The 57,671-nt window shown below is 45.9% G+C and carries 57 protein-coding genes (2 of these 57 running past the window's edge); 22 read left to right on the top strand and 35 right to left on the bottom strand.

Going from position 1 to position 57,671, the window contains the following annotated elements; translation table 11 throughout:
* From HBAL_RS16235 to HBAL_RS02685, 4 genes are all read left to right on the top strand, one after another.
* On the top strand, positions 1 to 1,403 hold the 3' portion of the coding sequence (locus HBAL_RS16235; RefSeq protein ID WP_015826393.1) for a DCC1-like thiol-disulfide oxidoreductase family protein. The gene continues 337 nt to the left of window position 1, outside the view; the window shows 1,403 of its 1,740 coding nt (coding positions 338-1,740); the start codon falls outside the window, past its left edge; it ends in the stop codon at positions 1,401 to 1,403.
* 564 nt (positions 1,404 to 1,967) lie between these two features.
* Positions 1,968 to 3,683, top strand: a complete 1,716-nt coding sequence (locus HBAL_RS02700; RefSeq protein WP_015826392.1) for a methyl-accepting chemotaxis protein — start codon at positions 1,968 to 1,970, stop codon at positions 3,681 to 3,683.
* A 429-nt stretch (positions 3,684 to 4,112) separates the two neighbouring features.
* Entirely contained in the window at positions 4,113 to 4,664 is a 552-nt protein-coding gene (locus HBAL_RS02690; RefSeq protein WP_015826391.1) for a hypothetical protein, read from the top strand.
* A gap of 175 nt (positions 4,665 to 4,839) precedes the next feature.
* The gene (locus HBAL_RS02685; RefSeq protein WP_015826390.1) at positions 4,840 to 5,310 is read left to right on the top strand and encodes a hypothetical protein; all 471 of its coding nucleotides are present in this window, start codon (positions 4,840 to 4,842) and stop codon (positions 5,308 to 5,310) included.
* A 66-nt stretch (positions 5,311 to 5,376) separates the two neighbouring features.
* Here the strand turns inward: HBAL_RS02685 and HBAL_RS02680 are convergent, their stop codons facing one another.
* Positions 5,377 to 6,828, bottom strand: coding sequence for a catalase (locus HBAL_RS02680; protein WP_015826389.1), 1,452 nt, complete (start codon positions 6,826 to 6,828; stop codon positions 5,377 to 5,379).
* Positions 6,829 to 6,979: 151 nt separating this feature from the next.
* Here HBAL_RS02680 and HBAL_RS02675 point away from each other — a divergent pair, with 151 nt between their 5' ends.
* Positions 6,980 to 7,276, top strand: coding sequence for a hypothetical protein (locus HBAL_RS02675; RefSeq protein ID WP_015826388.1), 297 nt, complete (start codon positions 6,980 to 6,982; stop codon positions 7,274 to 7,276).
* A gap of 52 nt (positions 7,277 to 7,328) precedes the next feature.
* On the opposite strand, the gene HBAL_RS02670 is transcribed toward HBAL_RS02675, so the two are convergent.
* Genes HBAL_RS02670 through HBAL_RS02650 form a run of 5 tightly spaced genes read right to left on the bottom strand, consistent with a single transcriptional unit; the run spans position 7,329 to position 13,754 of the window.
* Positions 7,329 to 10,874, bottom strand: a complete 3,546-nt coding sequence (locus HBAL_RS02670) for a tetratricopeptide repeat protein (RefSeq protein WP_049763118.1) — start codon at positions 10,872 to 10,874, stop codon at positions 7,329 to 7,331.
* 7 nt (positions 10,875 to 10,881) lie between these two features.
* On the bottom strand, positions 10,882 to 11,610 hold the full coding sequence (locus tag HBAL_RS02665) for a MotE family protein (RefSeq protein WP_015826386.1): 729 nt from the start codon (positions 11,608 to 11,610) through the stop codon (positions 10,882 to 10,884).
* Between the two features lie 12 nt (positions 11,611 to 11,622).
* Entirely contained in the window at positions 11,623 to 11,940 is a 318-nt protein-coding gene (locus HBAL_RS02660) for a DUF6468 domain-containing protein (RefSeq protein WP_015826385.1), read from the bottom strand.
* Positions 11,937 to 13,067, bottom strand: a complete 1,131-nt coding sequence (gene fliM, locus HBAL_RS02655) for a flagellar motor switch protein FliM (RefSeq protein ID WP_015826384.1) — start codon at positions 13,065 to 13,067, stop codon at positions 11,937 to 11,939. Before fliM ends, HBAL_RS02660 begins: the two co-directional genes overlap by 4 nt.
* Positions 13,068 to 13,079: 12 nt before the next feature.
* The gene (locus HBAL_RS02650) at positions 13,080 to 13,754 is read right to left on the bottom strand and encodes a flagellar basal body-associated FliL family protein (RefSeq protein ID WP_015826383.1); all 675 of its coding nucleotides are present in this window, start codon (positions 13,752 to 13,754) and stop codon (positions 13,080 to 13,082) included.
* A gap of 300 nt (positions 13,755 to 14,054) precedes the next feature.
* Here HBAL_RS02650 and flgF point away from each other — a divergent pair, with 300 nt between their 5' ends.
* The 4 genes from flgF to flgH all read left to right on the top strand — a co-directional run bounded on the left by flgF (position 14,055) and on the right by flgH (position 17,219).
* Positions 14,055 to 14,822, top strand: coding sequence for a flagellar basal-body rod protein FlgF (gene flgF, locus HBAL_RS02645; protein ID WP_015826382.1), 768 nt, complete (start codon positions 14,055 to 14,057; stop codon positions 14,820 to 14,822).
* Positions 14,823 to 14,884: 62 nt separating this feature from the next.
* Positions 14,885 to 15,670, top strand: coding sequence for a flagellar basal-body rod protein FlgG (gene flgG / locus HBAL_RS02640; protein ID WP_015826381.1), 786 nt, complete (start codon positions 14,885 to 14,887; stop codon positions 15,668 to 15,670).
* A 23-nt stretch (positions 15,671 to 15,693) separates the two neighbouring features.
* Complete coding sequence (gene flgA / locus HBAL_RS02635; RefSeq protein ID WP_015826380.1) at positions 15,694 to 16,443, top strand: flagellar basal body P-ring formation chaperone FlgA; 750 nt, start codon at positions 15,694 to 15,696, stop codon at positions 16,441 to 16,443.
* 26 nt (positions 16,444 to 16,469) lie between these two features.
* Positions 16,470 to 17,219 carry a flagellar basal body L-ring protein FlgH gene (gene flgH, locus HBAL_RS02630; protein ID WP_015826379.1) on the top strand — a complete coding sequence of 250 codons (750 nt, stop codon included), beginning with the start codon at positions 16,470 to 16,472 and terminating at the stop codon, positions 17,217 to 17,219.
* A gap of 92 nt (positions 17,220 to 17,311) precedes the next feature.
* Here the strand turns inward: flgH and dksA are convergent, their stop codons facing one another.
* A complete protein-coding gene (gene dksA, locus HBAL_RS02625) occupies positions 17,312 to 17,725 on the bottom strand; it encodes an RNA polymerase-binding protein DksA (protein WP_015826378.1) in 414 nt (137 codons plus the stop codon).
* 137 nt (positions 17,726 to 17,862) lie between these two features.
* Entirely contained in the window at positions 17,863 to 18,312 is a 450-nt protein-coding gene (locus HBAL_RS02620; RefSeq protein ID WP_015826377.1) for a flagellar assembly protein FliX, read from the bottom strand.
* 208 nt (positions 18,313 to 18,520) lie between these two features.
* Between HBAL_RS02620 and HBAL_RS02615 the strand changes: the two genes are divergently transcribed.
* The 3 genes from HBAL_RS02615 to HBAL_RS02605 are packed head-to-tail and all read left to right on the top strand — an operon-like array spanning position 18,521 to position 20,412.
* Positions 18,521 to 19,630 carry a flagellar basal body P-ring protein FlgI gene (locus HBAL_RS02615; RefSeq protein ID WP_015826376.1) on the top strand — a complete coding sequence of 370 codons (1,110 nt, stop codon included), beginning with the start codon at positions 18,521 to 18,523 and terminating at the stop codon, positions 19,628 to 19,630.
* Positions 19,630 to 19,956, top strand: coding sequence for a rod-binding protein (locus HBAL_RS02610; RefSeq protein ID WP_015826375.1), 327 nt, complete (start codon positions 19,630 to 19,632; stop codon positions 19,954 to 19,956). The genes HBAL_RS02615 and HBAL_RS02610 overlap by 1 nt, the downstream gene beginning before the upstream one ends.
* A gap of 3 nt (positions 19,957 to 19,959) precedes the next feature.
* The gene (locus HBAL_RS02605; protein ID WP_015826374.1) at positions 19,960 to 20,412 is read left to right on the top strand and encodes a hypothetical protein; all 453 of its coding nucleotides are present in this window, start codon (positions 19,960 to 19,962) and stop codon (positions 20,410 to 20,412) included.
* A gap of 67 nt (positions 20,413 to 20,479) precedes the next feature.
* Here the strand turns inward: HBAL_RS02605 and HBAL_RS02600 are convergent, their stop codons facing one another.
* The 3 genes from HBAL_RS02600 to trmD form a co-directional block, all read right to left on the bottom strand.
* The gene (locus HBAL_RS02600; protein ID WP_015826373.1) at positions 20,480 to 22,093 is read right to left on the bottom strand and encodes an AbgT family transporter; all 1,614 of its coding nucleotides are present in this window, start codon (positions 22,091 to 22,093) and stop codon (positions 20,480 to 20,482) included.
* A gap of 159 nt (positions 22,094 to 22,252) precedes the next feature.
* Positions 22,253 to 22,654 carry a 50S ribosomal protein L19 gene (rplS, locus tag HBAL_RS02595; RefSeq protein WP_015826372.1) on the bottom strand — a complete coding sequence of 134 codons (402 nt, stop codon included), beginning with the start codon at positions 22,652 to 22,654 and terminating at the stop codon, positions 22,253 to 22,255.
* Positions 22,655 to 22,659: 5 nt separating this feature from the next.
* A complete protein-coding gene (gene trmD / locus HBAL_RS02590) occupies positions 22,660 to 23,382 on the bottom strand; it encodes a tRNA (guanosine(37)-N1)-methyltransferase TrmD (protein ID WP_041301340.1) in 723 nt (240 codons plus the stop codon).
* 314 nt (positions 23,383 to 23,696) lie between these two features.
* Here trmD and HBAL_RS02585 point away from each other — a divergent pair, with 314 nt between their 5' ends.
* From HBAL_RS02585 to HBAL_RS02575, 3 genes are all read left to right on the top strand, one after another.
* Positions 23,697 to 25,442, top strand: coding sequence for a toll/interleukin-1 receptor domain-containing protein (locus tag HBAL_RS02585; RefSeq protein ID WP_015826370.1), 1,746 nt, complete (start codon positions 23,697 to 23,699; stop codon positions 25,440 to 25,442).
* Positions 25,443 to 25,627: 185 nt separating this feature from the next.
* Complete coding sequence (locus HBAL_RS02580) at positions 25,628 to 26,383, top strand: glycosyltransferase family 2 protein (protein ID WP_041301338.1); 756 nt, start codon at positions 25,628 to 25,630, stop codon at positions 26,381 to 26,383.
* A gap of 12 nt (positions 26,384 to 26,395) precedes the next feature.
* Complete coding sequence (locus HBAL_RS02575; RefSeq protein WP_015826368.1) at positions 26,396 to 28,096, top strand: APC family permease; 1,701 nt, start codon at positions 26,396 to 26,398, stop codon at positions 28,094 to 28,096.
* A gap of 1 nt (position 28,097) precedes the next feature.
* Here HBAL_RS02575 and rimM read toward each other — a convergent pair whose 3' ends face one another.
* The 7 genes from rimM to HBAL_RS02540 all read right to left on the bottom strand — a co-directional run bounded on the left by rimM (position 28,098) and on the right by HBAL_RS02540 (position 33,200).
* On the bottom strand, positions 28,098 to 28,679 hold the full coding sequence (gene rimM / locus HBAL_RS02570) for a ribosome maturation factor RimM (protein ID WP_015826367.1): 582 nt from the start codon (positions 28,677 to 28,679) through the stop codon (positions 28,098 to 28,100).
* A 5-nt stretch (positions 28,680 to 28,684) separates the two neighbouring features.
* Complete coding sequence (locus tag HBAL_RS02565; protein ID WP_015826366.1) at positions 28,685 to 29,194, bottom strand: GNAT family N-acetyltransferase; 510 nt, start codon at positions 29,192 to 29,194, stop codon at positions 28,685 to 28,687.
* A gap of 121 nt (positions 29,195 to 29,315) precedes the next feature.
* Positions 29,316 to 29,783, bottom strand: a complete 468-nt coding sequence (rpsP, locus tag HBAL_RS17010) for a 30S ribosomal protein S16 (RefSeq protein ID WP_015826365.1) — start codon at positions 29,781 to 29,783, stop codon at positions 29,316 to 29,318.
* 56 nt (positions 29,784 to 29,839) lie between these two features.
* On the bottom strand, positions 29,840 to 30,139 hold the full coding sequence (locus tag HBAL_RS02555) for a chorismate mutase (protein WP_015826364.1): 300 nt from the start codon (positions 30,137 to 30,139) through the stop codon (positions 29,840 to 29,842).
* A complete protein-coding gene (locus HBAL_RS02550; RefSeq protein WP_015826363.1) occupies positions 30,132 to 30,440 on the bottom strand; it encodes a hypothetical protein in 309 nt (102 codons plus the stop codon). The genes HBAL_RS02555 and HBAL_RS02550 overlap by 8 nt, the downstream gene beginning before the upstream one ends.
* The gene (gene ffh, locus HBAL_RS02545; RefSeq protein ID WP_015826362.1) at positions 30,440 to 31,945 is read right to left on the bottom strand and encodes a signal recognition particle protein; all 1,506 of its coding nucleotides are present in this window, start codon (positions 31,943 to 31,945) and stop codon (positions 30,440 to 30,442) included. The genes HBAL_RS02550 and ffh overlap by 1 nt, the downstream gene beginning before the upstream one ends.
* Before the next feature lie 505 nt (positions 31,946 to 32,450).
* Positions 32,451 to 33,200: a helix-turn-helix transcriptional regulator gene (locus HBAL_RS02540; RefSeq protein WP_015826361.1), complete on the bottom strand. Its 750-nt coding sequence runs from the start codon at positions 33,198 to 33,200 to the stop codon at positions 32,451 to 32,453.
* Positions 33,201 to 33,435: 235 nt separating this feature from the next.
* Here HBAL_RS02540 and HBAL_RS02535 point away from each other — a divergent pair, with 235 nt between their 5' ends.
* Positions 33,436 to 33,852 (top strand): TerB family tellurite resistance protein, encoded by a 417-nt coding sequence (locus HBAL_RS02535; protein WP_015826360.1) that lies wholly within the window; start codon positions 33,436 to 33,438, stop codon positions 33,850 to 33,852.
* Positions 33,853 to 33,918: 66 nt separating this feature from the next.
* Here the strand turns inward: HBAL_RS02535 and HBAL_RS02530 are convergent, their stop codons facing one another.
* From HBAL_RS02530 to cobA, 7 genes are all read right to left on the bottom strand, one after another.
* Positions 33,919 to 34,656 carry a hypothetical protein gene (locus tag HBAL_RS02530; RefSeq protein ID WP_015826359.1) on the bottom strand — a complete coding sequence of 246 codons (738 nt, stop codon included), beginning with the start codon at positions 34,654 to 34,656 and terminating at the stop codon, positions 33,919 to 33,921.
* 335 nt (positions 34,657 to 34,991) lie between these two features.
* Positions 34,992 to 35,735 carry a phosphoadenylyl-sulfate reductase gene (locus tag HBAL_RS02525; RefSeq protein WP_015826358.1) on the bottom strand — a complete coding sequence of 248 codons (744 nt, stop codon included), beginning with the start codon at positions 35,733 to 35,735 and terminating at the stop codon, positions 34,992 to 34,994.
* Positions 35,736 to 35,749: 14 nt separating this feature from the next.
* Positions 35,750 to 36,277, bottom strand: coding sequence for a DUF934 domain-containing protein (locus tag HBAL_RS02520; RefSeq protein ID WP_015826357.1), 528 nt, complete (start codon positions 36,275 to 36,277; stop codon positions 35,750 to 35,752).
* On the bottom strand, positions 36,264 to 37,919 hold the full coding sequence (locus tag HBAL_RS02515; protein ID WP_015826356.1) for a nitrite/sulfite reductase: 1,656 nt from the start codon (positions 37,917 to 37,919) through the stop codon (positions 36,264 to 36,266). Before HBAL_RS02515 ends, HBAL_RS02520 begins: the two co-directional genes overlap by 14 nt.
* Before the next feature lie 2 nt (positions 37,920 to 37,921).
* Complete coding sequence (locus HBAL_RS02510; RefSeq protein WP_015826355.1) at positions 37,922 to 38,566, bottom strand: glutathione S-transferase family protein; 645 nt, start codon at positions 38,564 to 38,566, stop codon at positions 37,922 to 37,924.
* On the bottom strand, positions 38,566 to 38,886 hold the full coding sequence (locus HBAL_RS02505) for a DUF2849 domain-containing protein (protein ID WP_015826354.1): 321 nt from the start codon (positions 38,884 to 38,886) through the stop codon (positions 38,566 to 38,568). Before HBAL_RS02505 ends, HBAL_RS02510 begins: the two co-directional genes overlap by 1 nt.
* Positions 38,883 to 39,701 carry a uroporphyrinogen-III C-methyltransferase gene (gene cobA, locus HBAL_RS02500; protein WP_015826353.1) on the bottom strand — a complete coding sequence of 273 codons (819 nt, stop codon included), beginning with the start codon at positions 39,699 to 39,701 and terminating at the stop codon, positions 38,883 to 38,885. The genes HBAL_RS02505 and cobA overlap by 4 nt, the downstream gene beginning before the upstream one ends.
* Before the next feature lie 171 nt (positions 39,702 to 39,872).
* Here cobA and gcvA point away from each other — a divergent pair, with 171 nt between their 5' ends.
* The 3 genes from gcvA to HBAL_RS02485 all read left to right on the top strand — a co-directional run bounded on the left by gcvA (position 39,873) and on the right by HBAL_RS02485 (position 44,891).
* The gene (gene gcvA, locus HBAL_RS02495) at positions 39,873 to 40,814 is read left to right on the top strand and encodes a transcriptional regulator GcvA (RefSeq protein ID WP_015826352.1); all 942 of its coding nucleotides are present in this window, start codon (positions 39,873 to 39,875) and stop codon (positions 40,812 to 40,814) included.
* 151 nt (positions 40,815 to 40,965) lie between these two features.
* A complete protein-coding gene (locus HBAL_RS02490; protein ID WP_015826351.1) occupies positions 40,966 to 44,352 on the top strand; it encodes a midas domain-containing protein in 3,387 nt (1,128 codons plus the stop codon).
* A gap of 140 nt (positions 44,353 to 44,492) precedes the next feature.
* Positions 44,493 to 44,891: a chorismate mutase gene (locus HBAL_RS02485; protein WP_015826350.1), complete on the top strand. Its 399-nt coding sequence runs from the start codon at positions 44,493 to 44,495 to the stop codon at positions 44,889 to 44,891.
* Here the strand turns inward: HBAL_RS02485 and HBAL_RS02480 are convergent.
* Entirely contained in the window at positions 44,855 to 45,223 is a 369-nt protein-coding gene (locus HBAL_RS02480) for an Hpt domain-containing protein (RefSeq protein ID WP_233356727.1), read from the bottom strand. The two genes, HBAL_RS02485 and HBAL_RS02480, sit on opposite strands and share 37 nt — an antisense overlap.
* Before the next feature lie 372 nt (positions 45,224 to 45,595).
* Between HBAL_RS02480 and HBAL_RS16745 the strand changes: the two genes are divergently transcribed.
* Positions 45,596 to 45,733, top strand: a complete 138-nt coding sequence (locus tag HBAL_RS16745; RefSeq protein WP_015826348.1) for a hypothetical protein — start codon at positions 45,596 to 45,598, stop codon at positions 45,731 to 45,733.
* Positions 45,734 to 45,906: 173 nt separating this feature from the next.
* Entirely contained in the window at positions 45,907 to 47,847 is a 1,941-nt protein-coding gene (locus HBAL_RS02475; RefSeq protein ID WP_015826347.1) for a coiled-coil domain-containing protein, read from the top strand.
* A gap of 65 nt (positions 47,848 to 47,912) precedes the next feature.
* On the opposite strand, the gene HBAL_RS02470 is transcribed toward HBAL_RS02475, so the two are convergent.
* From HBAL_RS02470 to HBAL_RS02440, 7 genes are all read right to left on the bottom strand, one after another.
* Positions 47,913 to 48,287 (bottom strand): VOC family protein, encoded by a 375-nt coding sequence (locus HBAL_RS02470; RefSeq protein ID WP_015826346.1) that lies wholly within the window; start codon positions 48,285 to 48,287, stop codon positions 47,913 to 47,915.
* Positions 48,288 to 48,491: 204 nt separating this feature from the next.
* On the bottom strand, positions 48,492 to 49,259 hold the full coding sequence (locus HBAL_RS02465) for an ABC-type transport auxiliary lipoprotein family protein (RefSeq protein WP_015826345.1): 768 nt from the start codon (positions 49,257 to 49,259) through the stop codon (positions 48,492 to 48,494).
* Between the two features lie 17 nt (positions 49,260 to 49,276).
* The gene (locus HBAL_RS02460) at positions 49,277 to 50,221 is read right to left on the bottom strand and encodes an MlaD family protein (protein WP_015826344.1); all 945 of its coding nucleotides are present in this window, start codon (positions 50,219 to 50,221) and stop codon (positions 49,277 to 49,279) included.
* 14 nt (positions 50,222 to 50,235) lie between these two features.
* Entirely contained in the window at positions 50,236 to 51,012 is a 777-nt protein-coding gene (locus HBAL_RS02455; RefSeq protein ID WP_015826343.1) for an ABC transporter ATP-binding protein, read from the bottom strand.
* Positions 51,012 to 52,154 carry an MlaE family ABC transporter permease gene (locus HBAL_RS02450; RefSeq protein ID WP_015826342.1) on the bottom strand — a complete coding sequence of 381 codons (1,143 nt, stop codon included), beginning with the start codon at positions 52,152 to 52,154 and terminating at the stop codon, positions 51,012 to 51,014. The genes HBAL_RS02455 and HBAL_RS02450 overlap by 1 nt, the downstream gene beginning before the upstream one ends.
* A 65-nt stretch (positions 52,155 to 52,219) precedes the next feature.
* Positions 52,220 to 53,380, bottom strand: a complete 1,161-nt coding sequence (locus tag HBAL_RS02445; protein WP_015826341.1) for an MFS transporter — start codon at positions 53,378 to 53,380, stop codon at positions 52,220 to 52,222.
* Positions 53,381 to 53,493: 113 nt separating this feature from the next.
* Positions 53,494 to 54,132, bottom strand: a complete 639-nt coding sequence (locus tag HBAL_RS02440) for a hypothetical protein (protein ID WP_233356726.1) — start codon at positions 54,130 to 54,132, stop codon at positions 53,494 to 53,496.
* 125 nt (positions 54,133 to 54,257) lie between these two features.
* On the opposite strand from HBAL_RS02440, the gene pip reads away from it, so the two are divergent.
* Positions 54,258 to 55,229 carry a prolyl aminopeptidase gene (gene pip, locus HBAL_RS02435; protein ID WP_015826339.1) on the top strand — a complete coding sequence of 324 codons (972 nt, stop codon included), beginning with the start codon at positions 54,258 to 54,260 and terminating at the stop codon, positions 55,227 to 55,229.
* 78 nt (positions 55,230 to 55,307) lie between these two features.
* Here pip and HBAL_RS02430 read toward each other — a convergent pair whose 3' ends face one another.
* Together HBAL_RS02430 and rodA are read right to left on the bottom strand one after the other, a co-directional pair.
* A complete protein-coding gene (locus HBAL_RS02430; protein ID WP_015826338.1) occupies positions 55,308 to 56,711 on the bottom strand; it encodes a sodium-dependent transporter in 1,404 nt (467 codons plus the stop codon).
* Between the two features lie 92 nt (positions 56,712 to 56,803).
* Positions 56,804 to 57,671, bottom strand: the 3' portion of a protein-coding gene (rodA, locus tag HBAL_RS02425) for a rod shape-determining protein RodA (RefSeq protein WP_015826337.1). Its footprint extends 272 nt past the window's final position; 868 of the gene's 1,140 nt are visible here — the last part of the coding sequence; its start codon lies off the right edge, out of view; it ends in the stop codon at positions 56,804 to 56,806.

Raw genomic sequence — 57,671 nt, 5'->3', positions numbered from 1 at the left:
TGTTTATCTTGGGCCTTGGTCAGATTATGCCAGATGATGATGGCGCACGCGCCCGCGCCACAATATTTGGAACGCTATTCTCGCTTTTCTCATTCTATCACTTCTTCAATTACGCATTAGAATATATGCGTTTTCCGCCGCAAATTGATATGATTGCCATAGCAATTTGTGCAGTGGCTTTGTTTTTCAGGCCCGCCTCATCTCGGCTATTATTCCTGCTCATGCTGGTCAGTAGTGTGAGCGCCATAGTGCAGGCTCCAATTACATCCAATCACACCATGGTGCGAAACATGGTTCTACTTGGATACTGGGTCTCGTTTTTCTATACGATGATAAGAGGCCTGAAATGGTCTGATATTTTCACCAATTTCGCGCCCGCCGGTCAGGGTGCGCTTTTGGTCATGTATGTCTTTGGGATCTTCCATAAAATCAATACAGGCTTTTTAAATCCTGAAACCAGTTGCGCCGTCGCGCTATGGCGACAAATGCCCATGCCGCTGAATGCCATTGATATTCCTGCCATGCATTATCTGGCTATATACGGGACTTTCATTGTCGAGGGCGGGATTATCCTGATGCTATTCTCAAGGAAATTGCGCCATATCGGTATCGTATGCGGCATCCTGTTTCACACTCTTTTGGCGTTTAGCAATTACGCTATGTATATCTCGTTCACGACGCTTTCCATCGCTTTGCACTGCCTTTTCCTGAATGAAGAAAGCGCCCGTAATATTCGTGATTCAAAAATGATGACAGCCTTCACGCGGCGCATGCGAGATCCCGTCTATATTCTCGCGGCGGCCATCTTAGTCGCGTTGCTATTTTATGTCGGCATGTCGCGAAATTATACGCTCGTCACTCTTATGGCTTTGCCGCTTATTATTCCATTTTGCGTCAATATCATCCGGCATGGCAGTTCAACCAAGCCGCTTCTTGCAAAAGGTCACCGCGTCACACCTCTCATAATTGGAACCATTGTAACCACGCTTTTCTTTCTCAATTGTACAATGCCCTATTGGGGATTAAAAAGCGCACAGACAATCAACATGTTCTCAAACCTTCGCGTGGAAGGCGGCGTCAATAATCATTTAATTATGAAACACATATCCGCGCCCTTTGGGTATCTGGACGATGTCGTCACGATTGAAAAAGCCCAAGGCCCACAGGCAAACATAACAACAGAGTTAGATCAGCACGGCATGGTCTATTATGATCTACTTGCACATTTAAGCGACAATCCAAACCTTGTTGTGACATATACGCGAGACGGAAAAATCTACGAAAATATGAGTGCGGCAATGCTCGCAGATGATATTCAACACACGCTCCATCCCGCATGGTTTCGAAAGTGGTTTCATTTTCAACGCGTCAACTTAAAAGAGCCAATTACCTGCGCCTACTAAAGCGGATGTCTCAAAACTTATCCCCGCCCCTCAAATAACACCCCATACTTTTCTCATCTTCTCACAGGTGGACGGAACGCGGCCGTGGTGTTTTGTGGGAAGGCTGATGGCTTGGAGAATGGGCCAGCGAACAGTGCAGGATCATGGTTGAGTGATTTGTGAGACTCAAACATAAGATTGCGCCAAAAACTGGTCAGATCGGGTCAGCACGCGGCGTGCAGACCCGCCAAGCGCAGGATCGCCAATAGATTACCCACAACGCGAGGCGTGGGCATAGGTTTATGGTCCCTTGTTTAGAAGTAGTCTAACCTGCGATAAATCATCAGACGGAGTGCACTCTTTAGAGGCACATTTACCGCTAGCTTTTGCTAGCTATTACGCCAACGAAGTGTGCACTCTGTTGTCCACTCATTTATAACTTCGCATGGAAACATGACGAAGATAATTGCGCATCTTGCATCCGTTCATGTCGTCAACGTCTGGTAAACACACTACTTCGTTTATTCATTAATTATTTAATGTCTCCAATTAATATCGTCTGAATAGATATTGACGGAGATCATCTTGAAAAACCTTTTTTCTCGCCTTAGTGCCACATCAGCACTCGTAACTTTATCGGCGGGTGTGTTAGCCGTTTCAATGTTTGTTGTTGGTGTAATTTTGTACCAAGTCGCCTTAGGGCAAGCACAAATATCAGCTCAGGAAAAACAAGAAATCAATTTGCGCGTTGCCGCAACCCTCATGCAAGAGCGCGTTGAAGGCACGAAAGTCTCCTGGAATCCTTCAGGAAACGTCACGAAAATTCAACTCGATGTCATCCCTGAATTCACACAGCATAGCCTGATTGACTCAATTGGTAGAATGACTGGCGAAACAGCAACAGTTTTTGCTTGGGACCAAAAAACACAAGATTTCTGGCGGAAAACAACCAACATTATCAAAGACGATGGTAACCGCGCCGTTGGCACACCACTTGGCAAAAAAGGCGCTGTTTATTCGGTTGTCACCAAAGGCGAAACCTTTTTTGGCGAAGCAACCATTCTCGGCAAAGACTATTTCACAGTCTACAAACCCATTTTTAACAACAAAAGCAACATCATCGGCATACTTTATGCCGGTGTTGAAAAACAAGCCGTCCATGCCAATGTTTGGGAATTGATGAACCGCTATACAATGCTGGCTCTTCCCGTTGTTGGATTGTCGGTTTTGTTGCTAATTTTTGCGATCAAACATCAATTTCGTCCTGTCACGCGACTAGCGGAAATCACAAATCAGATCGCTCAAGACAACATTGTGGACGACATCCCATACACAGACCGTACCGATCAAATTGGTCTCCTTGCTCAATCTGTCAGCAGTTTGAAAGCAAGATCTATTGAGCGTTTGGCAATGGAAGAAAACCAACGTCAATCGGAAAACAATGCCAGCCAACGCCAACAAATGGTTCAAGATCTTATTACAAGCTTCCGCAGCAATATCTCAACTTTCCTTACCTCAGTTGACGAAACAGCAGGTGGTCTAAAAACAACTGCTGGACGCCTATCCGACCTGACTGGTTTGAGTGCAACAAGTGCTCAAGAAACTTTAAACTCTGCCGATGATGCCACTTCAAGTGTGCAAAATGTTGCCAGCTCAGCAGAAGAACTCTCTGCCTCTATCGGTGAAATATCGCGCCAAGTTGCTCAAACCACTGACGTGGTGAACCGCGCAACTGAAGGCACAAGAAACACAAACACCAAAGTTGCTGGCCTTGCTAATTCGGCATCTAAAATTGGTGAAGTCATTGTCCTAATTCAGGCAATTGCTGAACAAACAAACCTACTTGCACTGAACGCAACCATTGAGGCAGCCCGTGCAGGAGAAGCCGGTAAAGGCTTTGCTGTCGTTGCGACGGAAGTTAAAGAACTTGCAACTCAAACATCTAAAGCGACTGAGGAAATCAGCTCTCAAATTTCGGAAATTCAGTCGGCTTCCAAAGAGTCTGCAGACTCCATTGCGCAAATCATGACGATTATGGAAGAAGTGAACACTTACACCTCAAACATGGCAAACGCAGTGAATGAACAAGGGTTTGCAACAAATGAAATTTCGGAAAATGCTCAAAAGGCAGCGCAAGGAACAACATTTGCGTCCTCTCGCATGTCCGATCTTTCAAATTCTGTGAAAGAGACATCAGAATCTTCACACGAAGTGCTGAATGCCTCCAGTCTTTTGTCCACACGTACAGAAGAACTAAAACGCGAAATTGAAAACTTCTTAGACAAAGTCGCCGCAGCGTAATCTCGAATAAGAATATTTTATCCTCAGCCCATAATTTAGCTGTAAAAAGCTTTCCATATTATGGGCTGAGAACATCTGTAATATATGTCTAACATTGCGAAAACACTGCCGACACCGCTCAATTGCTCAAAAGGGCGAAGCCGAAACTATATGTATCAACAGCGTTTTCTATAGATTTAACGCACAGCATTCAAAAATCCGTCGCGGAAAAAATAAATCCCCATTTTTTTGAGATTAAATTTCCATCAACCTTATTAGAGTAGAAAAAACATGCTCAAAAGGTCGTGCCTCTCCAATGTAGGCCCGCAAAAAAATATAAAGTGATGGTGCTCAAATTGAGCTGCTTTTAGCAAATCAATTAAAAATATTGCGCCGAGAATACACATAAAATAACGCGTGCTCGCATCACAATTTAATAGGATAAAACTTGTGATCGACAGTTTAAATTCATCTATATCCATGATGAGCATGTCTGGAATGTCTTCCGTTTCTGGAAACAGACCTCCCCCACCTCCACCGCCAGCAGAAGCTGTTGAAGAAAGCGTAAGCCTCCTTCAAGACAGCATTGAAAGCGGAGAGATAGACACTGAAGAACTTTCTGCTCAGCTTACCAGCCAATTCGGCACCGAAGCTGACGGCATTGTAAGCGAAGATGGTGACGTCGATTTTGACGCCCTCACAGATTTACTCACCAAATCTGCCGCCGAAGATATGCAAACAAAACTGACTGAACGTTTTGGTGAAGATGCTGCAAGCATTGTCAACGACAGCGGGGAAGTTGACCATGAAGCCCTCTCTGCATTGATGGAAGCCAATGGCAATCAGGGCCCTCCGCCTCCCAAAGGCGACGGAAACGGTAACGAAACCATGGACTTTCTAAAATCCATGTTGGGCGAAAGCGGTATTGCATCTGGATATGGCTCAAGAGGCCAAGCCCAGAATACTTCCAACACAACCTCTTTCATCAATTTGGTCGCGTAGATATCCTACATCTGATGAAATAGTTTATTCTAAGAAAGTCAGGAGATACTTTACGTGTTTCCTGACTTCTATTTTTAAAGGTCACCTGCGGCTCACTCTGTCTTTCAGTCTTTCTTTTGTCCTAATTCCGGCGTCTACTCTTTTTTGGAGTAATATTTTTATGAGGGACAAAAATATGAGACTTTCAAAATGGCTTATAACAAGCGCTTTAGCGCTGAATACAACATATTTTGCGACAGCATCCGCAGATGAAGTTTGGCAAACCCCTATCGGGAATGTCATTTATGCTGACGAGATCAATGAATATGCCGTCTTACACTTCCCTACTATGCGCGAAGATGTGTTTGGCATTGCCTATATTAAAGACTTGGCAGGCAATTACGACAATCGTGATCAAACTTTTGAAGGCTATTGGGTCGAGCCGATTTCAGGCGCAAGCACAGTTTGTGATGTGGGTATAGTCGACGAAACCGGCGACACTTATCACAGCTGGGGCCGTTTAAAGATGGTTTTTACCGAAACCGCTTTTCCCTCAGGCTGGGTTGCTCTTCGCGGCGAATGTTTCGATGAACCAAATGATGCATTGGCGGGCAAGCCAATCATCGGCCCAATCGAGATTCAGGAAACAAAGTTGGAAACCCAATAGCTGCCACCCCAAAAAAAGGACTGACAAAACTGCCAGTCCTTTTTCTGTTGATATTTGGAACGGACCTTATTTCGCCGCGATCGCAGCGCGCACACCCGCTTCATAAGCGGCATCCACACGGCCAAAGTGTATCATCTGACGTTCGACAATTTCAGTTGGAACACCTCCCATCGCATCAGCAATATTGCTGAAAAGGCGTTGTTTCTGACCGTCGTCAAATAGATCAAACAAGTCTTTAACCTGACGATAATCATCATTACCGTCGCGGTGATCATATCTATCCGCATCACCGCTCAGCTTTAATGGAGGTTCAGCAAAGCTTGGTGCTTCTTTTGCCGATCCCGGCACAGAGTTTGGTTCGTAATACGCATCAGGATTACCCGTTTTGGGGCCGTGATAATTCATGCTTCCATCTTTGTGATAGTGATGCACAGGACATTTTGGCTGGTTCACTGGAAGGCTCTCATAATGCGTACCCAAGCGATAACGGTGAGCATCTGCATATGAGAAAATACGCGCTTGCAGCACTTTATCAGGAGAGAAACCAATACCCGGAATGATATTTGACGGACTAAATGCAGCATTTTCAATTTCTGCAAAATAGTTATCCGCATTACGGTTGAGTTCCATTACACCTACATCCATCACAGGGTAATCACCATGTGGCCAAACTTTTGTAAGATCGAAAGGATTGTACCAAGTTTTACCAACATCTGATTCCGGCATGATTTGTACTTTCACATCCCATTGCGGGAAGTTACCTTCTTCAATCGTGCCAAACAGCGCTTCTTGATACCCTTCACGTGTCTGACCGATTTTCTCAGCAGATTCTGCATTGGTGTAAAATGTGTGGCCTTGACGTGTTTTGAAGTGGAATTTCACCCAGAAACGCTCATTATCCGTATTGATAAAGCTGTAAGTATGCGAACCATATCCATTCATGTTCATTGGCGTGGTTGGGCAACCGCGATCAGACATCAAAATCGTCACTTGGTGCAAGGATTCGGGAGATAAACTCCAGTAATCCCACATCGCTGTATTGCTTCTTAAATTGGTCCGAGGATGGCGCTTTTGTGTGTGGATGAAGTCAGGAAATTTTTGTGGATCACGAATAAAGAAAACAGGGGTGTTGTTTCCAACTAAATCCCAATTTCCTTCTTCTGTGTAGAATTTAGTCGAAAACCCACGCACATCACGTTCATTGTCCGCTGCGCCTGCTTCACCGGCGACAGTAGAAAAACGAGAAAGAATTGGAGTTTGTTTTCCAACCTCACTGAAGATTTTTGCTTTGGTGTATTTGGTAATATCATGCGTAACGGTAAAAGTGCCGTGTGCACCCCAGCCTTTGGCGTGTACGACGCGTTCAGGAATACGTTCGCGGTTCTGATGCGCTAGTTTTTCTATCAATTGATAGTCTTGCATCAACACAGGACCGCGCTCTCCAGCAGTCAGTGAATTTTGGTTGTCAGAAATTGGATTTCCGGCAGTCGTTGTTTGGTATGGGCATTTATTCGTCATTTTTCTCTCCAAATTATTTCAGGAACATGACTATTCAGATGCGTACTCAACGTCTCATTTCAATTACGCTGAGATTTATAACGTACATCATTTTCAAGGAACTTACCCTGTTTATATGCGTTAACAATATATACAGAAACGGAGTACGCAGATGAAACTCGCTGAAAAAACAAAACCATTAGACCATCAACAGATAGACGAAAAAAACCGACAACGCGGTTATGATGAGGTCATACCCAATGACAGATCTGACATTGATCGCGGCGTATTTCGGGATGATGGACAACCTAAACCTGAGACGCCATATGCAAGAAAATTGGAACGCTCAAATGTCAGTGTGAAAACACCCGACGACCCGCGTCACCCGAACACACCAGACTATGTTGATGAAGAATTGGAAGACGATATCAAAGCGAAATTCCATCCCGCGACATTATCAACCGATTAGTGCTAGAGATGGCGTAGAGAATTATTGGATCAACTCACTTGGTCGTGAGAAATCATCCCTCGCCGTCAAATCTTTGCTTTAAACTAGCAGCAAAAGCATCAACACGTGGCGCATCTGCTCGGCGGCTAACGGCTTCAGAAAGTGCTGCGCCTGAAATATCCGTTTGGGATGTAATTAACGCAAAGCTTTGTTCATTGGCTGTGTTTTCAAATAAATGCGCATACCCTTCATTTAGTCTGGAGAGTAAGCCCATATTTTTAGCCAATCGCCCCGCAATGGCAGCTTTAAGCGCGAGATCTATATCAGATTTTTCGGCTTGGGATGCTTCCGGCAGCATGGACGCCAATTGATTTGCTGCATCGGTCCATTTCTCACTTTTCCAATATGCATCAGCTCGAATAGAAGCAGCCTCAAGTCCTTCAACGCCCTCAAGCAATTCAATCGCGTGATCTGAACGCCCCATGTCCCGATAAGCAGCTGCCTCTAACAGACGCCTTTGCAAAGCAAGTTCTTTGGGCAAACGGGGCTGACGCGAGGCACCAATTGCCGCCAATGCGCGCTCTGGTTGGCGGTCCATCAAATAGATTGATGCGAGATCAACAGCAATCACTGCCTTACCACGGCCACGCACACGATTATCAACCTGATGCTGCAATAATTCTGTCGCAGGGTCCAGAAGATCAAAAGCCACAAGTCTTCGTGCAAGCTTTCGTATCATTCTATCCCCATCCTGCCCAATGGGTGTAAGATCTTTAAATTCGTAAAACAATGCCAGAGCCTGTATAGGATCTAGCCTTTCAGCTTCACCATCAAGGTAAAGTTTTCTAAAAAACTCAACCAAACGGATTCGCAGTTCACGCGCACCCGGTTCATCAGGATTACGCAATGCCGCCGATTGCACGAGCAATAATGCCTCTCGGAAACGACCAAGGCTCATATACTGATCGGCAAGAATACCGACAGTTTCCATCTCAGTTGCATCACCTCGCCAGCGATATCGTAAAGTATCTAAATGATCAGCAGCTTCAGAAGGAGTAATTTTATCAATTTTAGCGCCTAGATCGAGCCGACGAAGTTCTGCACGAACCGCTACTGGCTCGATGCCATCAATAGTAAGCGCAAGATATTGTTTGTAGGCTTTTTCAGTTTCACCAACAGCTTCATCAATTTGCGCTAAAAGCAAAGACGCGGACTCAGCGGATTCTCGATAACTCGTTCCAGCCGCTCGTCCTGCCAATTGTCTCGCGCGATCGAGCTCTTTCGCTCTGAGTGCGGCTTCGGCAGCAACACTGTAAAATTCAGATGCCCACCGTCCAGAGTATGCAAAAATCAATTCTTCAGATTGTCGGAAAAAATCATTCGCTCTTTCCCATTGCCCCATTTTGGCAGCAACATATCCACGCCAAAGCAATGCAGATTGATCCGCTCGCAATGGACCTTTTGATAAGTCTTTTTCGGCCAGTTCATATCGCTTCATCATGACTTCAGCAGCACCGCGAAGCCCCAAAAAAGCTGCATCTTGCTCTAACAAAGGACGCCCATCCAAAGCAGAATCCAAAACACCTGACGCCTCAGCACCAAGATCATGCCCGATATAAAAACGAGCTAGGTCAACAAGCACATCTGCACCAGCTTTGGATGAAGGATCACGTGTCGCAGCGACACGTTCAAGTTCACCCTTTCGGCTAAAAAATGCATTGCCAGCAAGCCCGCCCCATGAATCAAAATCAATGAATGCTGGTGTTGGCGTGTCCGAGTTCATTTTCGTATAACTGGATGAAGTTACGCCAGAAAAATTTGACATCGCCATACCGCGCGATGAGGAAACAACAACGCGTTCATCGTGAAGCTTTACTAAAACATCATCAGAGTTGGGAATGACAACCAAACCATGCGCTGTAGAAGGCATTTCAGCTTCAACAAATTTACGCGGTGTCGTCGAAGCAGATGTAGGCCCAAAAGCAACAACAGATGCGATTTCATCGCCAACCACCGGATCGGTAAACCAGACGATCCCAGCAGCACCGATTAGAGGCGTTTCGATACTAAAACGTCCTGTTTCTGAGACTTCTCTTACAGGTTTTAAAAAACGTTCAGCCTGCATAGCAGCACCTGCAAAGGTAATTGTCCAAATCGTCCCTTCTGATTGCGCAGAAGCAATCATTCCCTCTGGCGCTTCTACACGCATGAGCACGGCATTATCTTGTCTGATGACATCAATATTATAAAGCGACGGAAGCTGGGTTGTATCAATCTCTATATCGGCATCTACTGCAAATACGATCCAATTTGCAGGGGAACGGTTAAATACAGCAGCCGGCGCTGGAGCTTGCCAAGGCACAGTTATCGTCAAACTATTGGGTTGGGCATCAATTTCAGCTTTTACTTTTCGAGATAAAGGTGCTGGCTCAGCCCATTCTCCCCTGAAAAAAGTTTCTCTTGTACCAACAGACTTATTGCTAGCCTGAGTACCCTGATTGACATTGCTGTTTTCATTTTGCTGCACAGGCCGCGCTGTCTTAGTACCGCGATCAACATCAATATCTTGAGATAATCCAACAGATTCCGAAGATGATCCAAACACAGCTTCTTTCAGCGTAGGAGCTGCCACAGGCATAGCAAGCTGTATCGGCTTTTCAGGTTGAACAGGTTGTGCACTTACAGAATGTGGCGTGGTATCTTCAACCTGATCATCATCTTCTTTAGAAGTTTCAGGCACCTCATTCGCCGTTGACATCGCTGCCAATAAAGCATCTTTTTCTTTCTTCGCTGCTTCAATCGCTTCTTTTGAGGCAAGATCAACAATGACGATATTGTCTTCTTTGTAGGACGTTGGTTTAACTCCTGCTGGAAGCTGAATATCAAACTGCATCCCTAGATCATCATTCGTGTACCTTGCACTTTTCAATTGTTCAGGCGGGTCAATATTCAATCGTGCAATATCTGGTTTGGCACGGCGGTCAAACTTCAATGTATAGATATTGCCTGAAGAACTAGCAGTATAATTGACATCCTGCGGCCAATAAAACGCGACACGGGTTCGATTACCTGCTTCGGACACACGCACTTCTAAACCATCAATTAAATCAACTGGCGGTGGGATTTCAGCGATAATCGCTGCCTCTTTTGCAGCCTCACGTATTGCAATTAACGGCGAGACTATATCAGCTGGATCAGTCTCACTCTCCTCAGGCAAAATATCAACAGCAGCAAGGTCTGCCGATGAAGACACGTGTATGCGCGTATCTTGTTTTTTCAGTGCAATTCGCGCAGTTAAGCCATCTGCATCTAACCGCGCTAAAGCCACCCAATTTGGCAATTCCTCCCGTACCGCGCTCAAATCTATCGTTACAGGCTCAGGAAATTCTAGAACAAGAACCCGATTTTGAATACTTGCTTCAATCTTTGGCGCATTTTCATCGCCATCACCCCATTTTGCCACAAGACGCGCATGCCCAGCTTTTTCATCCGCCGACAAAGACACCGCGCGCTGCGCCCATGCAGATTGTTCCCATAAAACAGGAATTATCATTGCCAAACCTAGCGTCAGGATTACATGCTTCAGTTTGATGGATGATATGGGGAGCGACTTCTTCAAAATAGATCTATCCAGCTTCCGCTTGAGCCAATAAGTCTTCAGCCGTATCAGGCAATTCTGCTCGCTCCGCGAGAAGACGTGTCAGCTCTTCTGCTCTCTTTGATGACATTGAAGACATTACCGCCCCCAATTGCGCGTATTTCATTCTTTGTGAAACCTCTAAAAGCACTTCATCACTGAGCGATTCAAAAATACGAGCGGCATCTTTAGGCTTCATGCTTTGATAAACATTAACCAGCCCCTCTAAACGTTCATCTCGTTTTTGTTCCATAGTTGCTAGAAGTGATTGAACGCCTGTCTCTAATTCTTTAAGTTCAGCTATTTGTTCATCCAAACGGGCCTCTGCAGCCGCCGCCATCTGCTCGCGAGTGTCCAAATCATCTGCCCGTTCATCCAGCTCAACCCGGCGGTCAGCAAGTGAACGAAGGACTTCAATTTCATATTGAGACAAGCCCGTTTCAGCCGTAAAATCTGGAACAGCCATACATGCATCATCATTGACTTCGGCGCTGTCAGAATAATTGACATCCGTCATCTCATCAAAGTCGTCCTCATGCCCAGTATCATCATAGACATCTGGCGCATCATGACCATCATTCTCAGCGTGTTCTGGCGCTTCAGCATGATCTGTTTCTGAAGGCTCGGTTGCTGCCTCCGCAATATCAACCGCCTTTAAAGCGATAGACCCTAAAGAAACAGCGATTAGAGCCGGCATTAGACGTATAGTTTTAGCCATTTTGGACAGCCCTTAAAATGAGTTCCGGCGACGCAATCCCGCATCACCCTTGGTTACTGAAGCTTCTTGATTGCGCGTGTGCAGTGCTCTTGCTTCATCAATTTGAAGCTGCAACTTTTGCCCGATATCAGTCGACGTCGATTTAAGGTCACCAATGGTGGCCTGAGCCTGATTGATCGTAAGAGCTAACTCCTTGGTCGCCTCCAGCATGCTATCGCGCCCAGACTTGATCGCCTTTAAACGATTATCAAGGCGCCAGAAATAAGCGATGGCGATAACCAAAAGAACAATCAAGAATATGTCTACGATAATAGATGGGGAAATTATCATTTTTTGCTCTCCACAAGGGCTTTCTTGGCAACACCTTCAAGCGGTGCGTCGACCCGTACAGCTACTTTTTTACCGATACGGCCAATCTGACCTTCTGTTAAATATATATCACCACATCTTAGCGAAACCTTTGAATTTTGTCCGGCTGTCATCAAAAGAGTATCCCCAACCTCAAGGCTCATCATACGTCCTAAAGGTTGTTCAAATTCATCCATAACAACACGCACATTCGTTGGCGCAGTCCATATCTCAGTGGCTAAGTGACCTTCCCAGATATTATCGTTACCAAATTTCTCACCCATGAAATTTTGGAGCAACATTTTCCGTATAGGCTCCAGCGTCGCATAGGGCAGCATCAGCTCACAACGTCCACCACGATCTTCCATATCAACACGTAGTCGCACCAAAATGGCAGCGTTTGCAGGCTGGGCGATGGCTGCAAATCGTGGGTTCGTTTCAATACGGTCTAGATCAAAATCAACTTCAGTCAGTGGATTAAAAGCTTTTTTTGCATCCGCCAGAATAACTTCAACAAGGCGCGTCACCAGCATGCGTTCAATTGTCGTGTATGGTCGTCCTTCAACACGCATTGCAGCTGTTCCTCGGCGCCCACCAAGCAACACATCCACAATGGAATAGATCAAGTTTGAATCGACAGTCACCAATCCATAGTTATCGAGTTGACGAGCACGGAAAACTGACAAGATAGCAGGCAGAGGGATAGAGTTTAGATAGTCTCCAAACCGCATACTTGCGATGGAATCTAGAGACACCTCAACGTTGTCAGAAGTGAAGTTACGCAAACTCGTCGTCAACAAACGGACTAGGCGGTCAAATACCACCTCCAACATAGGCAAACGTTCATACGATACATGTGCCGAGTTAATGATGGAACGGATACCTGATCCTTTTCCATCTTCATCATCCTCAATGGAGAAGCCAAGAAGAGAGTCAATCTCATCCTGATTTAGAATCCTCTCAGACCCAGCAGAATGTTGAGATGAAACAGATGTTTCTAGGTCAGCCTCAGCCTCATTGGCCAGTTCTGCTTCCCAGGCGGCAGCCATGTCCTCGTCGAAATTACCTTCGCCGCCATCCACATCCCAGTTTTCTTCTTCAGCTGCCATAAATTAATGCTCCTATTGCACAAGCATTTCTTCAATCAACACCGCATCAACGCGCGATGGCGCAATCGCGATATTGATCCGGCGCAAAAGCTCTAAACGCAACCTATAGCCCCCTGCAGAGCCATTTAAGTCATCAACGCGCAGCTCTCTTAAAAACATTTGATACTGGTCCGTAATACGCGGCAGCATTTTAGGAATATCAGCAAACATTTCAGGATCTTCAGCTTCAAGCGTGAGCTTAAGTTTCAAGAATAACTGACGATCGCCGTCTTGGCTTGCTAGATTCACCAATAGGTCGGGCATGATATAATAGGATGGATCGCCACTATTGCCGACCTGCAAAGTCCCGGTCTCACGCGCAGGGCCCTGATGGTCACCTGAACCCGAAGATTCTCCATGGCCATCATCTTTTGCACCGTGATCATCAGCTTTTTCTTCATGACTATCACTTTTTTTACCGTGATCGTCCTTTTCCTCACCATGATCGTCAACAATTTCCGCATGGCTTTCAGAAGCTGCTTCTTTGCCACCGCCCGCCAGCATCATACCGACAGCAACTCCCCCACCCATAATGAGCAAAGCAGGAAGAACAATGAACAAAATCATAGTCTTACCAGCGAGTTTCTTTTTCGCCGGCTTTTCTTCTTCTAATGTTGTATCTTCAGATTCTTTATCTTCGTCAGCCATGAAACCTGCCCAAAATTATTCGCGCGTGTATTACCTTTTAATAGGCAAAATCGTTCTACTTCGTTAACGTTTCATGGACATAGGAAGAAACTGCCCACTAAAAGCGGAAAAAAATTCATAGCAAGCCGTTTATATCAATAGGGTGTTAACCATCTTGAGGCCATTTTGTAATTTGAAAACTTACATGTTCCGCGCAAAATAGCGCAGAACGCCGACGTATGAACCAAGGATATATTGGTAAGTCGTCTTTTACAGTCTCTCGCAAAACAGCAGAGTCTCGTATCAGGTTTGTGTGGTCCAATGGACAATTCATTAGCAATCGGTCTTTCAACGCAACAATTGCTGCGCAAAAAGATGGATGTGACTGCGAATAATCTCGCAAATATGAACACAACCGGCTTCAAGGTCGAACACCTCGTCAATCACGAAATCTCGGACAGACCTGCGCGCGCGACTGATAAACCACACGATATTACTTTTACGCAGGGATGGCAGCTGCAACGCGATATGAATAATGGCAGCATCGCCCAAACTGGGAATCCCCTAGATGTCGCAATTGACGGCAATGGCTTCTTTGAAGTGGAAGCAGAAAATGGTGACATTTTTTATACGCGTGATGGGGAATTTTCGATGAACCCTGACGGGATGCTTGTCACTCGCAACGGCTATCTACTGCGTGGTGAAGGCGAAGTCTTAGACGGTGAAAAACTGCTGGCGAATGGTGTGCCCATTGCTCTTAATCCAGAAGGTGGTGAAATCGTTATCAACAAAGACGGCTCCATTATGCAAGATGGTGCTCAGCTTGGTCAATTAAAGCTAAAAACCTTCGAGCTTCCAGAAGCGCTCGAGAAAGTTGGAAACAATCTATACATCTCTGGTGAGCAAGAACCCATAGATGCAAATGCGACGCTTGCCCAAGGTTTCGTCGAAAGTTCCAACGTCTCAGCCATCGTAGAGATGACTCAGATGATCGAAATATCACGCGCGTATCAAAGCGTCGCCAAACTCATATCGAACTCAAACGATATGCGTGAAAAAGCAATCAATAAACTCGCACAAGTTCGCTAACCCATAGTCAGAAACTCTAAGTCTGGCTCAATGCTAGCAAGTCGATAAGAAGGAAATAATTCATGCGCGCACTCAGTACAGCCGCCACCGGCATGCAAGCTCAACAGCTCAATGTTGAGGTTATTTCGAATAACATCGCCAACATGAACACTACTGGATATAAACGCCAGCGTGCAGAATTTCAGGACCTTCTATATACAAATATGGAAAAAATGGGGGTTTCTTCTTCTGATGCAAATACGATTGTACCAACAGGTGTACAAATCGGTACGGGTGTAAAAGCTGGATCAGTTTACCGCATTACTGAACAAGGTCCTGTTCAGCAGACAAGCAATTCATATGACGTTGCTATGCAAGGCGATGGCTATTTTATCGTACAATTACCTGATGGACGCGATGCTTACACACGTGCGGGTAACTTCTCGGTCAATGGTGACGGTCAAATCGTTACGGAGGACGGATATACTGTTTCTCCGGGTATTAACGTCCCAGAGGATACACTTTCAGTAACGATCAATGCTCAAGGTACAGTCACAGCCACGACAGCTGGGGCAACCGACCCTACAGATCTAGGCGCTCTTGAGTTGGCGCGCTTCGTCAACCCAGCTGGTCTCGATGCTATTGGCGACAACTTACTTTTAGAAACAGTTGCATCTGGTGCCGCCAATGTCGGACAAGCTGGTGCTCTCGGTTTTGGAACAATCCTTCAAGGATTTTTAGAAACATCCAACGTCAATGCGGTGACAGAAATTTCCGCTCTGATTAATGCTCAGCGAGCATATGAGATGAATTCCAAAGTCATCACGGCAACTGATGAAATGCTTCAAACGACGTCCCAGCTAAAGTAATAAGGTAATTGGATTTAGGATTTATGCGTAACAGTTTATTCCATCTTACATTTCTTGCGGCCATGATCGCATGCGTGCCCTTTGCACGCGCAGAAAGCAGCGAAGAGGCAATCACTGTATCTGGTCCTTGGATAACGCTTGGTGACGTTGCGGAAGCATCTGGCCCATTAGCGAAAATACGTGTGGCTCCCTCGCCCGACCCAGGACAATCCATCCAATTAGACCCTCAATTTGTCGGCAATATAGCCCGCGAAAACGGCATATATTTCTCCAGTACAGAAACTGATCCTATTTTGGTATCTCGATATTCAGAAGAAGACATCATTCAGGCAAAACGTGCAGCAGAGCGCGCAGCGCTTCCCGCTCAAAATTCACCGCCGACACCTGATCATCTAATGGCCTTTAGCGCAGACATGAGCCGAGGTGATGTTGTGAGTGCTGAAGATCTCATATGGATACCAGCGCCTGAGAACCGCTTAAGACCAACAGGGACACCAAATTTGAAATCCAACATTGTGGGTAAAGAATTAAAACGTTCGGTACGTGCACAAACTGCTTTTCGAATTAGCGATGTTCATACACCCGCCCTTATCAGGAAGGGTGATCCGGTAACGCTCACTTATTTGAAAGGTGCATTGCGTCTTTCAGTAGATGGCAAAGCCCTCATGGATGCCGCGCAAGACGCCCCTATTCGCGTACTAAATAATTATTCCAAACGAACCATTGACGCCATCGTATCAGGTGCTGGTGAAGCACGCGTCCTTGACCGATAAAATAGCAGATAAGAATTGAGATAAAAATGAGTGATATCAACAAAATCAAAGCTGCTACGACTTTTGCGGTCACAGCCATGCTTGGTGCATGTTCAACAGCCGGCATATCAGACAAGATGGCATCGCCTGAGCTTTCACCGATAGAAAATCCAGCCAGTGTAAACGGCCCCTACCCTGTATCAATGCCGCAACCCGCTCCGATAACTCAAGACTACGCACAAAATTCTTTGTGGCGAACAGGCGCACGTTCTTTCTTCGATGATCAGCGAGCAGGCGACATTGGCGACATCCTAACAGTCAATATTGAAATATCCGATCAAGCCCAAGTCAATAACACAACTTCCCGCAGTCGCACCGGTAATACATCTGCAGAAATAAACGCGATGTTTGGGCTGAATGAATTGATCGACAGAAACATTCCAGGCGGCATTGGACTTTCACCGGGTGCCGATTTTGGATCTTCATCTTCTTCAAATGGGACAGGGACAGTAAACCGCGCAGAAACCATAGACTTAACAATCGCTGCCGTCATTACTCAAAAACTTCCAAACGGAAATTTGGTTATCGCTGGATCTCAGGAAGTGAAAGTGAACAATGAAGTGCGAGAATTAGTGGTGGGAGGCATTATCCGTCCACAGGATATTTCAGCGACAAACACAATCTCTCATGAACAAATCGCTCAAGCCCGCATTTCATATGGTGGACGCGGCGATTTATCAAACCTGCAACGGGCGAGCACGGCAGCACGCGCTGTAGATGCAATAAACCCGTTTTAAGCGAACAAATAGATTCCATCATCAAACTAAAAAGGCAGCTCACTTGGGAGCTGCCTTTTTTAAGGACGTTTGTAATCGGAGACTGTATTTAGTTAGTCGTCACGAATAGTACGTTCTTTCTTCTCGTGGCGCTCTTGGGCTTCTACACACAAAGTTGCTGTTGGTCGTGCGTTCAAGCGCCCCAGACCAATTGGTTCACCTGTGTGTTCACAAAATCCATACTCATCAGACTCAATTCGACGTAACGCTGCATCAATCTTGGAAACAAGTTTGCGTTGCCTGTCGCGCGTTCTAAGTTCCAGCGCTCGATCAGCTTCGTTTGATGCTCGATCTATCAAATCGGAAAGGTTAGATGCATCTTCACGCATCGTTTCAATTGTTTCTTTAGCTCCATCGAGAATATCTTTTTTCCAAGCTTCCAGTTTTGCTTTAAAATAAGCTTTCTGGCGCTCACTCATGTATTCTTCATCATTCGATGGTGTGTAATCTTCAAGACTTACGCTCATTGGGCACACTCCTGTTCATTGCCCCCGTCATTGCAGATACATCTGCAACACCTCCTCTGGGCACGGCTCATATAGCGAACAATGTGCAAAGCTACAACAACGAATTTATCACACTTTCATATTCGCTTAAGCATTTGTTAGCGTGAATATTTTTTCTGGCGTTCCAGTTTCGCAATTTCCACCGCAGTTCGTACTTCTACGTGGCCTAATGCATTATCTAGGCCATCATCACCCGATTCTTCGCGTACTTCGCTTAAAGCACGTTGTAATAAACCCAGATGTGACTGCGACGTATGCCCGTCCAGAATTGATAATTGAAGACGGTCTAAAGCGTCCATCATGCGGCGACCTTTGCGCATAGCGCGATTGCGACGTTCTGCTGTATTGTCCACACCTTGCAGCGCCATAATGGACTCAACGCCACCCACACCTGCAACACCACCAGCAGCAGCATTGGGTGCTGTTTGCTCAATGCCATCTCCAGAATTAGCACTGGTTACAAGATTAGAAAACCCACCTTTGGGCGCGGCTTTCGCTTTGCTAATACCCGTTGTTGGTTTGTTTGAAACTGGACGTGAAACGCGCATTTTTTGGAGCTCCCGCATAGGTGATTAGAATCCTACCAAAGAGTTAAAGTGTTCCTAATACTAACTTAAAAAAAAACATAAATATTAAGTCTTTGTTTTGGGTTCTAGGCCAAAATAGCCTCGAATTCACCATTCGCAACGGTAATTGATATATCGGTCTGTATTGTGGCCCTTTCTCAAATGCCGAAGCACCAAGAAGGACGCTGTTATGAATCGCATTCTCTGCGCTTTTTTTCTAACGCTATTACTCTCGCTCAATTCTTTGGGCGCAGCAGCTGGATCACGTTTGAAAGACATCGTTGATATCGAAGGCGTACGTGACAACCAACTTATCGGATATGGGATTGTTGTCGGTCTAAACGGCTCTGGAGATAGTCTTAGAAACTCCCCGATGACGCGCCAAAGTTTAGAAGCGATGCTTGAGCGTCTGGGGGTAAACACACGGGAAGAAACCCTCAATACAAAAAATGTCGCCGCCGTGATGGTTACGGCTAGTCTGCCAGCATTTTCTACAGCTGGATCCAGAATTGACATAACAGTTTCAGCAATGGGTGATGCTAAAAGCCTGGAAGGTGGTACATTATTGGTAACTCCTTTAATGGGTGCCAATGGAGAGGTTTATGCTGTGGGGCAAGGCTCAGTGGCTGTTGGCGGATTTGCAGCTGGCGGCGATTCTGGTTCTGCACTTGTCCGCAACGTCCCCACAAATGGGCGCATCCCCAATGGTGCGCTCGTTGAACTTGAAGTGCCATATGCACTCAACAATCAAAACAAATTGCGCTTATCTCTGCGCAACCCAGATTTCACGACAGCAACAAGAATTTCATCTGTAATCAATTCCTACATGGGAACAACAGTCGCCTTCGCAATGGACCCAGCGACAGTTGCGCTTAACCGTCCACCAAATTTTCAAGGCGGCATGTCTATGCTTCTGGCAGAAATTGAACGCCTAGAAGTCGAGCCAGATCAACCCGCTAGAATCGTTATCAATGAAACTACCGGTATCATTGTAATGGGTGAAAATGTTCGCGTGTCGCAAGTGGCGATTGCTCAAGGTAACTTAACAATTTCTGTTTCTGAACAGCCAGCAGTATCTCAGCCCAATGCATTTGGCGCAGGTGAAACTGTTGTCGTCCCTCAGACGGATATTGCCGCCAATGAAGATGTCGCTGATCTCGCTTTAATAGGTGGCAGTGTTCCACTTAATGATCTCGTCAATGGACTGAATGCATTGGGCGTTAGCCCGCGTGATATGATTTCTATCCTGCAAGCCCTTAAAGCATCTGGCGCACTTCAAGCAGATATCGAGATAATGTAATGGCAAACCCGATTTCAGGACCACTTGACCTAGGCGCTCTTCAATCAATGGGCATTTCTAAGGATTTTCGCTTTACAGAAGCGCAAACCCGAGAGAAAGCCGAAGAAATGGCGCAGGAATTTGAAACAATGTTCCTATCGGAAATGCTTCAACCGATTTTCAATCAGATTGAAACCGACGGCCCATTTGGTGGCGGGCAGGCAGAGGATGCATTTCGCCCAATGCTCACAGAAGAATATGCAAAATCATTATCTTCGGCGGGCGGCGTTGGCATTGCGGACAAAGTTCTCGTTGAAATTTTGCGAATGCAAGGATTAGAGGAGTAAACCATGGCTATTGCAGCACGTGATGGCGCAGACCGCGCAGAACAACTCATCGCTTTGACAGAACGCTTAAGCACACTCATGGCTGAAGAGATTGAAGCACATAAGGAAAACCGCCTTGATGCTTCTTCCAGAGATTGGGCAGAGAAAGAAAAACTTGCTCATGCTTACCGTTTTGAAATAGCGAGTATCCGGGAAAACCCATCATTATTGGCTGAAGCCAGCCAAGGGCAAAAAGAAGAGCTAAAAACTAAAGTAGAAGCGTTTGGAAAATTAGCCGAGCGCCATGCAAAAGCACTTGCAGCCTCTAAAGAGGTCACTGAAGGCATCGTACGTGCGATTACAGAGGAAGTTGCCACTTCCCGTGCCGCACCCGCAGGCTATGGCCGCGCCGGTGCCATAACAGCTCCTAAAAGTAGTGCTGCACATTCTGGTATTGCAACAAATCTAAAAATTTAATCTTAAACTTACATTCTAGCCGAAGTTAAAACGCCGCTCTGATATAGAGCGGCGTTTTTTTGTTCAATTAATTGGGTAGCGAATACGCTATTGGCGCACCTGGACCCAGGTCCACACCTAGGAATACCCAAGCGACAACTAGCAATAATCCTGTAATCAGCATCCAGATTGAATATGGAATCATCATCGCGGTCAGTGAGCCCAAACCAAAGTCTTTATTCCAACGCTGCGCAAAGATGAGCACAAGTGGGAAATACACCATGAGTGGTGTGATAATGTTTGTCGCGCCATCTCCAACACGATAAATCGCTGTCGCTCCCTCAGGGCTAACACCGAGCAGCATGAGCATTGGCACCAATACGGGTGCTAACAACGCCCACTTAGCACTCGCAGACCCAACAAAGAGATTAAGCGTAGCAGACAACATAACAATCAAACCCATTGCGATCGGCAATGGCAGACCAGAGGCCTCAATCCCAGCAGCACCATGAATAGCGAAAATCAAACCAAGGTTTGACCATTTGAACAAAGCCACAAAATGCGCTGCCGCAAATGCTAATACGAGATAATATCCCATATCTTTCATGCCTTCAGACATCATTGCAACGAGGTCTTTGTGATTCTTCACTGTGCCAACTGCTGCTCCATAAGCCCAACCAGCACCCAAGAACAAAACCATAAAACCACCCACGAGGGATTTGAAGAATGGTGACAAGCGTTGAACAGCAGCACATTGGCCTTCAGCCTCTAGTGCAACAGGACAAGCTGCCTCATCTATCAGCGGTGTACCGGGACCAAAGGTCATAATGAGCCATACAGTCACAACAGCCAATAAAGCTAAACCAGCCCTGCCCAATCCTTTTTTCTCATCGACAGACAATTGCGTTGATGGGTCTTCAACGGTTTCAGCTTCTGATATCCCATTTGAAAAAGGAGTATTTGCCAAACGTGGCTCAATAATTTTATCAGTAACAAACCAAATGACCGGCAGATAGATAAAGGTCAATACAAGAATAAACCACCAGTTACCTGCCACATTCATTGTCCAATTCGGGTCTAGCTGAGACCCCTCAACGGCAACTTCAGTGATTCCAAAAAGCAAAACATCCAACTGCCCCGGAAGGATGTTAGCAGAGAAACCGCCAGAAACCCCAGCAAACGCTGCAGCTATACCCGCAACCGGATGGCGCCCCACCGCATGAAACATAATCCCTGCCAACGGGATCATCACAACATAAGCTGCATCTGCTGCGTGATTAGCAATCATCGCAATCAAAGCAACCATTGGTGTTAAAATGACTTTGGGGGCATTTCCCAATGCTGCACGCATCGCAGCCCCGAACAAACCTGAACGCTCAGCAACGCCAGCCCCCAACATAACCACCAGTACATACCCTAATGGATGGAAGTGTGAGAATGTTGTGGTCATCTCCACCCAGAAACGGGCAATATTTTCACCAGACAGCAAACTTTGAGATGAAACGATAGCGGGATTTCCATCCGCACCAATTTGAGTGGGGTGTTGAGCTGTCAATCCGAAACCAGCACACGCCACCGAAATACCGATCAATATAAGACCTAGAAAGAGAAATATCACAACCGGATCGGGCAGTTTATTGCCTGTTCGCTCGACCCAACCGAGTATTCCACCTACTTTTTCGTCATTTGCAGCATTAGCCATGCATTCCTCCAACAAAACCCCAAACAAGCAGGTTAGCCGTTGAATCCAAAATGGCGCAACTCTCAATATGTAAATCGAGACACAAAAAAACGCCGCAACACATGTTTGCGACGTTTTTTTCAAATTCTTAAAGGAAGGCTAGCTTCCCAGCATCAAAGCCTAAGCTTTTACTTTTTTCTCACGACGCACAATGCCGTGACCAGTTGTACGCTCAACAATACGAGCAGCTTTACCAGTACGTCCACGAAGGTAATAAAGTTTCGCACGTCTAACTTTACCCTTACGCTTCACTTCAATGCCTTCAAGCATTGGAGAAACAACAGGGAATACACGTTCCACACCTTCACCAAATGAAAGTTTGCGAACTGTGAAGTTCTCTTGGATGCCGCCGCCTGCGCGTGCGATACATACACCTTCGAACGCCTGAACACGTTCGCGGTCACCTTCTTTAATCTTCACACTAACACGTAGAGTGTCGCCTGGTGAAAAGTCAGGAATTTTCTTGTCGCCGAGAACGCGTTGCATCTCTTCAGCTTCGAGAGTTTGAATAATGTTGGCCATCGGTATTAGCTCTTATCTTTCGGTCGCGCGTTCGTCGCTGCGTTTAACTTGAAGGAGGCGTATAAATCTGGTCTGCGGGCTTTTGTCAACGCCAAAGACTGATCTAGACGCCATTTGTCTATCTTTTTATGGTCTCCGGACAATAAAACTTCCGGAGTCGGTCTATTTTTCCAGTTTCTTGGCTTAGTATAATGTGGATGTTCAAGCAATCCAGTTTCAAAACTTTCTTGCTCTAAGCTCTCTTCATTGCCTGCAACTTCCGGCAAAAGACGAATACAGGCCTCTGACATAACTTGAGCAGCAACTTCACCACCAGCTAAAATAAAGTCACCGATCGAGATTTCTTCAATGTCATATTCATCTATAACGCGCTGATCCAGCCCCTCAAAACGACCACATAAAATGACCATACCAGGTCCATCCGCAAGCTCACGTACTTTTTGTTGATCCAATGTTTTCCCACGCGGCGACATGTAAATTAAGGGTCGATCTTTAAGATCAACAGAATCGATAGCTTGCGCCATAATATCGGGGCGTATGACCATGCCAGCCCCGCCACCGGCCGGCGTATCATCAACCTGCCTATGTTTACCTTCCCCAAAAGCTCGTAGATCAATAGTCTCGCAAGACCAGATACCCTGTTCTTTTGCACGACCGATAATTGAGACATCCAGCATTCCCGGAAAAGCATCAGGAAAAAGAGTTAGAAAGGTTAGATCAAAACGCATAATTGTCTCTTCGTTGATAACTGCACCTATGTGCAGCCTGTTATATGCGCAATCAACCCCATTAAAATCGGAAACACGTATTCGCTTAAAAATAACGTATCGGCACATCGATTCTCACATTAGGTGAATAGCCTATAGAATATACAGGATTGCTGTATAGTCCGGCCAATTACCAATGAATGACGTGGATAAGAAATTGCGCAATAGTCACATTAAATTCCAGCTCTAATTCATTGTCTTTATTATAAATACGATTTACGGTTATTGAGTATCACGCACAGAAATCAAGTATAACAGGGGCAATTGGGGGGGATATGATCGACACTCCCAGCAACGCATTACGCGTTTACATATGTTGCGCGCAAGCTGATCTCAGTTTTGCGAACGAACTGCTGACTGGATTAACCACGTGCGGCTTCGAAGTCATCACATCCTTTAACCCTGCTTCTCTTCCCGCACCGCCAAAATTAGAAATCGAAGATCGTATTGCCACATCAGATACCGTTCTTTTCATACTGACTCCGGACGCATTGAACGATTCCAAAGCCACATCCGAACTTGAAGACGCATACAATATGGGCAAGCGCCTATATCTCATACCGATCAAGCCGATATCATCTGGTGATGCCCCTGAAGCAATGCTGCAATTACCGTATGTCTCCTTTCAAGGCGACACGAGTTTTGCACAAAACCTCGCTACCCTTGTTGCTAAGCTAAAGACGAACCATTCATGGGTTCAAGAACATACTCGCTTATCCAAAAGCGCGATTAAATGGCTAAATCACGGTAAAGCGCATTCACTTTTGCTTTTTGGACGTGAACTCGATCGCGCAATGTCTTGGCGGGCGAACAAACCTCAAACTTCATCGCACATCACAAAACTGCAAGATGCATTTATTAATGCGAGTTTAGCTGCTTACAAAAACAAATCAGAAAAGAAACAACGCGCTGGTTTTGGAAAATTCGGCTTAACCTTAATAGCCGCAGGCATATGCGCGTGCGCGTATTTTGGGGTTAGCTGGCAAGAAACAAAAAAACTAAACTTTGAGCTATCAGAAAAATTATCGTCCACAACGCAACTCAACAACCAGCTTGAAGCTGTTCAAACCCGCCTTTATGCAGACATGAGACTAGCGCCTTCATCAAATACGGACGGTGTTTTAACACATATTTCAGGTTGGTACCCCCGCGCATCCAGCCATGCAGGGTCAGTCGCTCGCATACAGTTTCCAACGGAACAATCATCAATCCCGCATGACACTCAGTATACAGGTCTCATCATCGCTGGAGAATTGCTGGGCGAAGCCTACCGCGATAAAAATTACATTCTTACGCCGACATTCAACCTAGCTGACTCACCACTCAATGATGGTTTACTCGCTTCTAATTCTCCACAAGCACCGACAGTAAATGACAATGCCAATTTCCATTTTGTTGCAAATCGAACGAGCGAGCGTGTCTTACTAGCTGTGGTTCAGCCATCATCCAATGAAAGTTATGACATTCAACTTCCGGCATTACATGGCTCAAAACAAATACAAGCCATGGGTACTGCTTGGCAATCACAACTTAAAAATGGGGATCGCCCAGCTTTTAGCCTGCATCAAATTCCAGACACACTCCCCACAGGTGCTCGAGCGATATCCATCAGCGATATTGATTGTCAGAAATTTACCCGCATAAAATCACTGGGACGAGCACAAGCAGAGGACTTAAATACACAATTTGAACCAATTGGTATATTTTCACTTGCACCGACCATTCAGCAAAATCAGGATTTTTCGATTCCAAGTAATTTAGGATATGCGACAATAGAAATCTCAAATTTACAGAGTGAAACAGGTCGCAGCCATGTCATCTATAAGCGCGGCACGATCACACCCGAAACGGGTGCTCCTGTTTTCAATCTCACAACAGGTAAGATAATCGCGCTCCACATAGGCGAATCCTCTTCTGCTGAAAATTTTGAAGGGGTTTCTCTTGAAAGCCTCTTAAATGAAGTACGGGCTGACTTGTCATCACCAACATCCAACATCAATTCAATATGCGCAGCCTTCTGATATCCATCACGTCCACCTTTGACCAAGTAAGGAAATGAAGGAATAAGGCTGGAAACACTTCAAATATATATTTTTCTTGATCAAACCGCTCAAATTGTAACCTCACATCCCTTTCAGCAATAGTGAATTGTGCTAATGATTCCACAAACGGACTTCTCTATCCGTGCAGTAAATTATGGTTCATTGTGGCTTCATCTAATCTGAAACTGTCAGTTCTCATTCCCTTTTTTAATGAAGCTGGGAATATCGCGCCTCTTCTAGAAGAGGTGCACACAGTTTTAGGCGGCATTTCATTTGAAGTCATATGCGTCAATGATGCATCTGCAGACACGACTGGCGAAGAACTAGCACAAGCAAAAGAAAAATATCCTGATACAGTTACCGTGCTTACTCACGTCGCAAGAAGCGGAAAGTCAGCCGCTCTATTTACGGGTTTAAAATCTGTCACAGGCGATTGGGTGCAATTACTAGATGGAGATGGTCAAAATGACCCTGCGGACACGCGTCGCATCTGGAATGAAATAATCGCACCAGGTGCCCCTGCTTTACTGGGAATTATCGCAGGCCGCCGAACCAGCCGAAATGACAGTGGATTTAAATGGCTGCAATCACGTGTGGCAAATGGTGTACGTCGCTTTTGCCTAAAAGATGATGCCAAAGATACAGGATGCGGCTTCAAACTCATCCGCACAACAGCATTCAGAGACCTACCTTATTTCGCAAGTATGCATAGGTTTTTTCCAGCGCTAATAAAACGCGCAGGTTGGGATGTGCAGGAAGAATACGTAAATGACCGTGAACGCTGGCATGGCAGCTCAAAATACGGATTTATCTCACGATTGGGTGCAGGAATCGTAGATTTATTGGGCATGATTTGGTTAGTGCGCCGTGGTGGCCAAGGCGTCGCTGCTGAATGGAATGATCCTCGGGCAAATAGATAAGCAGGCATTCCAGTGGAACACTATTCTTCGACTGAAGTGAGTTTTGACCCTCAAAACAGCGAAAATGATCCTGTACGGTCCGCCAATTACGGACGCTTTCCCAAAGAACGCCTCATATATGGTGCAATACTCGGTTATTGTATCCTCCATTGTCTCATTCGCATCTTTACCTCACCTATTCTGACAATAGATGAAGCCCAATTTGCGCTACTCGGTCAGTCTTTCAGCTTGGGGTATGGTTCTGATCATCCACCGCTTTTGTCTTGGATGTTCGCCGGCCTAAAGAATACAATTGGCGTTAATCTTTATTCCATCGCAATTTTAAAATACGCGCTGATGACATTAGGCCTCTGCGCTTATTACAAATCCATGCTGACCATATTTGAATGGATGGATTTTTCAGGACTACTTCATCGTCGATTAGATCTAGCCGCAGCAGCCACAGGCAGCTGGGCGCTCGTTTTCATGGTGGGGTGGAGCAATCATGAAGACCAGATCCCGCAAGTATTAGATTTCACCTTGCTTTCCATCTCTCTTTTTTGTCTGACAAAATCACTCACGAGCAAGGGATATGCATGGTGGATTGCTTTTGGAATTTCTGTCGGCCTAAGCTTGCTCAGCCACTTACATCTGATCTTGTTTCCCCTTAGCCTGATTTGTGCAGCGATGGGCATGAAATCACTTACAAGACCTCATTATGATGCAAATGGCGATAGACTATCACCTCCTGCAATTACATGGGTTCATGTCGGCGTCACTCTTGCCTTCACCATAGCCGTATTTGCATGCCATGCTATGTGGTTGCTGCAAGATGGAGGCCCTGCCAATTCTCTCAATGCTGCGGATTTTGGCTTGGGTGAAAACGTTACCTTCACCACACAAGAAGGCATTAAAGACCTAGTGCTAAGCCGTGGCTTAGCATTGCGGGCATTATTCTTCGCAATGGTAGAATACATCATGCCATTAGGTGTGATTTTCCTATTGCTGTTCTGGCCGATGTGGTTTGCTTTCATTTACCCATTCTTCCCCAAACGGGAAGTTGACGAAGGTCCATTTGAGCGCACTTGGCGTCGCCTATTTTCTTATACATTGAGACTATCCATTGCCTTCCTCAGCATCATCACAATTATAACGGGCCATACGCTCGTGACGATCTGGATGTTGCCTGTATTTTTCGCGCTTCCAATCTGGTTGTTCTTTCAAGTTCAACGTTCTGGCCCTTATTTTATCGCAATGAGAGCTTTGGCAGCTATTATACTCATCTCGATTATCATCGTTCCGATCGCCCGCTTTATTGATTGGAGCGAAGATATAATGAGCTGCACAGAAGCGCGCTGTCATACATATTTGCCAATAGATGAATTTGCACAAAACCTCTCAATGGAAGGGTTTGCAAACGGCACAATTATAGGTGCAGATCCCCATCTCACAGGTAATTTACGCACACAATTCCCAAATGCACGCATATTAGACGCACACTATCACGTTAGTGCCTTTCCAGCTGCGACTGGTAGAGGTGCCTGTTTAGCTGTCTGGAGAGATGAAGACGCAAAAATGCCAAACAATCTCGCAAAATATCTGAACGAAGAACTAGGCATTCAGCAGATAGACAAAACGCCCGGCGGCGCTATTCGCAAAAACCTGATAAACAGTCGCGAAAAACATTCGGTATTATATTTCCGCTTTTTAAAACCGAATAAAAATTGTCGTTAAGTTAGTCTTCAGATGTGTCAGCTTCGTCATCATCTGGTTCATCAATGCGAAGAGCATCGGGCAGATATTGCTCTTCTGGTTTCGCAGTCAGCAATTGAGCTTTGACATCTACCTTGGGAATAATTTCAAGCGTGAATGGCAGCATATAATCCGTACCATGCGGACTTTTTAGCTCTAACAAATCATCCGCACCGAAATTATGTACATTCAGCACCTGACCCAGCTCACGGCCATCTTCATGCACAACTTTAGAGCCGATTAGGTCTTCAAAGTAAAATTCATCTTCTTCTGGCTCTGGCAAAGCATTACGAGGCACATGCAGCAGCACGCCTTTCATCGCCATCCATTCTTCACGTTGACGATTTTCTACAGGCCAAACGACAAAGCCATCCTTATTTTCCTGATAGCTTTTAGCTGTAAAAATCACATCGCCATTCTCATCAAGCAATGGCCCATATGCAAAACAATCTTCCGCGACAACAGTGAAGGAACGCACACGCACATGACCACGCACACCATGCGCACCGCCTATTTGGGCGACAACGACAAGATCCAAACTTGCTTTAGACTGTTCATCACGCATTGAGATTATTTTTCCGGATTCAAAGTTGAACGCACTAGCATCACAACTGTCTTACCTTGGTCTGGGTGATTTAACTCACCAATTTCTTCAAATCCAAGTTTTTTGTGAAAATTGAGTGAGATCTCATTCATCGGCTTGATATTGACTTCCGCCGCAAGTTTTTCGGCACCTTGTGCTTCTGCCATATCCAACGCTTCTGAATATAGCGCTAGCCCCACACCTTTTCCGCGACCTTTTTCAGCAACAGCGATACGGTCAACATAGAGGAAATTATCAAGCGTTTTTTCAAACCATTGATAATTCGCGCTCGCATAATCGCGACCTCTCACCATCAAAACAACAAAACCAAGTCGCTCACCTGTTTCATCTTCAGCAAGCAGCACGGCATGGCATTTTGGTTCTAAATCGACATAGTCTTCTCGCGTCAGTGAACCGACGGCTGGCACATTTGCTTGGTTTAAATCAACAATCCAGTCGATATCTTCAAGTTGAGCTTCGCGGATGTTCAAATCCATTAAGTATTCCAATCAACTAAATGCTCCTCTTTCCGCAAAAAGGAAAAGAGGAGCATAGTGCCAAATAGGTATTCAAAAATAAGCCCGACCCACAAAATAGCAGGGCTTATTCCAGTGTAATTTATTCAGATGCAGCTTCTTCAGAAGGTGCTTCTTCTGCAGGAGCCTCAGCAGCTGCTTTAGCCGCTTCTTTAGCAGCCTTAGCGGCCTCTTTTGCTGCTTCTTTAGCTTCTTCTTCAGCAGCTTTACGTGCTTCTTCTTTTTCTTTTTTCTCTTCAATACGTTCCTGAGCTTTTTGACCAGGTTTCGCTTTGTTTGGGTTGTTTCCGTGTTTCCACTCAACAAGGCCAGCTTCAGAGATAAAACGTGCTACACGATCAGTCGGTTGAGCACCTTTAGCCAACCATTCTTTGATTTTGTCAGCATCAAAACCAACGCGACCTTCATCATCTTTAGAAAGAAGTGGGTTGTAGTGACCTACTTTTTCGATGAAACGACCATCACGTGGCATACGTGAGTCAGCAACAACGATGCGGTAGTAAGGACGTTTCTTAGTACCACCACGGGCAAGACGAATTTTTAGAGCCATAAGTTATCTCCTAATTTGGCAATATATGTGGTCAAGAATTGACCGATTTTTGTTCGCTATTTGCGAAACTGTTCGTGGTGACGGATCACTTCCGTCACGATGAAATTTAGAAACTTTTCAGCAAATTCGGGATCAAGATCCGCATCCTTTGCCATTTGACGTAAACGCTCTATCTGTGCCGCTTCACGGGCCTTATCAGATGGTGGCAGATCATGGTCGGCTTTTAACTTTCCAACCGCCTGCGTACATTTAAAGCGCTCGGCCAGCATATGGATGACAGCATTGTCGATATTGTCGATGGATGCCCGCAATTTCAACAATTCTTGAGGGGCATTCACCTGCTTTTCTTCAGACATTACCGCCCTCCCAATCATGTTTCAGCGCTCTCAATGCAAAGGAACCCAAGACGAGAACCGCAGTGATTGAGCCCATGATACCAATCGCCATTCCAGCTAAAGATTGGGGATCAACGCCGTTGCGCATAGCCAAAGGCGTGATCACCATTGGACCAAACATAAAGCCCAAGAATATCGAACCAAAAATGACAATCTTAGACGACAATTTTGCTTTAAAGCTCGCACCGCATTTAGGACACTTACCCTTGAGAGCAGCACCGCCCAAATCATGCTGGCATTTCTGACAAAGGAATTGGGTCATTACTTCTTCTTGCCCCCGCGAGGACCGCCAAGACCGGGTAAACCACCCATGCCGCCCGGCATACCACCCGGACCACCAAGGCCAGGCAGACCACTACCCATTTTACCAGCCATGTCTTGCAATGCTGCTGAATCCATCGCTTGACCACCCGGCACACCGCCTTGGCCCATCGCGCCCATGGCTTTTGCCATTTGCTTCATGCCGCCCTTGCCCATTTTCTTCATCATGCCAGCCATTTGCTTGTGCATTTTGAGAACTTTATTGACTTCGGAGACATGCACACCGGCACCAGCAGCCACACGTTTCTTACGTGAGGCATTTAAAAGTGCTGGCTTTGCGCGCTCTTTAGGGGTCATAGACAGAATTATTGCTTCTTGGCGCTTGATCACTTTGTCATCAAGGCCTTGGGAATCCATAGCTGCTTTGGCTTTTTTGGCACCGGGCATCATACCCATAATACCGCCTAGGCCGCCCATGCGCTGTAGCTGACGAAATTGCTCGGCCATATCTTCTAGATCGAAAACACCTTTGGCCATTTTTTCGGCCATGCGTTTGGTTTTTTCTTCGTCCAGTTCAGCGGCAGCGCGTTCCACGAGGGAAACAACATCACCCTGCCCAAGAATACGGCCAGCAATACGGCGCGCATCGAAAACTTCTAACCCGTCAGATTTCTCACCTGTTCCAAGAAACTTGATCGGCAAACCTGTTACGGCACGCATAGAGAGAGCCGCACCGCCGCGCCCATCACCATCCATACGTGTTAAGATAAGCCCCGTCAGCTTCAAACGGTCGTTAAAGCGACGCGCAGTCTCAACAGCATCCTGCCCCGTTAGCGCATCGGCAACGAGAATTGTTTCAGCTGGGTTGGCGAATTCAGCAACTTGCGCAGCCTCACCCATCATTTGCTCGTCAAGCGTTGTGCGACCAGCCGTATCAAGGATAACAACATCATAGCCACCAAGCTTGGCTGCATTGACAGCGCGCTTGGCGATATCGACCGGCATTTGGCCATCAGTGATAGGCAGCGTATCAACTTCGATCTGCTCACCTAAAACCTTCAGCTGATGCATCGCAGCTGGACGATACACATCCAAAGATGCCATCAAAACCTTTTTACGGTCATGATTTTTCAGGCGTCGAGCAAGTTTGCCTGTTGTGGTCGTTTTACCAGAGCCTTGCAAACCTGCCATCATGATGACGGCTGGAATATTATCAATGCGAAGCCCTTGGGCTTCTTCATTGCCGCCAAGCATTTCAACCAAGCCATCATTTACGATCTTAATGACTTGCTGTCCCGGCTTCACAGAGCGGATAACATCTTCACCAACGGCTTTAGGCTTAATATCGGCAATGAATTGCTTGACGACATCAAGCGCAACATCAGCCTCAAGAAGAGCTACACGAATTTCACGCAGCGCAGACGACACGTCTTTTTCAGAAAGGGAACCCTTTCCGGTCAGGCCATCAAATACGCCCGAGAGTCTATCTGTTAGCGCGTCAAACATGCGCGATCTCCTTTAATTCTATTGGAATGATGCCGGTTTTAACCATAAGGCCAAGATGGCGTCACTCGCCTTTCCTTGCAACAGTCACGCTCCTCAATTGCACGCATAAAACGCGCACAAAGCAAGTTAACCCCGCTGGGCGCTAGGCGCTGAGCGAGGGTGCTTATGCTGGGCTCATCTGATGAAACAGGGTCGTCCCAGATCAAGGCGCAGGTATAGCTACGCGGAAAGATCGTGGTGTTTAGGCGCAAAGGCATAGAAGAGTCAAGGTTGAGACAATTCAACACATTCTCAAGACACTTCATCACCCGCTATATGGATTTTGGTTTGAACCAAATAAAAATACGGCCAGCTAATTAGCTGACCGTATTAAACACGAATATAATGTGCTTGTTGATAGAACACGAATATAGTGTGTTCCTTACGTCCCATTTCAACCCAGAGGTACGCTATATACAATATAGCTAATTGCAAATAAGTCGCAACCTATCAAAATTGATAGGTCTTATATAAAATTCAATCGGATCGCTTTTGCGACAGCATGAGCGTTTGTTGTCGCTTTGAGCTTATATCTAGCATTTCGAATATGCATATTCACCGTGACTGTCGCGATTGAAAGTTCATCTCCAATTCGATCCGGCCGCAGTCCTCGCGCCAGAAATGCCAGACAATCTCTCTCTCTATCAGTTAGTGGTTCTATGCTATATAATAGATCAGCTATGGATTGGGACAGAACTTGGTTCATGAAGTTCATAAAAACCAATATTTCACTCGCCCCAGCTTCCCAGACCTTCAGAAACTCTTTCTCACGCAACTCTGATGCAACCCCAATACCCGCCGGTGGCTTATTATCCATCGGCAAAGACCCTAAAGGAATAACACACCCATTTTGCCAATTTGCCTCAGCAGCGTCTCTTAAATATTTTTCTTCATCGCTGGTAAGCACTTGCATTTTTTTTTGGAGTTCATATCCGACCAATATTGGCGTTGGTCTTTCTTTGCGTAGTTCCCGAACAGCAAAGTCAACTTCTTCATATTTTTCATTCATATAGTGCTCAGCCCAATCGTCACTCATTGTCGAAATGAATTTAAGCGGGGCATCAGCTCTAGAGAAATTCAACGTGTCTAGATATCCAAAATTAAAAGACCAGAATCCTTTATTCTCAACAAAACCTTGAATAGCTTTCGTTATTTCTTCCTGACTTTTGGCGGACTGCAAACGATCACAACCATCCATGAAAGTTTGACTAAACATGGTATTCACGGCCTTCTTCACAACAACAGACGTCGAATACCAAATAGACTAGCTCAAAAATGAATAAACTCAATTCGATATTTCCATCAAAGTCACACACTGTGCAGCTGCGATAAAAACATCATCTTCATTTTTAGCAAAAAAATTAAAACTCTTTTTTCTTCAATTAAGCGAGCATTAAAGAGTCTGATGCAAATTAGGGTCATAGGCACACACACTATTGAGGTTCCATTAGATGCTACCATCTAAATTTAGAATGTCTGCAGCTACCCTTCTCATGGGTTTGATCAAAGCTGATCAAACAATCAATGATCAAGAAGTAGACGCAGCCTATGATTACCTGAACAACTTAGGTTCTGATGAACCTGAGCGCCCGTGGGCACCCGGCGATAATGCTGCTTTGGGTCGCACATCTGGCAACCGCCTAAACGAAGCCTTGGGGGCCTTGCGTTATTCTCCTGAAGAAGACCGCATGGACCTTATGGAAGCACTCTGGCATGTCGCTGCTGCGGATGGAAACATCCACGAAGCGGAAGAGGAATTCGTCGCTAGCGCTGCTGAAGCACTCGACCTTCCAAAATCTGTGGTTCAAATTATTCGTCCAGCAATGGGTGATGCTAATTTTGAAATCGCACCGCGTCTCAGCGCCTAATTACAGCGCTTTATTAGATTATGAACACGCCGCCTTAGACCTTATGTCTTGGGCGGCGTTTTTATTTCACTCTCCAACCTGCCCCAAACTAGGTGTTTTTAAGGATGTTGGTGCCCCCCATTGCAATGCAGCTTCACGTGCAGCTTCATTTTTGGGGCGCGGCACAAGACCAGATTGAGTCGCAACCACTTCATAGACAGCTCCATCCGCCATTGGTGCATAAGCACCATTTCCGTATATGGCATCTACAGCTTTGAGGTTTTTGAAAATTTCATTCTTGCGAGACAATTGATAGATATCGAGTGCAGCAGATGTACCCACAGGTGATAAATCAAAAGCTTTTGGGGGCGCGTTGTTTTCTTGATTCACTTCATCAAATCGCCCTTGAAGACGATCTAAACGAAAAATAGCATCATACCCGGTAACATTCGCCCAAGGTTTCCACTTCAGAAAACGGGCATCAACACGAAAAGCATCTCCCGTCAGTTCAAAAATGACAGGTTCACCAAAGTCTTCGCCTTGCCCAGTTGGCACGCGCATCGTCGCCGTAAATGCTTGCGGACTAGTTTGTGAAAAAGTAATTTCTGCGGCCGGACGCTCATAGGTTAAACGTGCATAAGTCTGCAAATTCATACCCGCCAAAACAGCCACAGCTGTACCGGATAGAAAGACACCCCCAAACAGGAAACGGCTCAGACCGGAAAACATCTTGAATCGGAATAAACGACCTAAGCCGCCGCCAACCATCAACACACCAATAAGCCCTGTTAGTGCTGGAATCGCCCACCAAATTGAAATATTCATCACAGCATTACCCCTTTGATGCAGCAAACTAACGCGCCCATGGCCAGCTTGTTCCAAGACATGCAGAAATTAACCTGTCATTAACTTGGTTGTTCCGCTCTTAACACGTGATGAATGGATTAGAACAGTCAGATTCATGCCATGAATGAAAAACGGGACTAAATTTCACCTCGATAGCAAACAAAATCAATCTAAAGATGAATATTTCAACGGAACATAACCCATGCCCCATTCTCCAAATTTTACTCTAAAAAGCAGCCTTAAAAGTAAAAAGCACATCCGAACCAAGTTCGAACGTGCTTTCTAACCGCTCATTGTAAGGAGCCTCAAATGCCCTAGAAAGGACGAGGACGCCCATTACCTTTTTCAACGTGTAGGCCGCATTCGGTTTTATCCATACCCGCCCAGCGACCTGAACGAAGATCATTTGGATCTTCAGCAGGCTGCGTACATGGCCAACATCCAATTGAAGGATATCCCTGTTCTAGCAATGGGTGACGCGGTAAATTCCGGTTTTTGAAGAATAATTGCACATCTTCAGGTGTCCAAGACGCGAGTGGATTCACTTTATAGCGACCAGCTGCAAATTCAAACACAGGCAATTGCATACGTTCACCACCATGAAAACGCTTCCGTCCAGTGATCCATGCATCATACCCATGCAAAGCAGGCTCTAGCGGTCGCACTTTGCGAATTTCACAACACACATCTGGATCGGTTTTATAAAGATCGTTTTTTGGATCTTCGATCAAGCGCTCTTCTTCATCAGGATGAATAGTTTTCACACCTGTTAGGCCGAGAAATTCGACCAAATCATCACGATATTGAAGTGTCTGATGAAAGTGCATGCCTGTATCAATAAAAAGAACAGGAAAAGATGGGTCCACATCCGCAATCAACGCCAACATCACAGCGCTTTCCGCACCAAATGAGGACACATAACAAATGCGTTCACCAAATTCGCGCTTACGCGCAGCACGGATGATGGTCTGTGCAGACGCATCTCGTAATTCTTTATTCAAACGGAACAAGCGATCTTCGCGTGTTTCATTCGCAGGAATGGTTCCAGTATCGGCCATTAAAGATAGCCTCCTTATTCTGACACCGTTTTTGAAGCCGCATGACGACGCTCAAAAATGGGGACAGTTGCACCTGACGTGCGTTGATATGCATATGTGAAATCGGAGATCGCATCTTCGACCACATTTGACGCTTCACCTGAAGTGGGTTCAAAAACGAAACTGTCAATACCACAACGCGCCATTTGATCCATTTGATCACGCAAAACCTGCCCAATCGCACGCACTTCACCTTTAAACTGAAGGCGGCGGCGCAAAAGCTGAGCCTGAGAATAACCGCGACCATCTGTGTATTTACCAAATGTCACCTCAACCAGAGACAACCGGTCAATCACATCCGTCAACTCAAGCGCATCATCAGCTTCGCTTAAGCGCACCCCAATGTCGCCATTGCGCGCAAGAATCGCGTCTTTCTCAGCTTTAAAGCGCTCCAAAGATACACATACAGGTCCGTCCGTCGGAATAGCTTGGCCTTCTTCAACACACACAAAAGCATCTTCAATAATGCCAGCTTTGCCGTTCTCGAATTTAACTGTCGGCATAAAGAGCCTCCTTGAATGGCTCAGCGCCAAGGCGCTCCAGCGTTGAGATAAATTTTTCGTCAGATGCTTCACGAATTTCCAAATATTTCTTGGCCACACGTTCCAGCGCCGGCGTCACTTCTTCATAGCGAAGTCCCGGTCCTTGAATGTCTCCAATACGTGCTTTTTCATCAGCGCGCCCACCAAAGGTGATTTGGTAGAATTCTTCACCTTTTTTATCGACGCCTAGAATACCGATATGGCCAACATGGTGGTGACCACATGCATTGATACAGCCAGAAATATTGATGTGTAGCTTACCCAATTCGCGGTCATATTTGGAAAACATGTTTTGGATTTCCATCGCAACCGGAATCGAGCGCGCATTCGCAAGGTTACAATAATCAAGCCCCGGACAACAAATCAGGTCAGAAGCCAAATCCACATTATCAGCCCCAAGACCAGCATCATCTAGTGCAAGATAGACATTATAAACTTCATCCAATTTCACATGTGGCAGCACAATGTTTTGAATGTGGGTAATGCGTAAATCATCAAATGAATATGCTTTAGCAATATCAGCCACAACTCGCATTTGAGCTGATGTCGCATCACCCGGCGCGACATTCAACGGCTTCAATGAAATAGTGACAGACGTATATCCATCTACTTTGTGCGCAGACAAATTCGTCTCAGCCCATTTTGCAAACGCTGCATCATTTGCTTTGGCTTCTTCAAACGCTTTTGAGTCAGCTGGCAAAGTTTCAAATGCTGGCGCTTTGAAATAGTCTGAAATACGATCAACTTCTTCTTGCGGCAAACGCACTTTTTCTTCGTCGCGCTGCGCCGCAAATTCGGCATCCACTTGTTGGGTAAACACTTCAGGTGTCAGCTCAGTGACCAAGATTTTGATACGTGCTTTATATTTATTGTCGCGGCGACCATGCAGATTGTAAACGCGCATGATAGCTTCAAGCCAATCAAGAATATCATCCTTGGCAACCCAGTCTTTAACCGTGGTTCCAATGACCGGCGTACGGCCAAGACCGCCCCCAACAATGATTTCAAACCCGACTTCACCCGCACCATTACGCTTCATGTGCAAGCCGATATCGTGCACACGAATAGCTGCACGGTCGTTCTCAGCCGCTGTTACTGCAATTTTAAACTTGCGCGGCAAGTGCGCAAATTCAGGATGAAAAGTCGACCATTGACGGATGATCTCACACCAAGGGCGTGGATCTTCAATCTCTTCAGCTGTCGCCCCAGCAAACTGATCCGTCGTCACATTACGAATACAGTTCCCAGATGTCTGAATGGCGTGCATTTCAACATTCGCCAACTCTTCCAAAACAGTTGGGATATCCTTTAGCGCAATCCAGTTGAACTGAATGTTCTGACGTGTCGTGAAATGGCCATAGCCTTTATCATATTTCTCACCGACATCCGCCAATGTGCGCATTTGTTTGGACGACAACTGCCCATAAGGAATTGCAATACGCAGCATATAAGCGTGCAATTGCAGATAGACACCATTTTGCAAGCGCAATGGTTTAAAATGGTCTTCATCCAATTCGCCAGATAGACGACGCGCAACCTGACCTTTGAACTGGGCCACGCGATCACGAACCATTTGTTCGTCAAATTCATCATAACGGTACATATTTATTCGTCTCCGTGGGAAAGTTCAGGATGGGCATGTTCAAGCCCTAAATCCGTTTCAACGCGTGCTACCCAGCGGCGCACAGCGGGAAATTCATTAATATCAAAGCCACCTTCATGCGCCCAGCGTGTGTATGCGACACACGCAATATCGGCCAAAGATAGCGCTTCACCGACAAGATAGTCAGAGTAATTAAGCTGCATTTCCAATGTTCCAAGGGCGCGTCGCCCTTTGGCCATTAACTCAGGATCAATCTCGTCATCGGCTTGTTTTAGGTACACTTTCTTAAAACGACGCACTGCAATCGCAGGTTCATGCGTGTATTGCTCCCAAAACAACCAAGACATCATTTGCGCCCGTTCAAAGGCTGAATCTGGGATAAGGTCAGATCCTGCCTCTTCCGCAAGATAAAGCATTATTGCGTTAGATTGAGGCAAAATGCGCCCATCCGGCCAGCGCGCCAAAGGCACTTGCCCAGCAGGATTGATCGCTAGAAATGCTTCTGAACGCGTATCACCTTTTAACAGATTCATTTCCACCCAATCATAGGGTGTTTCTGTCAATTCAGCGACCCAACGAGCCTTCAGGCAGTTGCCGCTTATGCTATCTCCATAGAGAGTCATTTTAGAGATATTACGAGAAGGCATTATGCGTCTCCAGCCTGACGCCCATATTGGGGGTGACATGTCGGACCATTCGCACGAATGCTCTCTCTTAGAGTTTCGCGCCCGATAATCTGACCATCTTCTGAGACTTCCATCAAATAGGGGTCATTTGCACGCGTTTGATCTTTAACAGCTAAAGCCAATGCTTCATCTGCGGCGTCATGCGTCACGATCTCGGCTTCTGACACTTTTTGCGTCCAGTCACCAGAGGCGGTGCGATAAATCGTATAACCATTTGGCGCATCCCAAGCCGTCACAAGTTTAGGCACTTCAGGTTTTAGTTTTGGACGTACAGAACTCATTGCACTGCCTCCCCAGAAAAATGTTGAAATTCAGATTCAGCCAACGTTCTCAAACCAAGCGCTGAAACCTCACCAATAACCAAAAGCGCTGGTCCGGCAATATTATTTAATTCGAGCAAATCAGGCAGGCGCTCTAACTGCCCATACACAACTTTCTCATCAGCCCGCGTACCATTCTCAATGATTGCTACAGGCGTTGATCCATCACGACCAGCACGCATCAATCGGTCTGTAATAGCCGGTGCAGTGCCAACGCCCATATAGACAACGACAGTCTGATTAGCGCGCGCCAGAGCGTTCCAATCAAGATCAGGTATATCGCCTAATTTCGCATGGCCAGTCACAAATGTAACCGACTGAGCATGATCACGATGCGTCAAAGGAATTTGGTGAGCCGCCGCACATCCAAGCGCTGACGAAATACCCGGCACCACTTCACAAACAATGCCTGCTGCCCTTAACGCCTGCACCTCTTCGCCGCCGCGCCCAAAAATAAATGGGTCACCGCCTTTAAGGCGCACCACACGCAAGCCAGCTTTCGCCGCTTCTATAAGTTTCACATGTATTTGCGTTTGCGGAACGGAATGGTCGCCTTTGGATTTCCCCACAGGCACACGCACCGCATCCTCAGGTATCAAATCCATGATATCAGCACCGACAAGACGGTCATAAAAGACAATTTGCGCCAACTGAAGGCGCTTCAATGCCTTGAGCGTGAGCAATTCAGCATCACCTGGCCCTGCTCCTATTAGACAAACTGATCCACTCGCAAACGATTGAGAATGAGACTTGTCCACTTTGGGAGAATGCGTCATAGTTGAACCCTTTAGTTTTGCTCAAGACTTAAGCGCTTTAAGCCCGCGCAAAACAGCCAATACTTTAGAAGGGTAAATACTATCTACCCTACATCACAGACCATAAGTGGCGCCGTCTGCGCTCCGTTACAATGCAATTGAGCTAAGCTGAAACATTAGAGCATCTTCACAATGACTGAATCTGATAACCCAATAGACCGTCTTCCGCCCCTAAATGCGCTTCGCGCTTTTGAAGCAGCAGCTCGCAGATTGTCATTCACGAAGGCAGCAGAAGAGCTAAATGTAACACCCGGTGCGATTTCGCAACAGATCAGACACCTAGAAGAATTTGCAGGTGCACCATTATTTCGCCGCACAGGACGTCAGGTTTTATTGACAGATGTCGGTGAAGCCACGCTACCTTTGCTGACCAATGCGTTTGAACAATTGGCCGAAGCTACACATGTATTGCGTGCGCCAAAGCGCCGAAACCGTTTAATGATTTCGTGTGCCCCGTCTTTTGCAGCAAAATGGCTGGCGCACCGGCTGGATAAATTTCAACATCTCCACCCCGAAGCAGAAGTCTGGGTTTCAGCAGATATCGCTGTTGTGGATTTTGCAGGCCCAGAAATTGACCTCGCAATTCGGTATGGCGGCGGAAATTATGACGGCCTACGCATCGAAAAACTAATGTCCGAAGAAGTTCTGCCCGTTTGCTCACCTACACTTTTAGAGGGTGATCACCCGCTTCTCACCCCAGCTGACCTTAAACATCACGCGCTTTTACATGATGAAAGCCCTGAAAATGACCCATCCTGCCCAGACTGGGCAAGCTGGCTGGCTGCGCGCGATGTTGAAGGGGTCGATTCCTCTCGTGGCCCGCGCTTTAATCAATCAGCAGTCGTCGTTGATGCTGCCGCCTCAGGGCGCGGCGTCGCACTAGCAAAAAAAGCAATCGCGGCTGGCGACCTTGAAAGCGGGCGATTAATTGCCCCGTTTGCAGACGGCACAAATGAAATAGATTTTGCATATTGGACTGTTTGGCCACGCGGCCGCACCCAATCGCCAATTGCACGCGAATTCATCAAATGGATCAAGGAAGAAGCACAATCAGATCAAGTCGTTGGTGTATAGTTCCTAACACACTTCTTCATAAGCGAATCTCATAGACTCTCGACAATTTATGTGAAATCCGTTTCAATGGTTTAACGATTGATTAAGATTAACCTTCTGGACACTTCGTGCTAGTGTGCGAGCGTGTATAGATTCTATTGGGCGAGTTACCATGACTTTTTGGCGTCAAGGCAGCAATGATTCATTAAATGACAAACTGGTGCGTCCACGCAGCAGCGGTTCATACTGGGATAGTAAATCTCAATCAAACGCAAAAGAAGAAGCCGTAGAGACTCCTCTAAAAGATGCACAAGATGTGTTTTCAGACGTGTCTGAGCAAATCAGTGAGAGCGCTGAATCAGCTTTAGATGATACAAAAGATGAAATCACAAAAGCGGTAGAACAGATTTTCCCAGAAGATCTAAAAACAGACGATTCGACAGACTTACCTGATATTCCATCAGATCTACCCGACCTTGATGCACCAACAGACACGATTCAGCTCGAAGAAGCAGATCTTGATGACGTATTGGCAGCACCTCCAGTTCTTGAAGATTTAGATGAATTGGACGACAGTCTAGAGCTAGAAGAATCATTGGAAGATTCAGACGTCACTTCAATTGAATCTTTGTCCTTTGATCAAGAAAACGAATACAGTCTTGAGAATGAAGATGACACAGAAAAATTCACTTTAGGTACTCCTCCGCCACCTCCAGAAGACGAACTGATTGCACTGGAAGAAAGCGAAAGTCTAAATATTCCTGACATTGACGTTAATGATTTAGAAACCCCAACTTTAGAAACTACTGATATAGAAATTCCAGATTTGGAAGAAGCTGAACTCGTTTCTGACGCTTCCGAACTCGGCAAAATGCCACCCGTCCTGCCAGTCAGTGGACGCGGCTCTGGAAACACAGCCCACAAATTGGATCAGGAAGAGTTTCGAGACAATGACACCAGTGTTGACACAGAAAGTGATGAATTAGTCGTGCCGGATGCACGACTAGATAGCGACGAACTCGACACTAAATCGAGTCAAAACTCGCCATCAGAAGACAAAAACGGATCTGGTCAGGTTATTGCCTTCCCGCCAAGTCAGGGCAAATCCAGCCAAACTGACACCCAAGCAGATGATGGTCTCACTGAAGAAGAGCGCTTGGCAGTGTCACTTTCCGCAGGTGCCGGCGCAGCGCATTCAACCACGAAAAATTCACCGTTCAACACCCGTCTGGCAAAACCAAAAAACTCAGGCCCAATCGTAACACCCCGCCAAACTGCAGCGACGTATTACGATTCTGACGAGCAAGTTTACGAGCCAGGTGTAGATGACAATGATGGATATTATGTTCCATCACAGGATGATTCTGATGGCAGCGGACGCCGCATCGCCCTATATCTAGCGGGTGCTGCATCAATTTCAGCTATATGTGCTGCTGTATACTTCATGCTGCCCAAAGGCGATGATGATAGTGTTCAAATCGCTGATGCTGGAAATAACACTGCGCCAAGCCAGCCAAATATCACTGCACGTGATACGACGACAACAGATGCGGCAACAACAGCTTCCAGTTCAACATCTGCCGATGCACCGCTCAACGACCAGCGTGTATTCTCAGACCTAACAGCAAGCGGAACAGAAAATTCTGACACCGCAATTAGCGAACCATCCAGTGAATTATTTGCTTCAATCCCTAAAGAGAGCGAAACAACAACACCTACGGATTCTCGCACGCTATCGCCAAACTCAACAACACTTTCGTCTCCAGATCTAAAATCTGCTGAAATTACAAAGCCTAAAGTGTCTGAAAAAGCTCCAAGCTTGACGCTTTCAAAACCTGCCGCGCCGATCATTGCGCCGCCAGCAGCCAAAACAACACCACCTGAAGTAACGCAGCCCACCACCTCTGCAAAAGTGACAGCTCCGACAATCGCACCCAAACCTGCGAAACCTAAATTGTTCGGAAATTCCACTTCAACAGCAAAAACGAAGCAGCCACTTCTATCTAAAATCCTGCGCCCAAACACAGCAAAAGCGATAGCTCCGGTAAGTGTTAGTGTTGGAGAGCGTGTATATGATGGCGTCATGCGCGCTGGCAGCATGCCTCAAACCATTATTGATGCATTGTTTGCAAACGGATCATATCTGGCTGCTAAAGAACAAAAGCAATTTGCATACAATGTACGTCACGCCGCCAAAACGACTCCAGATGGTGAAGTCAATTCAATCATCACACAAAATGGAACACGCGTAGATCTTCACTTCCTATCTACTCAGAATGAAGTTCGTCCAACTTTTGTATCGCGAGCTGATAATATCGAGCCGTTACCGCGCTACATGCTGCTCAAAGATGACTGGGTGCGCGTTACAACACCAACAAAATTACATGCCGCTCCACGCCAATATGATCAAACTGTACTGAAAAACCTACCACTCAGCACTACGCTTGAGCGCATGGGATCCGTCACGGATTCATCTGGTGAGCAATGGTCTATGGTTGGTCAAAACGGGATCGCGATTGGATATGTCCCCTCTCTCGACCTTGTCAGCCTGTCAGACACGCAAACTCAAACAGTCAGCCCATTTACAACGACCGTATCACAAAGCGTTGTAGAACGTATTGATGTCAGCACACCTTGTCGTGACTATACAATATCTGTCGGCGGCACAGGCTCAAGCCATGCTGCTTGCATGACACCAGACGGTGATTGGATGACAAAAGAAGGTGCCACATCTGGTCTCTCTTTTGTTAACACACCAACGCCTTCAATGATCACGAGCGCGCCTCTCGCTTCAAATGAGCTCGCATATTCTAGTTCAAATGACACTTCGCGTTCCGCTCTATCCGAAGAAGCTGAAGCTATTTTATTTGAACCTGAAACATTGCGCCGCGATGCCCGTCATGGTCGAGGCTCTGCAAGCCAACGTATCGGCACGCTGTTCAGTCAGACAAACACGATCAAAGCTGTGAGCATTTCTTCACCCGATGGCCAAACTGGCCAATTATCCTTTGATGGAAAAACAGCTAACTCTGAAACATCCGCTCAAACAGCGACGCCAATCGCTCTGACAACAAGCCTTGTTAAACTTGAAAAACAAGTTCGTTTAATGAATGCTCCTGGTGGTACAATTGTACCAAATGCTGACACAGTTATGCGCGGCGAAGTTTTAGAAGCTGTTTCTGTATCAACAACACCAACCGGCGAAAGCTGGACATTACTTGGTGAAAACGGTGTTGGATATGGATATGTGCGCACAGATTACACGTCGACAATTTCAGCGTATGAAACCGACGCATCAATGCGCTATGATGGCTTTAATGCAGCCACAGCTTTAGGCGGAACTGTCAATTCTGCAAGTGACGTTTCAGGTGATGAATATCAACCTCCTGCCCCAGACTGTCAAACAGCGACTTATGCAACAGGCAGCGAAACGGGTATTTTAAAGGCTTGCTTGCAACCAAACGGTTTGTGGACAGCGGACGTTCAGCCAAATACTGGCTATGACATTCGCTCAACAGCACAAATGGATTTCCTACAGGGTGGTTCAAATCTCTGGTAGAAGACACCAGAATTTAAACATAAACATATTGAAAACAGGCCGCGTGAAAATGTCGCCTGTTTTCTTTGACTTCTTGTCATAACGGTAAGTTCAGCATACCCCTTCCTCATCATTCCTTCATAAAATGAGCGAGATAAGAATTGAGTAAGTCCACCTCCCAAAGCGCCTCAGATGGCTCTGACACAAATCACATCACGGGTGAGACCTATAATTCCGACCCTCGCAAGAAAACAGGCCCTGAATGCGAAAGCATGACGGATGTTCGATACGAGATAGATCGAATAGACCGCCTCCTTGTGGAGATACTCGCTGAACGTACAACTTATATAAAAGCTGCTTCGCGCATTAAACCAGATAGAGAAATGGTTCGCGATGTGCCGCGCATTGAAGATGTCGTTGCAAAAGTGTTAGCTCATTCCAAGGAACACAATCTACCAGCAGAGATTGCAGACCCTGTCTGGCGGTTATTGATAGAGCGCTCCATCGCGTATGAATATAGCTCTTACGATGCCTTAAAGGATTCTGACATCGACAATTGATGCTCAACCTTTGCTAATGCTTCGGTGGCTTCGGTCATTTTATCTTTGATTGCGCTGATCAACACACCCGCTTCTGCAGCGGAAACATTTCCTTCACGACCACGTATTTCTGCCGCATGGCATGCTTCTCCTAGCTCCATTGCACCAATACTGCGCGCCGACCCTTTAATTGAGTGCGCAGCATCAGCCCATTGCTCGCACGGCGCGTTAACATCAAGCAGTCGCCCCCAAATGTCACTTTGATGTTTAAAAATACCTAAAACCTCTCGCGCAAGCTCTACGTCACCGCCAGTCATGGCGTTAAGGTGGTCCAAATCGATTATTTTACTCATCATTTCTCGCCTATTGGTCCTATAGAACGTCGCACATTAAATTTGCTAAGCATTATATGAGCAGCAAGAGAATAAAGATGCCTTAATGGTTAGTCTGCCTGACAAAAAATCCAAAAACCTCCAATTGGCATAACGGTTCAGCTCGTTCCGAAATGATACAATTCCGGTGTTGATTGTCCCAAATATAAACAGTCACAGATCTAACATTACAATTCCTCCCCAAAGACATCCTGTAAATACAGATCTCCCCTCTTCTATGCTCCAACCAGCCTTGAACCACTGTCAAATATTCGTTTTTCGACTTTAGAATGAAGTTTAACTTGATTTTTGACTTTTTTGACATCATTGTCCCGACAAACTGTGGAGGCAATTATGCTGGGTCTTTTAATTCTCGTTCGCGATTCTTTGCTTGTTTTATTGATGTCTTGGGCTGGTTTAGACGTTACTCCAGAGAAACAAGACGACTCGAATAAACCACAAGCGTCTGCAAGCGCCCAACGTCTGTTTTAATTAATCACACCGTCATCAAGGCATTCTGAGCACGAGTATTTGTGTTCGATTATAAGAATACTCAGGTTTTACATGGGTATATTTTCGAAAAATTCGCTTAACTGGCTAATTTGACATGTAATGGCCCAGATCTTGACTGTATAAAGACAGAGTCATCTGTATAGTTGTATGTCATGAACAAAGTAGCCAAACCTATTCAAAGCAAAAAAGACCTCGAAATAAGGTTAAGCCAAGCCCGTAAAGCCGGTAGCTGGATGCCTTGGGGCACGACCGCTCTTGCCTTCACATGGTGGGGCGGAGCAGCAGCCTATTCAATCGGCAAATATGGTGTTGCAGCCCTTCAGGAAATGCCTCCTGCGGAACTAGCAGGTGCTGTCGCTATGGCCGCAGGGCCCGGCCTGGCTTTAATCATGTCTGGATTCATGGCACGGGAATCAACACGCTCCGCAAGAGCAAATGAACTCGTACTTGCTGCAACTCAAGAATTGCTTTCACCAGCTTCCGCTTTGTCCGGCGAAGTGGATACACTTGGATCTGTAATAGCTCAGCGTTCTGATGAAATCTACGATACACTTAACGAGACTGAAGCCCGCGTTCAAGTCATCCGTCAGGATATGGAAGAAAGCTCAAATGCTGCAATAAAAGCTGCTGAGATTGTGCGCGCTGATACTGAAGCGCTCAAATTCAAACTTGCAGCTGAACGTGATGAATTGTCCAGCCTGTCTAATTCTATTCGTTCTCAGGCGGCTTCATTATCAGAAGCCATCCCGATGCATGCTGAAAAAATGACGCGTGCAGCCACGATGGCTCAAAACGAAGTTCAAAAAGCCGGTAAACAATTAGACGACCGCCTCAACACTATTGAAGTGACCGGTAAAAATCTCGCTGCCTCTGCCGCAAACCTTGATCATATGACAGCCGAAAGCCGCAAACGTGCGCAGCAATTGGTGCAGTCACTTATGTCTATCAATGAAAACCTACTTGGTTCATCGCGCACAGTTGATAATGCACTGAAAGCCGGCGACATGGCCGTTGAAGCTTCCAAGGCAACAGCCGCAGCAATTCGTCAGGCCATGGATAATGCCCTAGATGGTGCACGGATTTCATCCGAACAAGTTGCTCAACAAGCTTCAAAAACAAATAGTGAAGCCGAAGAAGCAATGAAACGCCTGATCGAAACAGCAGCACGTGCTGAAGGTCTTGTAAAACAGGCTATGGAAACAACCAACAGCCATGTTGAAGAGACTGAAAAACGCATGGACCGTATGGGCGAGCACATGTACACAGCTGCTACGCGCGCAACACAAGCAGCAGAAGCTGGACTTGATCGCGCTAGGTCTCGTATCGAACGCGCATCTCAACTGTTAAATGATGGTCTCGACGACACTGTCTCAAATGCTCGTAGAGTAGAAACACCTTATGAAGCACCGGCTCCACGTGTGTCAAAACCGGCCCCGCGCCCTTCTCGCACTGAAGAGACAGTTACACCAACGAGAGTTGAACCAAAACACACACAAGAACCAGACTTTTCACCCTTTGATCCTCTAGAAATTGAAGACTTAGACAACACTTCTTCAACACCAGATTACCAACGTGGCGGCGCCAAACCAACAGCAACAGCAGAACCTTCTAGTGCGACAGCTGCAGCAGCTCACGAAGCTCATACTCTTGAGCAAGAAAAAAGACGCTCAAAAACAACACAACAAGACGCCCAGTCCAGCATGTCTTGGCGTGACCTGCTTTCAAGCATAGGGACAGAAGGCAACGAAGAAGAGCATCACCAAACTGCGCTAGCTTTCGTTGAACAATTGGACCGTTCAGGCATTCGACTAAAACGCGCAATTCGTTCTTCTGACCTACGTCGTATTGCAGCAGCAACTGCAAGAGGTGAACGCCAGCGTCGTCGGGCAACCAAGCAAGCAGCCCCGGGTGAGCTTACACAAATACAACGTCTACTTACCCAAGACGAAGACTTGCGTATTGCAGCTGAGAGCTATCTCGCACTCGAAGAAAACGAAGCAATGAAATTTTTGGAAAGTGCTGAACGCTCACGTGAAGATGCAGACCCGAGACTAGCAGCCTATTTGCTACTGGATGCCGCACTAACAAAATAACTTAGAAAACAATGAAATCCCGCTAGAATATAGAATTCTAGCGGGATTTTTTTATAAGCAGGTTTCTATTCTGCTACGATACAAAAAGCATTCAATTTATTGCCATCAAGATCACGGAAATAAGCGGCGTAAAACCCACCGCCACGTGGGCCCGGTTTTCCTTCACAACTCCCACCGAGTTCGATGGCTTTCTCATAAAGAGCCTTAACCTGATCTGGCTTTTCTACCGCCAAGGCAATCATAACGCCGTTTCCGACAGTCGCCGCTTTGCCATCATGCGGCTTTACAACAGAAAAAGCTGTCGCTTCAGGGCTTGTGCCCCACACAACATATCCATCGGTTTCCATTGTACGTTTTGCGCCAAGTTCTGCAAAAAATGCATCATAAAATTTAGTTGCGCTTTCAAAATCATTTGTGCCAACAGTTGTATAGCCAATCATGATTAAACCCCTTGCATATCAATTAAACGATGCAAGTTTGATACATGCCCTGCTGACACAAAACTGACAGTAGAGATTCCATTATTTATTCTTTAGAAAAGAATCACGAGTGCCGCTTGGCAGTGGACAAAGAACCAGTCGCAATAAAAAACCGCCTAAACAAAGAATGTTTAGACGGTTTTATAAATTATTTATAATATGAAATCAGGTGTTTAATTGAATTTCAGGTGGAAATTCTGGAATAATCTCTTCTGGCTCCAACTCATTTTCTAATTCGTCTTTGGCCGCATCTTCATCCTGTTGCTTTCTACGTTCAGCGCGTTTTTCAAGACGTTTAGCACGACGTTCAGCATCAAGATCATATGGCTGTGCATGTGTTGCCACAAAATCAGCGGTAATTTCCGCTGCATTGCTAATCGCACGCGCCAATGCCTCAGCGCGATCTACAGATTTTTTATTCTCTAGCAACTCAACAGCTTGCAAAACATCCGAAGCAATAATGCTCTTATCACCAGAACGAGTCAGCACCACACGTACCTTACAAACAGCTTCTTCTTTTTCATTATCTACTGTCAGGTCCAATATGCTCAGTCTAAGATCATATTCACCACGCGCACCAACCTGCACTGGCACGGCTAACCCATCGCCTTCGGAGACAGTTAGTGCATCCACGACAGCAGCTTGGAACAATCGGGCTGGCGAGTCTGCCCAACGCACATCATTGATATATTGAATACGTTGGTTATCAGACGCAGCGATTTCAGCACCAGAAATTGCCCCCATGGCATCAGGAATATGAACAACAATATTCGTGTTCAATGGAGAGCTGGCACCGCGCATCCCAGATGTTGGCAACCGTACCAAAGCATCAGGCTGTTTAGGCTCTGGCAGTACAGATACACACCCGCCCAGTCCCATTCCAACAAGAATAAGAGGAAGCACATACATTTGCTTTTTCAAACGAATAAACATTTTCTATCTATTTCCCATTACTCATATGGTTTGACATCGCCAAGCACAAATTCTCGTGGATCGCGTTCAAGTTCAGCAACAACACCGTCCAGTCTCTGCACTAACAATTGCACATCCTGTAACGTCGTCGATAATTCGCTCATAACTTCTTCTGCGCTCGGTGCAAGTTCGTCCATAACAACCCCCTCAACTGAGCCGACTGCATGATCTGCACTTTTAACAACATTCTGCATGTCTTTAAGCAAAAGCATTGTATCTTTCGTCATCAACGCCACATTCGCATCAAATTGGACACTCGCAGCATCCACAGCCACAGCAGCATCATTCATGGCTATACCAGCCCCCTCCAGCGCTTGAATAGCGCGCTGAGCGTCGGCAGCAATTCCATTCTGACCATTCGCCACATCTGTCAAATCTTCGATATTTGCTAGAATATTAGAGATGCGGGTCACATTTTCATCTCTAAACATTCGGCTCACGCGATCCAGTGCATCCGTACTCGATTCAATGAGCCCCTCTCCGCCTGAAAAGATTTTATCCAATTGCGTCTTGTCCGTTTTAATACGCGGCGGATAGGGACGAATGCCTTTGTTCAATAGCGGTTCATCAGGGCTACCTGCTTTGATCTGAATAAATGTCATGCCTGTAATACCGAGCAGCCCTAATTCAGCACGAGAATCTGACTTAACCGGCGTGTTTGCATCAACGCGAATTCTCGCAATCACATTATTTGGGTCTTGTGCATCAAGCCCTAGATCAGTGACCTCTCCAACTTTGATACCGTTAAAGCGAACCTCTCCACCTTCAGACAACCCATTAACAGCCCCTTCGAACACGACGTCAAAGACTGAAAATTCTTTGGAGAATTGAACCTTGGATATCCAAACTGCGAACAGCACAAAAGCCACCATCGCCATAAGAACGAAAGCCCCGATCAGTCCGTAATTTGCGCGCGTTTCCATTTGAACCGCCCTTTCTAACTATTACCCAGAGCTGCGCGTCCACGCGGCCCGGAAAAGTATTCTTGTATCCAAGGATGAGGGTTTGCTCGAACTTCATCCATCGTCCCAACAGCCAACACTTTGCCATCGTTTAAAACTGCTATCCGATCACAAACAGCATGTAACGAATCCAAATCATGCGTCACTAAAAATACAGTAAGCCCCAACGCATCACACAAAGAGCGCAATAACAGATCAAAATTTCCCGCACCAATTGGATCCAGTCCAGCAGTTGGCTCATCTAGGAATAACAATTTTGGATCAAGCGCCATAGCACGCGCCAAAGCAGCACGTTTGCGCATTCCACCAGACAGATCAGAAGGACGTTTAGGAGCTGCATCCCCTTCCAAACCAACCATTTGTACTTTCATACATGCCAATTCTTGCATCAATGCAATAGGCATATCTAGGTGTTCGCGCATGGGTGCCATAATATTTTCTTGGACGCTAAGCGTTGAAAACAATGCTCCATCCTGAAACATAACACCCCATTTTTGTTCAATCACTCGCCGCTCTTCTCGATCAAGCGATGTAAGGTCTTGCCCGTAAACTTCGATATCCGCTTTCTTAGGTTGAATAAGTCCAACTATCGAACGCAACAACACAGACTTCCCTGTACCTGAAGGTCCTATCACACCCATGATTTCACCATCACGCACATCAAGGTCTAGATCTTTATGCACCACTTTAGTGCCAAACTGATTGGTCAGATTACGCACACGAATAGCAAGCTTGTGATCATCTTCCATCATTACAATCCCATCTCCATATAGAGGATGGCAAAGATTGCATCGATGACAATGACAAGGAAAATGGCCTGAACGACAGATGAAGTGGTGCGCTGACCAAGAGATTGAACATCACCTGATACAAGCAATCCCTGACGACACCCAACCAGCGCAATTACAGTTGCAAACACAGGCGCTTTTACAATTCCTACCCAAAAATTTTGACCTGGAACGGTGTCTTGAATGCGTTGAATGAACATGGCTGGGGAGATATCCATCACACCCCACATCACCAACAAACCTCCCACGAGTCCCGAAATCATCGCAAAAAATGACAGGAAAGGTGTCATCACAAGCAATGCTATTAACCTTGGAGCCACCAATACTTCCATCGGGTTCAACCCCATGACCCGCATTGCATCGACTTCTTCCCGCATCTTCATTGCGCCAATTTCAGCCGTAAATGAACTATCCGTTCGCCCCGCCAGCAAAATAGCCGTCAGCACCAAACCAAATTCACGCAACATCAGAAATCCGACCATTTCGACAGTGAAAACTTGCGCCCCAAAAGATTGAAGCAAATTCACCCCCAAAAAGGCGATCACGATACCGATAAAGAAAGATAACATCGACACGATTGGAAGCGCATTCAAGCCTGCTTCTTCCATTATAGCGACAACGGATGTCCACCGTATTTTCTTGGGATTTAGAAGCAAAAAGAAAACAGTTGTGAATGCTTCACCGATGAATTCCAAAATACCCCAACCCTCTTTTAAGGCATCGACAGTTCCATGGCCAACTCGGTCAAGCAACTGGGTGAAGCCATGCCTATCTTTTGCTTTCTTAACTGGCTCAGGTTTGGCAGCGTTTACAGCGGTAAGCAGGGAGATGACACTATGTGTGTCTCCAACTATTTTCGCCAAACTACCAGAAGGGGCACCCAATTGGCGAAGCGTACGATCCACAACATACGCACCGGCAGTATCAAAATCTTCTAATTGAGAGACATCTAACGAGACATCTTTACTGACATCTTTGGACGTGAGTTGACGTAAGGGTTTATCAATTGCACCAACAGTGAATGCCGTCCACGCTCCCTCCAGCACCATAACAGGATCACCCGCTAGGTCTGTAGTGATATCAAATCGAGCTTGGGCATGTGCCAAGAAGCGCTCCTATCGCGTCCATTCTTGACTTAAACTCTACTAAATAGCTTTAAAAATCACCTACTTTATCGTTCAAGGCGAGTAGATATCCTTAACATCATCAAGCACGCGAATAAGCCTCCAATTGCCGCCAATGCAGCCATAGCCCAATATCCTCGAACGCCAATTCCTTCGTATAAATAGCCAGATAATACCCCAGCAGCCCCAGTCATAGCGCCAGCAATCGCAGCAAGAAGAGACAATGCCAAGGTCTGATCTTGTTTGGCAACCTCGCTATGCACCATGCGAACACCTCCGATAAATGTCGCAGCAAAGGTTAATGCATGGAGATTTTGTAAAATAAAAGCACTTAACAGATCAGGGGCAAACCCATACGAAACCCAACGCAGCACTGCCCCTATCGCCCCTATCAATACGAGACGCTGAGGTGTAACCCATGCTGGAAATTTAGATGCAAAAGCAAGAAATGCTATTTCTAGCAATACGCCTGTTACCCATAAAAAACTAATTTCTGTTCCCGAAAACCCCTGCTTTTCCCAGATCACTGTGGAGAACCCATAATAAAATGCATGAGCTGCCTGAATGCAGGACGCGCTTATCAAAAGCAAATATAAGGTAGGACGTCGATATAATCGGATACCTCGCGCCATACGCGACCACAGCCCAGCTTCTGTGCCGCTTTCTCCCAAGGGAATGGACGGCACCAACCAACCTATCAGCATCAAGCCAACAAAGAGACAAGTGATCACCGGCACCAAACTGGACACACCAACATATTGGATAAGAAAACCACCAGAAAATACGCCGAATACAAAAGACAGGGATGCTAGAGCACGCCCTTGACCAAAACTTGGTCTGCTTTCGCCAGCCACGAGTAAAAGGCTAGATTCTCCCAACGGGATGATAGCGTGCACTATCGACATCAAAAAGAAGCCAACAATCGCAAGTAAAATTGGATCAAAGGTGAGATTTAATACAAAATAACCAAATCCGGCCCCAGCAGCCATTAGAACCGAAGCAATTTTTGCTGTGCGCGCATCGGCCCATCCAGAAATCACCGGTCCAACGATAACACGCGCCAAAAGAGCACCAAATAGTACGAAGCTGATCTGAGGCCCATCTAGACCACGCGCAGTTTCCAGCCAGACCGGCAAATAGGGTAATTGAAGCCCAAAAATAAAATAGAAAAGACTTAGATATGCTGTGGCTCGCCATGCGTTACTCATGTCGAGCAAATTCCTTCAATCAAACTGTCTTAGCTTAGACTATTTAAACAAGAAATTTCTTGGCGCAATTAAAAATATCGCACTTTTCAGATCAATCGACCCAATTGAAATTATTATGAAGTGGGCTCTTCCAAGGATGCCAGAACTTCAGACATACGTGCCGCAGCAAGTCCATCCACAATCAAACGCGCCAATTCCAACTCTTTGTCGAATGGCTCAAGAACTTTAACCGGGTCAATATCTTCCAACGCGGAACTATCTGTTTGCTTTATTCTTAAAAATGATGCTGCAAATGTTTCCCGCGCTTGTCCGGCGTGAATCACGACGCGTTCAAATTCACGTACATCAGCATTTCTAGGCTTGGTTACAGCCCCATGAGATGGCAATAATGCCTGCGCGAGTTGATTTACCTCGGCGAGACTTTCAATCGCACTTGAAACATCATAATTGACTAATTCAGCAATTTCACTTGCGTCAGGCTCAAATTGCGTAAGATGTTCCCAGTAAGCTTTGCCAACCTCATTGTCACCGCCCCATATTTTCATCAGTGCTGAAAAGTTACTTTCGCCATTTGCCCATTTTGAGTCCTGACTTGTTTCACAAAAAGCGACTGATGCTTTATGTAATTCAGACTGGGGTTTCGTAAGCTGTATCTCAGTTTCAGATACAGTTTCAAAAACAGCAACTGTGGCACAGCCACTAGACAACAGAGTAGTTCCAGCAATGATTCCGACGAAAATTCTACGCGACAATACCTTTTCCCCGCTTAACACCGTTTCACCCACCCTGTTGCATATAACAACAATTTAGAAGAAACGTGAACATCTTTTAACGAGAGTCCTTCAATTCTTTATAAAACAGTACTAGTGAAGCAGTCATGAACAATAATCGATCACGCAAATTTCTTTTTCCCAGAATAGACTCGAATAAAGTTGGGCGTCTTCGTGTATCCGACATTCACGAACTATACTGGGAAGAATCTGGAAATCCCGACGGTATCCCCGTTATCGCTCTTCATGGTGGCCCTGGCGGCGGCTCAAACCCAGACATGCGCCGTTTTTTTGACCCGACCAAATACAGAATCATTATTTTTGACCAACGTGGGTGTGGTCGCTCTTCTCCATTTTCGGAATTGCAAGAGAACACGACTTGGGATCTCGTTTCGGATATGGAAAAACTTCGCGAGCACCTGAAAGTCGAAAAATGGCTATTATTTGGTGGATCATGGGGAAGCACACTCGCCCTCACATACGCAGCCGTTCACCGATCAACGACACTAGGCCTAGTATTGCGCGGTATTTTCCTTCTCACAAAAGCAGAAATTCAGTGGTTTTATCAGGAAGGTGCGAGTCGCCTCTTTCCGGACGCGTATGATAGATACATTGCTCCAATTCCTAAAAGTGAACGTAACAACCTCCTTAAAGCCTTCTATTCACGCCTTACAGGCAGCGATGCAGAAGAGCGCGCGGCGGCAGCTAAATCTTGGTCTCAATGGGAGGGAGAAACTCTTTCTATACGAGGCCCATCAATGCTTCCTTCCAAATTTGAAGAACAAGCGTTTGTCGATGCTTTTGCCCGCATTGAATGCCATTATTTCTGGAATAAAGGCTTTTTTGAAAAAGATGGCTGGTTATTGGAACAAGCAGCAAGTTTTGGAAATTTGCCAGGTGTCATTGTTCACGGTCGATACGATGTTGTCACGCCGCTTTCGTCGGCATGGGCACTGAACAAAGCTTGGGATGGTGCGGAACTAAAAATTATTGGTGATGCTGGGCATTCCAGCATGGAACCTGGAATAGTGGATGAGCTCATACGAGCCACAGAATTGATGGCAGAAAAATTTAGTTAGCTTCGCCGTAATATTCAATAAAAAGGCAGCTTCGGAATGTCGAAGCTGCCTTTTTTTTATTTTCAATAATCAGTCGCCTTAAACGGATTTATTGCTACCAATTAGGCTTTCCATAAATGCTGGCATTTGCACGCCAAATGTGTCCTGCAATCCATCGAAAATTCCAAAGAACAGAATAATTCCGACAAAAACAGGCACAAACCAACGCAGTGCCGTATACCAAACTGCATGCAATTTCTGATCTTCGATTTCTTCCAGCATATCTAATTTTGGCAAAACCCAACCAATAAAGATCGCTATAAATAGCGCTCCCAGAGGCAGAAGAATATTCCCCGTCAAGAAATCAACAAAATCCAGATAATCTCCAGAATAAATATATGCCACGCCAACAACAAAAAGAATGAATGCCATTCCCATGGATGCACCCATGCGATGAACACCATGACGCTCTTCGAGCCAAGAAACTGACACCTCATAGAGTGAAATTGAGGATGTGAAAGCTGCAAATAATGCTAATGAGAAAAATACCATGGCAATAATGTTACCGCCAGGAATACTCCCAAAAGCGACCGGAAGAGACACAAAGAACAATCCAGGCCCACCAGCTGGGTCAAGTCCCGCTTGAAATACGATTGGAAAAATCGCAAACCCTGCGATAATCGCAACCATTGTATCCGCTCCCGCTACGATAAAGGATGACCGCGGGATATTAGTGTCTCTTGAAAGATATGACCCGTAGGTAACCATCAATACAGATCCAACACTCAATGAGAAACAAGCTTGACCAAGCGCTGCTAGGAACGTGCTAAAATTCACAGCACTCCAGTCTGGTGAAAGAAGAAATGATACAGTCTGTTTCAGGTCACCCGTTGTAACCGCAAATGCGACAACTCCTAAAAGCATAATGAAGAAAGCAGGCATCAAAATAGTTGCTGCTTTTTCAATGCCGCCTTTCACACCGCGCCCAACAATCACAGCATTGGCTATTAGGAACACCAATAATAGCCCCATTATATTGCCGCGATTACTGATCGTTTCACCGAAATTCTGACCAGATTGTTCAGGCGTGATCCCTGCGAAATTACCGCCTATCGCTTGAAGTACGAAAGCTAAAATCCACGCGGAAATCACCATATAGAATGAAACGATGAAAGTTGACGCAAAAACACCAACCCAACCGATAATACCCCAATTTTCGGATTTACCTGCATTTCGCGCTAAAGATTGAATACCCTCAACTGACGACATACCAGCTTTACGGCCCAATGCATATTCTCCCATGAGAACAGGCAAACCGATTGCCACGACACAGAGCAAGTATATCAGAATAAAGGCCCCGCCTCCATTCTCTCCCGCCGTGTATGGAAAGCGCCAGAAATTTCCAAGGCCAACAGAAGATCCAACTGCCGCCATAATGAAACCAAAACGTGATCCCCAAGTATCACTCTTTCGGCTAATATCCCCCGATGGATTGCCCACCATATAATTATTGCTCCGCTTGTCTATTTTACGCAAATCAGCACTAGAACTTCACCGAACCGAGCACGAAGGTCAATCATTTCATTGAAATTGCGCTAAAGAACCCCTTTAAGGACCATTGTTTGATCACGGTGGATGTGAACCATTAAAAGAATAGAAAACCCTAACATTACCGTCATCATCGCCGTCCCACCATGCGAAATCAACGGCAATGGTACACCAACAACGGGCATCAAGCCCATGACCATTCCGATATTAACCACGACATAGAATGCCAACGTGGCGACCACTCCCGCCGCCGCCAACGCCCCAAACACTGTTGTTGATCGATTGCCGACCAAGAGACCAAATATCAAAGCAACAGCCCATGCGGTCAAAAGCGACATTGAACCAACAAATCCAAATTCTTCTGCAATAATCGTAAAAATGAAATCTGTGTGCTGTTCGGGAATGTAATTATTCTGAGACTGCGTGCCTTGCATAAAGCCTTTGCCTTGAAGGCCTCCAGACCCAATTGCTATTTTTGCTTGCTGTAATTGATAGCCCGCACCAAGCGGATCTCTTGAAGGGTCCAGAAAGGTATAAACGCGTTCTTTCTGATAATCTTTCAAACCAAACTGATAGACGGGCCAAATAGACAAAAGTACCCCGAGTATGCCCGCTATAATTATTTTCCATGATAATCCAGCACAAAAAATAACAACTCCGCCTGTGGCAGCCAGCATCAATGACGTTCCCAAATCAGGTTGCTTCAATACAAGTATTGTAGGAACGATAATAATGATTCCCGCCATAATATGATTCCACAAATTGGGCGGGCTGTTTTCACTCGTTTGATGATAATATCTTGCCAAAGCGAGCAAAATCGCAATTTTCATAAATTCCGATGGTTGAATCAAAACGGGTCCGATATCCAGCCAACGCTGAGCACCTCCTCCAATTGTTCCAAACAGTTCAACTAAG

The sequence above is a fragment of the Hirschia baltica ATCC 49814 genome (assembly GCF_000023785.1).
Lineage (GTDB): Bacteria > Pseudomonadota > Alphaproteobacteria > Caulobacterales > Hyphomonadaceae > Hirschia > Hirschia baltica.
This window is presented reverse-complemented; position numbering and strand designations above follow the sequence as displayed.

Bases quoted from the DNA above. Each gene is read 5' to 3' on its own strand.
- HBAL_RS02685 (WP_015826390.1), top strand. From the start codon at position 4,840: ATGAGACTTTCAAAATGGCTTATAACAAGCGCTTTAGCGCTGAATACA.
- HBAL_RS02680 (WP_015826389.1), bottom strand. From the start codon at position 6,828: ATGACGAATAAATGCCCATACCAAACAACGACTGCCGGAAATCCAATT.
- HBAL_RS02675 (WP_015826388.1), top strand. From the start codon at position 6,980: ATGAAACTCGCTGAAAAAACAAAACCATTAGACCATCAACAGATAGAC.
- HBAL_RS02665 (WP_015826386.1), bottom strand. From the start codon at position 11,610: ATGGCTAAAACTATACGTCTAATGCCGGCTCTAATCGCTGTTTCTTTA.
- HBAL_RS02660 (WP_015826385.1), bottom strand. From the start codon at position 11,940: ATGATAATTTCCCCATCTATTATCGTAGACATATTCTTGATTGTTCTT.
- fliM (WP_015826384.1), bottom strand. From the start codon at position 13,067: ATGGCAGCTGAAGAAGAAAACTGGGATGTGGATGGCGGCGAAGGTAAT.
- HBAL_RS02650 (WP_015826383.1), bottom strand. From the start codon at position 13,754: ATGGCTGACGAAGATAAAGAATCTGAAGATACAACATTAGAAGAAGAA.
- flgF (WP_015826382.1), top strand. From the start codon at position 14,055: ATGGACAATTCATTAGCAATCGGTCTTTCAACGCAACAATTGCTGCGC.
- flgG (WP_015826381.1), top strand. From the start codon at position 14,885: ATGCGCGCACTCAGTACAGCCGCCACCGGCATGCAAGCTCAACAGCTC.
- flgA (WP_015826380.1), top strand. From the start codon at position 15,694: ATGCGTAACAGTTTATTCCATCTTACATTTCTTGCGGCCATGATCGCA.
- flgH (WP_015826379.1), top strand. From the start codon at position 16,470: ATGAGTGATATCAACAAAATCAAAGCTGCTACGACTTTTGCGGTCACA.
- dksA (WP_015826378.1), bottom strand. From the start codon at position 17,725: ATGAGCGTAAGTCTTGAAGATTACACACCATCGAATGATGAAGAATAC.
- HBAL_RS02620 (WP_015826377.1), bottom strand. From the start codon at position 18,312: ATGCGCGTTTCACGTCCAGTTTCAAACAAACCAACAACGGGTATTAGC.
- HBAL_RS02615 (WP_015826376.1), top strand. From the start codon at position 18,521: ATGAATCGCATTCTCTGCGCTTTTTTTCTAACGCTATTACTCTCGCTC.
- HBAL_RS02610 (WP_015826375.1), top strand. From the start codon at position 19,630: ATGGCAAACCCGATTTCAGGACCACTTGACCTAGGCGCTCTTCAATCA.
- HBAL_RS02605 (WP_015826374.1), top strand. From the start codon at position 19,960: ATGGCTATTGCAGCACGTGATGGCGCAGACCGCGCAGAACAACTCATC.
- HBAL_RS02600 (WP_015826373.1), bottom strand. From the start codon at position 22,093: ATGGCTAATGCTGCAAATGACGAAAAAGTAGGTGGAATACTCGGTTGG.
- rplS (WP_015826372.1), bottom strand. From the start codon at position 22,654: ATGGCCAACATTATTCAAACTCTCGAAGCTGAAGAGATGCAACGCGTT.
- trmD (WP_041301340.1), bottom strand. From the start codon at position 23,382: ATGCGTTTTGATCTAACCTTTCTAACTCTTTTTCCTGATGCTTTTCCG.
- HBAL_RS02585 (WP_015826370.1), top strand. From the start codon at position 23,697: ATGATCGACACTCCCAGCAACGCATTACGCGTTTACATATGTTGCGCG.
- rimM (WP_015826367.1), bottom strand. From the start codon at position 28,679: ATGCGTGATGAACAGTCTAAAGCAAGTTTGGATCTTGTCGTTGTCGCC.
- HBAL_RS02565 (WP_015826366.1), bottom strand. From the start codon at position 29,194: ATGGATTTGAACATCCGCGAAGCTCAACTTGAAGATATCGACTGGATT.
- rpsP (WP_015826365.1), bottom strand. From the start codon at position 29,783: ATGGCTCTAAAAATTCGTCTTGCCCGTGGTGGTACTAAGAAACGTCCT.
- HBAL_RS02555 (WP_015826364.1), bottom strand. From the start codon at position 30,139: ATGTCTGAAGAAAAGCAGGTGAATGCCCCTCAAGAATTGTTGAAATTG.
- HBAL_RS02550 (WP_015826363.1), bottom strand. From the start codon at position 30,440: ATGACCCAATTCCTTTGTCAGAAATGCCAGCATGATTTGGGCGGTGCT.
- ffh (WP_015826362.1), bottom strand. From the start codon at position 31,945: ATGTTTGACGCGCTAACAGATAGACTCTCGGGCGTATTTGATGGCCTG.
- HBAL_RS02540 (WP_015826361.1), bottom strand. From the start codon at position 33,200: ATGTTTAGTCAAACTTTCATGGATGGTTGTGATCGTTTGCAGTCCGCC.
- HBAL_RS02535 (WP_015826360.1), top strand. From the start codon at position 33,436: ATGCTACCATCTAAATTTAGAATGTCTGCAGCTACCCTTCTCATGGGT.
- HBAL_RS02530 (WP_015826359.1), bottom strand. From the start codon at position 34,656: ATGAATATTTCAATTTGGTGGGCGATTCCAGCACTAACAGGGCTTATT.
- HBAL_RS02525 (WP_015826358.1), bottom strand. From the start codon at position 35,735: ATGGCCGATACTGGAACCATTCCTGCGAATGAAACACGCGAAGATCGC.
- HBAL_RS02520 (WP_015826357.1), bottom strand. From the start codon at position 36,277: ATGCCGACAGTTAAATTCGAGAACGGCAAAGCTGGCATTATTGAAGAT.
- HBAL_RS02515 (WP_015826356.1), bottom strand. From the start codon at position 37,919: ATGTACCGTTATGATGAATTTGACGAACAAATGGTTCGTGATCGCGTG.
- HBAL_RS02510 (WP_015826355.1), bottom strand. From the start codon at position 38,566: ATGCCTTCTCGTAATATCTCTAAAATGACTCTCTATGGAGATAGCATA.
- HBAL_RS02505 (WP_015826354.1), bottom strand. From the start codon at position 38,886: ATGAGTTCTGTACGTCCAAAACTAAAACCTGAAGTGCCTAAACTTGTG.
- cobA (WP_015826353.1), bottom strand. From the start codon at position 39,701: ATGACGCATTCTCCCAAAGTGGACAAGTCTCATTCTCAATCGTTTGCG.
- gcvA (WP_015826352.1), top strand. From the start codon at position 39,873: ATGACTGAATCTGATAACCCAATAGACCGTCTTCCGCCCCTAAATGCG.
- HBAL_RS02490 (WP_015826351.1), top strand. From the start codon at position 40,966: ATGACTTTTTGGCGTCAAGGCAGCAATGATTCATTAAATGACAAACTG.
- HBAL_RS02480 (WP_233356727.1), bottom strand. From the start codon at position 45,223: ATGAGTAAAATAATCGATTTGGACCACCTTAACGCCATGACTGGCGGT.
- HBAL_RS16745 (WP_015826348.1), top strand. From the start codon at position 45,596: ATGCTGGGTCTTTTAATTCTCGTTCGCGATTCTTTGCTTGTTTTATTG.
- HBAL_RS02475 (WP_015826347.1), top strand. From the start codon at position 45,907: ATGAACAAAGTAGCCAAACCTATTCAAAGCAAAAAAGACCTCGAAATA.
- HBAL_RS02470 (WP_015826346.1), bottom strand. From the start codon at position 48,287: ATGATTGGCTATACAACTGTTGGCACAAATGATTTTGAAAGCGCAACT.
- HBAL_RS02465 (WP_015826345.1), bottom strand. From the start codon at position 49,259: ATGTTTATTCGTTTGAAAAAGCAAATGTATGTGCTTCCTCTTATTCTT.
- HBAL_RS02460 (WP_015826344.1), bottom strand. From the start codon at position 50,221: ATGGAAACGCGCGCAAATTACGGACTGATCGGGGCTTTCGTTCTTATG.
- HBAL_RS02455 (WP_015826343.1), bottom strand. From the start codon at position 51,012: ATGATGGAAGATGATCACAAGCTTGCTATTCGTGTGCGTAATCTGACC.
- HBAL_RS02445 (WP_015826341.1), bottom strand. From the start codon at position 53,380: ATGAGTAACGCATGGCGAGCCACAGCATATCTAAGTCTTTTCTATTTT.
- pip (WP_015826339.1), top strand. From the start codon at position 54,258: ATGAACAATAATCGATCACGCAAATTTCTTTTTCCCAGAATAGACTCG.
- HBAL_RS02430 (WP_015826338.1), bottom strand. From the start codon at position 56,711: ATGGTGGGCAATCCATCGGGGGATATTAGCCGAAAGAGTGATACTTGG.